The organism is uncultured Gemmiger sp. (assembly GCF_934561205.1).
GTDB lineage: Bacteria > Bacillota > Clostridia > Oscillospirales > Ruminococcaceae > Gemmiger.
On record NZ_CAKTFU010000004.1, the window covers coordinates 112,187 to 169,857 of the forward strand.

Below are 57,671 nucleotides of genomic sequence, written 5' to 3' on the forward strand. Positions count from 1 at the left end.
AAAACGTCAAATGATCCGGGGCAAAGCGCCCCACGGGGAATCTGCGATGAAACACAAGGATGGTTTGGATATCGCGGCAGTGTTGCTGCTGCTTGTCACGGCGCTGGCCGTCATGGTCGTTCCTGTGGCCATGACAGCCCCGCAGCTGCTGGTCGTACCGGCAGTGCTGCTGGCAGCGGCACTGCTGCTGGTTTGGATGCAGCGCCGGCGTCTGCGCGCCTTTGTGGGCAAGCAGCTTTGCAGCACCGACTTTGAAAACAGCCGCATCCAGTACAGCCTGACCTCGCTGCCCATCCCGGTCGTGCTGATTGCGGACGGACGCATTTTGTGGTATAATACTTTCTTCCGGGATTCCATCCTGCAGGGGCGGGACGCAGTGACGCGTCCTGTCAGCAAGGCGTTCCCGGAGCTGGATCTGGCCGTCTGTGCAAAACCCCACGGTCAGGATATGACCATAGGGGAGAGCCGCTTTACCGCCTACACCACCGCCGCCAAGGGCAACAGCAGCGCCAACATCGTGTATTTTGTCGATGATACGTTTTATAAAAACACCCTCGATGAGTATAACGACAGCCGCCCTGCCTGCCTGGTTATCGTGATCGACAGCTACGATGAGCTGTTTGACGATATGAAGGACAGTGAGCAGGCCAAGGAGCTGGAGGCCATCAATGCGCGGCTGGAGGAATATATCGCCCGCAGCACCGGCTTTTTGCGCCGCGTATCCAACAGCCGCTACATCGCGGTGGTGGAGGAGCGCGACGTGCAGTGGATGCTGGCAGAACGGTTTTCCATTCTGGACGAGATTCGCGCACTGCACCCCGGCCACTTTGTGACGCTGTCCATCGGCGTCGGCCATGGCGGAAAGACGCTGGCCGAATGTCACCGCATGGCGCGCGAAAGCATTGAGATCGCCTTGGGGCGCGGCGGCGATCAGGCTGCCGTAAAAACTGCCGACGGCTTTGAGTTTTACGGCGGCGTGTCCCACGGTGTGGAAAAGCGCAGCCATGTGCGCAGCCGCATTATTGCGGGGGCGCTGTGCGATTTGATCCGCCAAAGCGATTCGGTCATCATTATGGGTCACCGCATGAGCGATCTGGACGCCGTGGGTTCTGCCATCGGCGCACTGCGCATCTGCAAAATGTGCGATGTCCCGGCGGTGATCGCCATCAACGACCAGGCCACGCTTGCCGGTGCCTTGCTGGATACCTTCCGCAAGGCAGGGCAGGAGCATAACTTTATCCGCCCCGAGCAGACGCTGGAGGTCATTACCCCCAAGACGCTGCTGATCGTGGTGGACACCTACCAAAAGCGCCTACTGGAAAGCGCACAGATCTACGAAAAGTGCAAGCGCGTCGTCGTCATCGACCACCACCGCATGGCGGTGGGGCATATCGACAACCCGCTGCTGCTGTACCATGAACCCTACGCCTCCAGCGCCAGCGAGCTGGTCTGCGAGCTTTTGCAGTTCATGCCCAAGGAGCAGGAAAACATTACCCCCTTGGAGGCAGAGGCTCTGCTGGCCGGCATCATGCTGGATACCCGCAGCTTTGCGCTGCACGTCGGCGTGCGCACCTTTGAGGCTGCCGCCTGGCTGCGCAGCCGCGGGGCATCTACGTCCGACACCAAGCTGCTGTTCAATACCTCAAAAGAGGAATATGAGGCCCGTGCCCGCATTGTGGAGGCGGCCTACATATATAAGGGCTGCGCCATTGCTCTTTCGGGAGAGTTGGATCCCGGCATGAACGTGGTTCTGCCCATGGCTGCCAACGACCTGCTGACCATCAACGGCGTAGACGCCAGCTTTGTGGCCGTGGTCAAAAACGGCGGGGTCAATATCTCCGCCCGCAGTATGGGCGCACTGAACGTGCAGGTCATACTGGAACCCCTGGGCGGCGGCGGCCATTTGATGATGGCAGGTGCGCAGCTGCAAAACTGCACGCTGCAGGACGCCGAAAGACGCATTCGTGAGCAGATCGACCTGTACCGCGAACAGGAAAACCAAAAGGACGCGGACAGGAACTGATACAAATCCATTTAAGAATTTCGGGAGGGGACTCTTATGAAAGTTATTTTGAAGCAGGACGTCAAGACCATCGGCAAAAAGGACGAGATCCACGAGGTTTCCGACGGGTACGCCCGCAACTTCCTGTTCCCGCGCGGTCTGGCTGCTGCCGCCGACGCGGGGGCACTGAACCAGGCCCGCACCAAGAGCGAGGCAAAGGCCCACCATGAGGCCGAAGCCCGCGCCGCCGCCCAGGCTGTGGCTGACAAGATCAAGGGCAAGACCGTGACCGCCAAGGTCAAGGGCGGTGCCTCCGGCAAGCTGTACGGCAAGGTCACCGGCAAGGAAGTCGCCGAGCTGCTCAGCCAGCTGACCGGCACCGAGATCGACAAGAAAAAGGTCGAGCTGCCCGCCGCCATCAAGGAGTTCGGCAGCTATGACGCTGCCGTGCGCCTGTATGCGGGCATTGTGGCGGACTTCAAACTCAAGGTGGAAGAACTGTAAAGCAAGGCGGCTTTACATGCAAAAAGAGAAGGGAAAGGGGTGCCTTTTGTGCCGAAAAACGATGAATTAAGCCTGTCCAGCCTTGGCATCCAGATGCCCTACAACATGCAGGCCGAGCAGAGCGTGCTGGGCGCGGCGTTGATGGAGGATACCATCCTCAACCGCCTGATCACCGAGATGGAGCCGGAAATGTTCTACTCGGAGCAGAACCGCGCCGTCTTTGAGACGATGCGCGCGCTGTTTACCGACAGTGAGGCTGTTGACGTTATCACGCTGGTCAATGCGCTGGGTACAAACGGCACCTTTGCGGGCGCTGACGATGCCAAGGTGTACATCACCCGCATTGCCGAGACGGTCCCTGCCATTTCCAACGTAGATTCGTACATTAAAATCGTAAAGGAAAAGTATCAGGCGCGGCGGCTTATTGACGCGGCGCGCGGTATTTTGAACGAGACCGCCTCCGGCGAGGATGCGGATCTGTTGCTGGAAAGCGCCGAACAGAAAATTTACGATATCCGTAGCGGGCGCGACAAATCGGGCGTCAAGACCATTCGGGAATCCATTCTTGAAGTTATCGACACCATGCAAAAGCTCAGCGGTGCCGACCGCGACAAGTTCGCGGGTATCCCCACGGGCTTTACCTATCTGGATACCGTGCTGACCGGTCTGGGTCGCTCCGACCTGATCATTCTGGCCGCCCGCCCCGGTATGGGCAAGACCTCCTTTGCGCTGAACATCGCCACCAACGTGGCGCGCCAGCAAAAGGTGCCCACCATCATCTTCAGCCTGGAAATGACCTGCGAGCAGCTGACTGACCGTATTCTTTCGAGCACGGCCAACATTGACAGTCAGGCGTTCCGCACGGGGCGGCTGAACAACTCCGATTGGAACGACTTTGCACAGGCGACCTCGCTTTTGTACAATGCCCCTATTTATATGGATGACAGCTCCGGTATTTCGGTGCCGGAGATGAAAGCCAAGATCCGCCAGATCAACCAAGACCCCAAAAAAGAAAAAATCGGCTTGGTCATCATCGACTACCTGCAGCTGATGCAAAGTGCCAAGCGCACCGAAAGCCGTGTGCAGGAAATCAGTGACATCACCCGAAATCTGAAAATTATGGCCAAGGAACTGAATGTGCCGGTCATTGCCTTGTCGCAGCTGTCCCGTGCGGCCGAAAAAACGGCAGGGCGCTCGGACCATCGTCCGCAGCTGTCCGACCTGCGTGACTCCGGCTCTATCGAACAGGACGCCGATATCGTGCTGTTTTTGTATCGTGCGGCCTACTACAACTCCCAAAACGGGGAGGAAAGCCAGGCCAACGAGAACGAGGCCGAGTGCATCGTGGCCAAAAACCGTCACGGCGAAACCAGCGTGGTGCGCCTTGGCTGGGACGGTGCCCACACAAGATTCAGCAATTTGGACGTGACGCATGATTTCTGACACGGAAAAAACCGTACAACGTATCGAACAAACCTTGCTGGGCTATATAGCCCGGCAGGGCTTGTTCCTTTCAGGCAGCAGAGTCATTGCGGCCTGCTCCGGCGGGGCAGACTCCATGGCTTTGCTGTTGTTTTTGCTGCGAAACGCCGACCGCCTGCAAATCACCGTGCAGGCGGCGCACGTCAACCACGGGCTGCGCGGCGCTGCCGCCGATGCGGATGCTGCCTTTGTGGCGGATTTTTGCCGTCAGCACGGCGTAAAGCTGCACCTGCTTGACGCAGCCCAGGAGGGGATTTCCATCCCGCCCCACGCCAGCGAAAACTGGGCGCGGGGGCTGCGGTACGATTGGTTCGACCGCTTAGCGCAGCAGAATGACGCCGTCATCGCCACGGCGCACACGATGTCCGACCAGGCCGAAACGATGCTGTTCCGCATGGCGCGGGGCACGGGGCTGCACGGGCTTACGGGCATGGCACCGCAGCGCGGGTGCTACCGCCGCCCGTTCTTGTGCGTGAGCCGCGCCGATACCGAAAGCTACTGCGCCGCGCTGGGGCAGCGGTATGTGCAGGACGAAACCAACGCCGAGGACGTATACGCGCGCAATCGGATCCGCCACGATGCCGTGCCCGCGCTGGAGTATGCCAACCCCGCTGCCTTGCAGGCAATGTCCCGTCTGGGCGAGCAGCTGCGCACCCTGGATAACTGGCTGGACGAGATGGCGGCCGAACTGTTGCGGCAGGCTGCCGTGCCCGGCGGGTATGATGCCGCAAAGCTGGCCGCCGCGCCTGAGCCGGTGGCCAAAACGGCACTGCATAAACTCGTCAGTGCTACCCGCGATGCCGAGGAAAAGTATCTGGAACTCTTGTACGGGGCACTTTTGCGGGGCAGCGGCGGGGTACAGCTGACCGAGGATACCCTGTGGAGGGTGGAAAACGGAACGCTGTTTTTACAGCCGAATGTCCCCGAAACGCCGGAACCTATGCCCCCGCAGCCCCTTCATTTGGGCAAATTCCGCCTGGCAGGGGGCTATACCGTCGTTTTTGAGGCGGTAAAGTATGAAAATTTTCTAAATAATCCAACATTTTCAAAAAAAGACTTAAACTGTTGCGCAGATTGTGATAGAATACTATCGTATACAGTTTTGCGCACCCGGCAGCCGGGGGATTTCTTTCAACCGGCGGGTCGGTGCCGCAAGACACTGAAAAAGTATTTTAACGAAACCAAGGTCCCGCAGCCCCAACGCGCCCTGCTGCCGCTTTTGGCAAAGGGGAGCGAGGTCGTTTGGCTGTGGGGCAGCGGCTTTGCCGAAGGCTATACCCCCACCGTGCACACCCAAACCGTGCTGACGGTACGAGCCGAAAAAGAATAGGAGGCAAAATCTATGTGTACCATGGATCAGGATATTGATCACATTTTGGTATCGGAAGAAGCGCTGAAGGCCAAGGTCACCGAGCTGGGTGCGCAAATCAGCCGCGACTATGCGGGCAAACAGCTGCTGTTGGTTTCCATCTTAAAGGGCGGCGTTGTGTTCATGGCTGACCTGATGCGCGCCGTGACCATTCCCTGCGCCATCGACTTTATGGTGGTTTCCAGCTATGGCGGCTCCAACACGATGTCCACAGGCCTTGTCAAGATCATCAAGGATCTGGACGCTGACCTGTCGGGCAAGGATGTTTTGATCGTCGAGGATATTCTGGACACGGGCATTACCCTTTCCAACCTGATGCCGATGCTCAAGATGCGCAACCCCAACAGTGTGCGCCTTTGCACCATTCTGTCCAAGCCCAGCCGCCGCAAGGCTGAGATTGAGCCGGATTATCTGGGCTTTGAGGTGCCGGACGAGTTTGTGGTGGGCTACGGCCTTGACTATGACGAAAAATACCGCAACCTGCCCTATGTCGGCGTGTTGAAATCCCAGGTCTATGCAGACTGAACCTGCCGGAGTTTCCGGCAAAAATAACCCGGTGCATACCGGTTAGGAGTTGATCTCTTGCAGCACAAGCCTAAGTTTAACGGCATTATTCTGGCAGCAGTGCTTATGGTGCTGACACTGCTGTTTGTCTCGCTGTCGCCGCTTATGTCGGCGTCGGCCTCGCAGCACATTTACTATTCCACCGTGCGGGATTATTTCCGCAACAACCAGGTCACGTCCTTCCGGCTGGATCTCAACACCGCCAGCCTGGAAATGTGGCTGAAGGAGGGCGAGGTCGAGCTTCCCAAGCAGGAAAGCACCTCGACTGCCTCCTCCGGCGGGCTGCTGACAGGGCTGACCGGCAGCGAAAGCGACGCCCTGCCCCAAAACGGCGGCACCGTGCACATGACCTATAAGCTGCCTTACTACGGCATTTTCAACAACGGCGAGGTCATTGATGCGTATATCGATGCCTACAACGCCGCCAATCCCGACCAGCCCATGGTCTACGATTATATCGCCCAGCGCTCCAGCTTCCCCTGGGCAGAGGTCATCATCTACGCCGCCATGCTGGGCATGGTCGTGCTGATGTTCATGTCGATGTACCGCGGCGGTGCCGGCGGCAGCATTATGAACGTCGGCCGCGCCAAGGTCAAGGATCAGCAGGAAAACCAGCGCAAGGCAACCTTTGCCGATGTGGCCGGTGCGGACGAGGAAAAGGCCGAGCTGCAGGAGGTCGTTGAGTTCCTGAAAGCGCCGAACAAGTTCAACTCTCTCGGCGCGCGCATCCCCCACGGCGTTCTGCTGGTCGGCCCTCCGGGTACCGGCAAGACCCTGCTGGCCCGTGCCTGCGCCGGGGAGGCAGGCGTGCCGTTCTACGCGATCTCCGGCTCCGACTTTGTTGAAATGTACGTCGGCGTCGGTGCCTCCCGCGTGCGCGACCTGTTTGAAAAAGCCAAAAAGACGATGCCTTCCATTGTCTTTATCGACGAGATCGACGCCGTAGGCCGCCAGCGCGGCGCGGGTCTCGGCGGCGGACACGACGAGCGCGAGCAGACGCTGAACCAGCTGCTGGTCGAGATGGACGGCTTTGACGCCAACGACGGCGTGATTGTCATGGCAGCCACCAACCGTGCGGACATTCTGGACAAGGCGCTGCTGCGTCCGGGTCGTTTCGACCGTCAGGTGTATGTGGGTCTGCCCGATGTCAAGGGCCGCGAGCAGATTCTGCGTGTGCATACCCGCAATAAGCCCCTGGCCCCCGATGTGGAGCTGAAAACCATTGCCCGTTCCACGGCCGGTTTCTCGGGCGCCGATCTGGAAAACCTTGTCAACGAGGCCGCCCTGCTGGCAGCCCGACAGGGCAAAAAGGCCATCAGCGAGAAGGAAATCGAGGAGGCTTCGGTCAAGGTCATGATGGGCCCCGAGAAAAAGAGCCATGTCGTCACCGATGCCGAACGCCGTTTGACTGCCTACCACGAGACCGGCCACGCCATTACCGGCTATTTCAGCAAGCACCATGACCCGGTGCATGAGATCAGCATTATTTCCCGCGGCGCGGCGGGCGGCTACACGATGTACCTGCCCGAAAAAGACCCCAGCTATGTCACCAAGACCGCGATGTTTGAAAACATCGTCACCCTGCTGGGCGGCCGCGTGGCAGAGCAGCTGGTGCTGGAGGATATCTCCACCGGTGCGTCCAGCGATTTGCAGCGCGCCACCGACACCGCCCGTTCGATGGTGACGCGGTACGGTTTCTCGGAGCGTTTAGGCCCCGTTGTCTACGGCGGCGACCCCGGCGAGACCTTCCTGGGCCGCGATTTGGGGCAGGGCAAGGGCTATTCCGAGGCCATTGCCTCCGAAATTGACAATGAGATCCGCGATATTGTGGACGAGGCGTATGAAACCGCCCGCCGTATCCTGACCGAGCACATGGCCGAATTGCACAAGGTGGCAGGCGTTTTGATCGAGCGCGAAAAGATCAGCGGCGCGGACTTTAATACCCTGATGCAGGGCGGTACGCTGCCTCCTTTTGATCTGGGCAGTAAGACCACTGAACCGGCCGCCTCGGCGCAGGAGCCTGCCCCGCAGGAATCCGCTGCGCCCGCCGAAAACACCGACGAGCCACAGCATGACGAAGAAAACTAAGAGTAGGTGTGAAGAATGGAACAGAATTATTCCCTTATGGCGCAGTCCCGCGCCAATTACTACACGGCGGGCAGCCCTGTGCAGTTTGTGCGGGTCGAGCTGCTGAAAGGTGATGTCAACGGAGAGGTCGCTGTTTGCCTGACCTTTAAGAACGTGGGCACCGAGCCGCTGACCGGGTTGGTGGTGCACTTTAAGTGCAAGGATGCCGCCGGGCAGATTTTGTGCGAGGACGATTTTTACTATGAGCAGCTGGACGCCCAGCCGGGCGATGTGTTCGGCAGCGATGAGGCTGTCTATGTCAGCGACACGCCGGTTTCCAGCGTGGAGGTCGAGCAGGATCGCGCCTTCCTGAACGGCCGCGGGGTCGACCTGCGCGGCTACAAGCGTGTGCGCCTGAACGCACCCCGCGTGCTGCCAGCATCCATTGCCCGCACCCTGCAGCAGCGCACCGGCAACCCGCTGCTGACTTGTGTGCCCCAGGATGTGGAGCAGGGGTGGTTCTGCGCCTGCGGTGCGTTCCACCCCAACGAAGAAAACACCAAGGTCTGCTCGGAGTGCGGCGGCAACCGTGCCATCATCAAGTCCGAACTGACCGCTATTCTGGAGGAGGCCCGCCAGGCAGCCGAACGCCAGCAGCAGGAACTGAAGGCTGTGGCCAATGATGTGGCACCTGCCAAGGACCCTGCTGCCATGGCTGCTGCCGCACAGGCGGCTATCAGCCAGCAGATCGACCCTGTGCAGGAGGACGAGGGCGGCGCCACCGCTGCCTTTGATCCGAAGGCCTTTGCTGCCGCCCGCCAGGCACAGTCTGCCCCTGCCGCCCCCGCAGAGGAGGAAAAGGACGAGGAGGCCGAGCGCGTACAGCGTTATGCCCCCAAGGGCCGTCTGTTTGAGGACGAGGACGACGAGAGCAGCACCCAAATGTACGACACCGACGAGGTGGACGCCTACGATGACGAGGACGACTACAATGACGCCCCCGCAAAGCGCGGCCGCTACGCCGATGATGACGAAATCAGCGAGGACGATGAAATGGCCGAGCGCATCATTCGCTGGGCACCGCCCATCACGACGGTTGTCTGTGCGCTGATTCTTGCGGTATCCCTGATTTACCGCTTTGTTTTGGCATAATAAGCAAACAAAATCCTGTGTGCAACACAAGCACACAGGATTTTGTTGGTTTTATTCACTGTCGGCGTTTCGGCTCAGGGCGTCAAACTGCCTGACGATGGCGGGGTCGTCCAGCTTAATGACCTTGCCGGAAAGGTAGTGCAGGGTGTTTTCCTGCGGGATGCGGCCAAAGGTCAGCCGCTGGGCGCACAGGGCCTGTGTCTTTAGGCCGGTGCGTTCATTCATCTTGCGGTTGCCGTACTTGATGTCCCCCAGGACAGGACGGCCCAGGTAGGCGAGGTGGGCGCGGATCTGGTGGGTGCGTCCGGTGATCAGCCCGATACGGCACAGCGTAAAGGGGCCGTTCTGGCGAAGGGGTGTCACCTCGGTGATGATTTGCTTGTAGCCCTCGGCCTCGCGGGCATGGATGCGCACCTTGTTGTTTTTCTCACTGTGCTGCAGCCAGGCAATATGCCGCCCGGCGGGCGGGGTGCCCACCGTGATGGTCAGGTACTCTTTTTTCATCATGTCATCGCGAATGATGGCGTTCATGTCCCGCAAGGCGGCGTAGGATTTGGCGGCAATGACAAGCCCCTCGGTGCCGCGGTCCAGGCGGTTGCAGATGGCGGGTGCAAAGCGCTGCTCGGCATGGGGGTCGTACTCGCCCTTGGCCTGCAGGTAAGCGGCAAAGGCGTCCACAAGGTTGGCGTCGCCCGTGCGGTCACTGTGGCACAAAAGGTGGGCGGGCTTGTACAGAACGGCAATGTTCTCGTCCTCGTAGATCACCGTCACCGGCGGCTGGCGGCGGGGCGGCTTTTTGGCGGGGGCGGCGGCACCCGCAGGGAAAAACTCGTCGTTGATGTACAGTTCGATCAAATCGTTTTGATGCAGGCGGGTGTCCGGCTCAGCGCGCTTGCCGTTTACCTTGATGCGCTTGTTGCGGAACGCCTTGTACATCATGCTGCGGGGCATATCTTTGGTGACGCTTTCAACAAAGCGGCTCAGGCGCACGCCCTCTTCGTTGGTGCCGGCGGTAAAACTTTTCATGGATGCTCTCCCTCTTGCAAAAGAATAAATAAAGTATATAATAAAATTAAAGCTGCGTAAAGAGGGGAATGGTGCAAAACTATGTCGGAACAGCTGCATGAGGAACATCGCGCCCGCATGTACGAGAGAGTGCAGCGCGACGGGCTGGACAGCCTGGCAGAGCACGAGGCGCTGGAGTATCTGCTGTTTTTGTCCATACCCCGGCAGGACACCAACGAGCTGGCACATCGGCTGATCAAGCATTTCGGCAGCTTCTGCGCCGTGATGGAAGCCGGCGAGGAAGAGCTGCAAAAGGTCAAGGGTGTCGGACCCAAAAGCGCACGGCTGATCGTTTCGGTCGCGGCGTTCGGGCGGTACTATGCCCAGCGCAAGCGCAGACCGCAAATCAGCCTGGAAAGCACCGAAAACGCTATCGAGTATGTGAAACCGCTGTTTTTCGGCTTGCAGAATGAGCGTTTTTATATCATCGTGCTGGACGACCAGTGCAAGCCGCTGAAAGATCTGTTTATGGCCGAGGGGGTGCCCAACCGTGTGACCATCGATATGCGCAAGCTGCTGCGGGATGTGGCGCGCACCAACGGTACCTGTGCGATTCTGGCGCACAACCACCCCACAGGTCTGCCGCTGCCCAGCCAAAAGGACATCATGACGACACTGGCCGTCATGCGCACACTGAGCCAGCTGGGGGTACCCGTGCTGGATCATATCATTGTGGCGGGGGAGGATGCCTGCTCCATGGCGCAGCGCGGCTGTATGCCGGAGGACGAGGGCGGCGGCATCCTGTTAAGCGCCGCCAGCCGCGGATAAACAGATGACCCTGCACCCGGCAACCTGTGCCGGGTGTATTTTTTTCGGGCGGATGCACAAAATGTCGGCAGGGGACTTTACTATTAAAAACGGTTGTGGTATAATCGAATAACAACCAAATGTTGTAAAACACGGCGAAGGAAAGGAACGTTTATGGACGAAGTGTTCCACTTAAAGGCACCGTTTCAGCCCACCGGTGACCAGCCTCAGGCTATCGAAGCGCTGGTGCAGGGTATCAACGCAGGGGACGAGGCGCAGACGCTGCTGGGCGTGACAGGCTCCGGCAAGACGTTTACGATGGCAAATATCATTGCCCGCTGCAACCGCCCGACCTTGATTCTGGAGCCGAACAAGACGCTGGCCAGCCAGATCTGCACCGAGATGCGCAGCTTTTTCCCCGATGATGCGGTGGAATATTTTGTAAGCTACTACGATTACTACCAGCCTGAGGCCTACATTCCGTCCACCGATACCTATATAGAAAAGGACAGCGCCATCAACGATGAGATCGACCGTCTGCGCCATTCGGCCACAGCGGCACTTTCGGAACGGCGCAACGTCATTATTGTGGCAAGTGTGTCCTGCATCTACTCGCTGGGCGACCCCATCGACTACCGCAGTATGGTCATCAGCCTGCGCCCCGGTATGCAGATGGAACGCGACGAATTGTGCGCAAAGCTGGTCAAATTGCAGTACGAGCGCAATGATATGAACTTTATCCGCAACAAGTTCCGTGTAAAAGGGGACACGGTGGATATCCACCTTGCCTACAACGACGAATTCGCCATTCGGGTGGAGTTTTTCGGGGACGAAATTGACCGCATCATCGAATTTGACCCCCTGACCGGGGAACACAAAAATGTGGTGCGCCATGTGGCGGTTTTCCCCGCCAGCCACTATATTGTGGGGCCCGAAAAGATGAAAGAAGGCCTTGCCAAGATCGATGCCGAGATGCAGCAGCAGGTCGAACTGTTTACCCGTGAGGGCAAGCTGCTGGAAGCACAGCGCATCCAACAGCGCACCAACTACGACATGGAAATGCTGCAGGAAGTCGGCATGTGCAAGGGCATCGAAAACTACTCGGCCGTGCTGTCGGGGCGTGCGCCCGGCTCGACCCCTACCACGCTGCTGGATTATTTCCCCGACGATTTCCTGCTGATGGTGGACGAAAGCCACGTTATGCTGCCGCAGATACGCGGGATGTTCGGCGGCGATTACAGCCGCAAAAAGACGCTGGTGGAGTACGGCTTCCGCCTGCCCTCCGCGTTTGACAACCGCCCGCTGCGGTTTGAGGAATTTGAAGCAAAGGTTCACCAGAAAATCTTCGTTTCCGCCACCCCCGGCCCCTACGAGCGTGAACACTCCACCCGCGTGGCCGAGCAGGTCATCCGCCCCACGGGACTGCTGGACCCGCTGATCTCGGTGCGCCCGGTCGAGGGGCAGATCGAGGATCTTCTGGGCGAAATCCGTCAGCGCATCGAGCGCGGCGAGCGCGCCCTTGTCACCACATTGACCGTCAAAATGGCGGAGGATCTGACCGATTACTTGGAAGAACACGGCGTAAAAACCAAGTATATGCACCATGAGGTCGATACCTTTGAGCGTATGGAGATCATCAAGGACTTGCGCGTGGGTGCCATCGATGTTATTGTGGGCATCAACCTGCTGCGCGAGGGTCTGGACCTGCCGGAGGTATCGCTGATCGCCATTCTGGACGCCGACAAAGAAGGCTTCCTGCGCAGCGAAACCAGCCTCATTCAGACCATCGGGCGTGCCGCGCGCAATGCCAACGGCGTGGTATTGATGTACGCCGACGAGGTGACCCCCAGCATGGAGCGCGCCATTATGGAAACCGAGCGTCGCCGCGAGATCCAGAACGCCTACAACGAGGCGCACGGCATCACCCCCAAAACCATCGTGAAGGCCATCGGCGGCGGGCTGGAAATCAGTATGAGCGACGAAAACAAGCGCCTGCGCCAGCACCGTATGAGCCGTGCCGAGCGCCAGCAGACCATCGAACGGCTGACCAAGGAAATGAAGGAAGCCGCAAGGCTTTTGCAGTTTGAACTGGCAGCCCAGCTGCGCGACGAAATTGCCCGCTTGGAACGGGGCGAGGACCCCACCGAAGCCGACAACAGCGAGCGCCGCGCCGCCGCCAAGACCCGCAAGGGCAGGAGGAAATACAAAAATTGAGCGAAGCAAAACAAACCAAAGCCCCCCGCAGCTCCAAAATCAAAATTGATGCAAACAACCGCATTGTCATCAAGGGCGCACGGGAGCATAACCTGAAAAACGTCGATCTGACCCTGCCGCGCGACAAGCTGATCGTCATGACCGGCCTGTCCGGCTCGGGCAAGTCGAGCCTTGCGTTTGACACCATCTATGCCGACGGGCAGCGCCGCTATATGGAAAGCCTTTCCAGCTATGCCCGCCAGTTTCTGGGGCAGATGGAAAAGCCCGATGTCGATGAAATTACCGGGCTTTCCCCGGCTATCTCCATCGACCAGAAAACCACCAGCCATAACCCGCGTTCCACCGTGGGTACCGTCACCGAAATTTACGACTACCTGCGCTTGATGTACGCTCGCATCGGCGTGCCGCACTGCCCGGTCTGCGGGCGGGAGATCAACCAGCAGTCCGTCGATGAAATGGTGGATGAGGTCCTCAAGCTGCCGGAACGCACCCGCTTTCAGGTGCTGGCACCCGTTGTGCGCGCGCGCAAGGGCACCCAGGCCAAGGAGCTGGACGCCGCCCGGCGGGCGGGCTTTGCCCGTGTGCGGGTGGACGGCAATATGTACGACCTGAGCGAGACCATCGAGCTGGATAAAAATATCAAGCACACGGTCGAGATCGTTGTGGATCGTCTGGTCATCAGCGATACCGTGCGCGGACGTCTGGCAGATTCCATCGAGACAGCGCTGGCGCAGACCAACGGTCTGGTGGTCATTGATGTCATCGGCGGCGAGTCGATGATGTTCAGCCAAAGCTACGCCTGCCCCGAACACGGCATCTCGGTCGAGGAACTGACCCCCCGGATGTTCAGCTTTAACAACCCCTTCGGTGCGTGCGAAAAATGCACGGGTCTGGGTACTTTTATGAAGGTCGACCCGGCGCGCGTCATCCCCGACAAGCGCAAATCCATCCGCGAAAGCGCCATCAAGGCCAGCGGCTGGTACTATGCCGAAGGCTCCATCTCGGAAATGACCTACAAGGCGCTGGGCAAGCGCTACGGCTTTACGCTGGACACCCCTATCAAGGAGTTCAGCAAGGAGGCGCTGCACGCTTTGCTGTACGGCACGGGCGAAGAACGCATCGAGATGCAGCGCGAGAGCATGTTCGGCTCCGGCACCTACTACAACCAGTTTGAGGGCATTATCCCCAATTTGGAACGCCGCTTCCGCGAAACAAGCAGCGAGTGGGTCAAGGAGGAAATCGCGCTGGTCATGTCCAGCGAGGAATGCCCCGCCTGCCACGGACGCCGCTTAAAGCCCACCAGCCTGGCGGTGACGGTGGGCGGCATCAACATTGCCGATTTCTGCGACAAGAGCGTCAATGACGAGCTTGCGTTTATCCAGACCGCCAAGGTCAGCGCCAAGGATGAGCGCATCGGTGCGCCCATTTTTAAGGAAGTCAAGGAGCGCCTGGGCTTTTTGCAGAGCGTGGGTCTTGGCTACCTGACGCTTTCCCGCGGGGCAGCATCACTGTCCGGCGGCGAAAGCCAGCGCATCCGGCTGGCGACACAGATCGGCAGTGCGCTGACGGGCGTTTTGTATGTGCTGGACGAGCCGAGCATCGGTCTGCACCAGCGCGACAACGACAAGCTGATCGCCACCATGAAGCGCCTGCGCGACCTCGGCAACACGCTGATCGTTGTCGAGCATGACGAGGACACCATGCGTCAGGCGGACTATATTGTCGATGTCGGTCCCGGCGCGGGCGTACACGGCGGCGAGATCGTGGCAGCGGGCAGCGTTGCCGACATCTGCAAGGCAAAGCGCAGCATCACGGGCGCGTACCTGTCGGGACGCAAATTTGTCGAGGTGCCCACCGTCCGACGGGAGGGCAACGGCAAGGCACTGCGCGTTGTCAAGGCGCGGGAAAACAACCTGCAAAACATCACGGTGGACTTCCCGTTGGGCAGGATGATCTGCGTTACCGGTGTGTCCGGCTCGGGAAAATCCACGCTGGTCAATGAAATTTTGTACAAAACGCTGGCAGCCGCCCTGAACGGCGCCCGCAGCCGCCCCGGTCAGTGCGAGGAGGTCGAGGGCATGGAATGGGTGGACAAGGTCATCGGCATTGACCAGTCGCCCATCGGGCGCACACCGCGCTCCAACCCCGCCACCTACACGGGCGTGTTCGGGGATATCCGCACCCTGTTTGCCAACACGCAGGACGCCAAAATGCGCGGCTACGGTCCCGGACGGTTCAGCTTTAACGTCAAGGGCGGGCGCTGCGAGGCGTGCGAAGGCGGCGGTATTTTGCAGATAGAAATGCACTTTCTGCCCGATATCTATGTACCCTGCGATGTCTGCAAGGGCAAGCGCTACAACCGCGAAACGCTGGAGGTCAAATACAAGGACAAGACCATCTCGGACGTGCTGGATATGACCGTGGAGGAGGCCTGCGTCTTTTTTGCCAACATCCCCAAGATCGCCCGCAAGCTGCAAACCCTGCAGGAGGTGGGCCTGGGCTATATCCAGCTGGGGCAGGCTGCCACGACGCTTTCGGGCGGCGAAGCCCAGCGTGTCAAGCTGGCAAACGAGCTGGCGCGCCGCGACACCGGGCAGACCGTCTATATTCTCGACGAGCCGACCACCGGTCTGCACGTTGCCGACGTACACCGTCTGGTCAAGGTGCTGGACAAGCTGGTCGAGGCCGGCAACACGGTCATTGTCATTGAGCATAATCTGGACGTCATCAAGCGCGCAGATTATATCATTGACTTGGGCCCCGAAGGCGGCAGCGGCGGCGGCACCATCGTTGCCACCGGCACGCCGGAGGAAGTGGCGGAAAACCCGCACTCTTTTACCGGGCAATACCTCAAGCCCGTTTTGGAGCGCGCCCAAGAATTGCAGCAGGAATCATGATCCCCAACAGGCACACCCGACCGGGCGTGCCTGTTTTTTTGCGGGCAAACGCTTGTACTTTCGGCAAAAATTTGCTATACTACTATGGTATATTTGGATAGGTGTGCCCATATCTGCCTACCCGCTAAGGAGAATTCACTTGGAAAAGCTAACTTATACCCACAACGAGGACGCCGCCAAGACGCTGGCTGCCTACTACGAAACGCCGCCGCTGGCGTATGTGCGCAGCTACGGCTGCCAGCAGAACGTCAACGACGGTGAAAAGATCCGCGGTGTTTTGCAGGATATCGGCTACGGTCTGTGTGATAACGTCGAGCACGCCGACCTGATTTTGTTCAACACCTGCGCCGTGCGCGAACACGCCGAGCAGCGCGTTTTCGGCAACGTGGGCGCACTGAAAAAGCTCAAGGAGCAAAACCCCCGCCTGATGATCGGCATCTGCGGCTGTATGGCGCAGCAGCCCCATATTGTCGAAAAGCTGCGTCAAAGCTACCCATATGTTGATCTGGTGTTCGGCGTGGACGGCATCGACCGTCTGCCCGCCATGCTGGCGGAGCGTGTGCGCCGCGGCAAGCGCTATCTGGAAACCCCGGCCGAGCGCAACGCCGTGGTCGAGGAAATGCCCATCCGCCGCGATTCTGGCTTCCGCGCGTGGCTGCCCATTATGTACGGCTGCGATAACTTCTGCACCTACTGCATCGTGCCCTATGTGCGCGGGCGGGAGCGCAGCCGCGAACCCGCCGCCATTCTGGCGGAGTTTAAGCAGCTGGTGGCGCAGGGCTATAAGGAGATCACCCTGCTGGGTCAAAATGTCAACAGCTACGGCAAGGGGTTGGACGAAAAGGTCGATTTTTCCGACCTGCTGAACATGCTCTGCGCGGTGCCCGGCGATTATCAGATTCGCTTTATGACTAGCCACCCCAAGGATGCCGGCCATAAGCTGATCGACACCATCGCCGCACAGCCGCACCTGTGCAAGCATATCCACCTGCCGGTGCAGTCCGGCAGCGACCGAATGCTGCAGCAGATGAACCGCCATTACAATGTCGGGCAGTATAAAGAACTGATCAGCTACGCGCGGGAAAAGATCCCCGGCGTGACCTTCTCCAGCGATATCATCGTGGGCTTCCCCGGCGAAACCGAGCAGGATTTTGAGGCAACGCTGGAGCTGGTCCGGGAAGTCGGCTATATGCAGCTGTTCACCTTTATCTACTCCAAGCGCACCGGCACCCCCGCCGCCAAAATGCCCGACCCCACCACCCACGCCGAAAAGGCTGCCCGTATGGAGCGTTTGCTGCGCACGCAGGACGAGTTTGCCTTTGCCGCCACCGCCGCCATGAAGGGGCAGACTGTGCGCGTACTCGTTGAGGCTGCAGGGCGCAACCCCGGCACCGTCAACGGACGTTTGGACAATAACCTTGTGGTGGAATTCACCGCCCCCGAAACATTGATCGGCCAGTGGGCACAGGTACACCTGACCGGCTCCCGCGCCGCCCTTCTGACCGGCGAACTTGTTTAACTTTATGACGATATAAGGAGAATTATCTATGGATTGCATTGATCTTTTTAAAAAGGCCGCCGCTGCTTTGCAGACCGACCCCCGTTATCTTGAGCTGGACGCCGCCCGCCGCGAAAACGACAACGACGCCGAGCTGCAGAACCTGATCGGCGAGTTTAATCTGGCCCGTCTGGACCTGAACAACGAGAGCGCCAAGACCGAAACCGATGCCGCCCGCGTGGCAGAGCTGAACCAGCGCGTCAACGCGCTGTACAGCCAGATCATGGCCAGCGAGGGTATGGTGCGCTACAACACCGCCAAGAAAGAGTGCGAGGCAATGGTCAGCCACATCGACGCCATCATCAACACCGCAATGAACGGCGGCGACCCGATGACCGTCAAGGCACCGGACGGCGTCTGCACGGGCAGCTGCTCCACCTGCGGCGGCTGCCACTAAAAAACTACGATAAAGCAACAATAAACAATTACAGGGTACAGGAGTGTGAAACATGGCCGAGCAAACCGTATCGCCCATGATGCAGCAGTATTTTGATATCAAAAAACAGCATCCCAACGAAATTCTTTTCTACCGTGTGGGGGATTTCTATGAGATGTTCTATGACGATGCCCTGACAGCCTCCCGCGAGTTGGAACTGACCCTTACGGGCAAAAGCTGCGGCAAGGAGGAGCGCGCCCCCATGTGCGGCGTACCCTTTCACTCCTACGAAACCTATGTGGCGCGGCTGATCGCCAAGGGCTACAAGGTCGCCATCTGCGAGCAGATGGAGGACCCGTCGCAGGCAAAGGGGCTGGTCAAGCGGGATATCATCCGCGTGGTGACCCCCGGCACCGTCATTGAAAGCAGTATGCTGTCCGAGGACAAGAACAACTACCTGTGCAGCGTGTACTGCAAGCGCACCCGCGGGCGCTGGCGCGCGGGTATCTGCTTTGCCGATATCTCCACGGGCGAGGCCTACGCCACCGAGCTGAATGCCGAAAAAATCGGCGCTGCCATCATCACCGAGCTGTGCCGCTATATGCCCAGCGAGATTTTGATCTGCACCCCGATGCTGGACTTCAAGGACGTGACCGCCTATGTCAAGCAGCATACAAACGCCCTTGTGGAGCTGCGCGAAGATGCCTGCTATAAAGAAAGCGTCATGCAGGCCACGATGGCGGATCAGTTCGGCGAAAACTGGCGCGAAACGCTGCACTACGAAGCCGACGCCTTGGTGCCGTATGCCGTGGCGGCGATGATCAACTATCTGCACGAAACGCAGAAGCACGGCGTGGAGCGTATCCGCACGGTGCAAAACTACGCCGATGCGCAGTATATGCGGCTGTCGCCGGTGACCCGCGCCAACTTGGAATTGACCGAAACCATGCGCGGGCGCGAGAAAAAGGGAACGCTGCTGTGGGTGCTGGACAAGACCGAAACCTCCATGGGCAAGCGTCTGCTGCGCTCCTGGATCGAGCAGCCGCTGGTGGATGCGGAAGCCATCAACCGCCGCCTTGGCGCGGTGCAGGCACTGTACACCTCCACCATGGCGCGCGCTGAGCTGAAGGAAGCGCTGAACCATGTCTTTGACATCGAGCGTCTGACCACCCGCATCCTGTACGGCTCCGCCACCCCGCGCGAGGTCAAGGCACTGGGCGACACCTGCGCGATGCTGCCGCAGGTCAAGGCACAGGCGGCAGGCTGCGGCGCACCGCTGCTGAGCGCCTTGGCAGAGCAGATCGACCCGCTGGAGGATATCCTGCAAAGCATCACGACCGCCATTGTCGACGACCCGCCCGCCAGCCTCAAGGACGGCGGCGCGATCCGCGCGGGCTACAATGCCGAGGTGGATGAGCTGCGGGACATCATGCACGGCGGCAAGGGGTATCTTTCCAACCTGGAAGCGCGCTACCGCGAGGAAACCGGCATCCCGAAGCTGAAAATCGGCTTTAATAAGGTGTTCGGCTATTATATTGAGGTCAGCCGTTCCTATGCGGATTCCGTTCCCGACAGCTTTACCCGCAAGCAGACGCTGACCACCGGCGAGCGCTACATTACCCCCGAACTGAAGGAACTGGAAAATAAAATTCTCGGCGCCAACGAACGGCTGCTGGCGCTGGAGCATCAGCTGTTTGCTGATCTGCTCAACCAGATTTCCGCACAGATCGTGCGCATCCAGCGCACGGCATCGGCGGTTGCCCAGCTGGACGTGCTGGCAGGCTTTGCCGAGGCGGCCTTGCAGAACAACTATGTTTTGCCGACGGTCGACACGGGCGACGTCTTTGAAATCAAGGAGGGCCGCCACCCGGTCATTGAAAAGATGCTCAAAAACGGGCTTTTCGTACCCAACGACACCCTGCTGGACGAGGACGAAAACCGTATGCTGCTCATCACCGGACCCAATATGGCGGGCAAATCGACCTATATGCGGCAAAACGCCCTGATTGCCCTGATGGCGCAGATCGGCAGCTTTGTGCCGGCCGCCAGCGCCCACATCGGCGTGGTGGATGCCATCTTTACCCGCGTGGGTGCCTCGGACGATTTAGCGGCGGGGCAGTCCACCTTTATGGTCGAGATGACCGAGGTGGCAGAGATTCTGCGCAGCGCGGGCAAGAGCAGCCTTGTCATTTTGGACGAGATCGGGCGCGGTACTTCGACCTTTGACGGCATGAGTATCGCCCGCGCCGTGGTAGAGTATATCTGCGAGAACATCGGCTGCAAGACCCTGTTTGCCACCCATTACCATGAGCTGACAAGCATGGATCAAGACCTGCACGGCGTCAAGAACTACAACATCGCCGTCAAAAAGCGCGGCGAGGACATTACTTTTTTGCGCCGTATCGTGGCAGGCCCCGCCGACGACAGCTACGGCATTGAGGTCGCCAAGCTGGCCGGTTTGCCCGGCAGTGTGACCCGCCGTGCCCACGCCGTGCTGCGCCAGCTGGAGGCTTCTGCCCCCGGGCGTGACAACGTCATGCAGCTGGATTTTGAAACGGTGGAGGCCTATAACAACCCCAGCGTGCCCAGTGAGGTCGTGGACAAGCTCCACAGCGTGGACATTGAAACGCTGACCCCGCTGGAAGCGCTGAACTTCCTGTATGAATTAAAAACCGTATTGGACAAAGACTAAAGGCAGGTGAACATCATGGCGGAAATTCGTGTGCTGGATAAGCATACCGCAGAGCTGATCGCTGCGGGCGAGGTCGTAGAGCGCCCGGCTTCGGTGGCAAAGGAATTGCTGGAAAACTCCATCGATGCAGGGGCAACGCAGATCAGCCTTGCGATAGAACGCGGCGGCATACGCCAGCTGCAGATCGTGGATAACGGTAGCGGCATCGAGCCGCAGTACATCGACAAGGCGTTTATCCGCCATGCCACCAGCAAAATTGCTACGGCAGACGATCTGGGGCATATCCACACGCTGGGCTTTCGCGGCGAGGCATTGGCCTCCATTGCAAGCGTGGCGCGTGTGGAGGTCGTGACCCGCACCGAAAACGACGAGTTTGCCTGTGTTTACCGCATTGCGGGCGGGGAAGAACAGGGGATAGAGCCGGGCGCGCGCGCCGTGGGTACGACCATCACGGTCAATGACCTGTTTTACAACACCCCTGCCCGCATGAAGTTCCTAAAAAAGGACGCCAGCGAGGGTACCTTTGTATCCGAGACCGTGCTGCACGCGGCGCTTTCCCACCCGGAAATCAGCTTCCGCTTTACCAAGGACGGCAAGCAGCAGTTTATCACCCCCGGTGACGGCAGCCTGCGCAGTGCCGTGTACGCGGTGCTGGGGCGGGAATTTGCCCGCGATCTGCTGGATGTGGACGGCGGGGACGAGCTGTACCATGTGACGGGGCTTGTCACGCCGCCGCGTGCCTGCCGTGCCAGCCGCGGCGCACAGCACTTTTTCGTGAACGGACGCTATGTCAAAAACCGCACGATGATGGCGGCGCTCGAAAACGCCTACAAGGGTACCGTTATGCAGGGCAAATTCCCCGGCGGTGTGCTGATGCTTACGATGCCCGCCGATTTGGTGGACGTCAACGTGCATCCTGCCAAGACGGAAATTCGCTTTGCGAGGGAGAGCGACGTGTTCGACGCGGTATATCGTGCCGTGCGCAGCGCCTTGGCAACGCCGGGCAGCGGCGAGTGCCGCTTTGAGATGGGGCACACCGCACCTGAGGAACCTAAGGCGGCGGCACCGTCCCCGATATCTGCAGCACCTGCCCGGACGGCGCGGCCCGTGCCCCCGCCGAAAACGGACGGGTTCAAGACGGTATCTGCCGCTGAGTACCGCGCCATGGCCGGGCTGGTCAGGGATATCCCGGCGCGTAAGCTGCCGGACACGGCCGCAGCGCTGACGGTCGAAAGCGAAAAGCCGACCTATCAGGTGGAAGCCCGCCCTGTCACGCCCCTGGCACCGCTGGCATCGATGACAGGGGAGGAGTCGGTGCTGGATATCCTGCCCGATATCCCCGAAACGGAGAAAACGTCCGCCCCGCAGCAGCCTGCCCCGGCGGAAATTGTGCCGCAGCCGGAACCCGAGCAGACCGCGCTGAGCGCCCTGCCGCAGGCAGAGCAGACAACGCTGACCCCGCCCCCGGCAAGCGAGGAACTGCGCCTTGTAGGCGAGGTGTTTAAGACCTACATCATTACCGAACGCGGCAGCGAGCTGTGCCTGATCGACAAGCATGCCGCGCACGAGCGCATCCTGTTTGAAAAGCTCGCCAAGGACTACGGCAATGTGGCGGCGCAGATGCTGCTGGTGCCCGTGCAGGTCAACCTGACGGCGGCCGAAAAGCTGGCGGTTTTGCAGAACACCGAGCTTTTGGCAGATGCAGGTGTTGAGGTCGAGGATTTCGGCGGTGCCACCGTGGTGGTGCGCGCCGTGCCCGCGGACGTGGCGGTCGACGATGTTGAGGATATGCTTACCGAACTGGCGGCCCATTTGGCCGAGGGCGGGCGCGATGCCCTGCGCGAAAAGACCGAGTGGGTGCTTCATTCCATCGCCTGCCGCGCCGCCATCAAGGCGGGCGACCGCACCGGCAGCGCCGAAATGCTGGCGCTGGCACAGAAAATTATGGACGGAACGGTGCCGCCGTTCTGCCCCCACGGCCGCCCCTGCGTGTTGAAATTGACCCGGAAGGAGCTGGAAAAGCAGTTTGGCAGACTTGTGTAATTTGCCCCGTATGGTAGCCATCGGCGGACCGACCGCCACAGGCAAGACGGCCTTGTCGGTTGCCTTGGCAAAGGAATTCGGCGGCGAGGTCGTCAACGCCGACTCCATGCAGATCTACCAAGGGCTGGACGTCGGCACCGCCAAGCCCACCGCCGAGGAACGGCAGGGCATACCCCACCATCTCATGGACTTTCTGCCGCCCGAAGCACCGTACAGCGTAGCAGATTTTACCGCCGCCGCGGCGCCGCTGATCGAACAACTGAACCGTGCGGGCAAGCTGCCCATTGTAACGGGCGGTACGGGATTGTACGTTACCAGCCTTATCAAGGGTACGTCCTTTGCGCCCGAAAAAACCGACCCTGCCATCCGCGCGCGGCTGCAAGCCGAGGCCGAGGAGCAGGGAAGTGACGCCCTGTATGCGCGTCTGCAGCAGATTGACCCTGCCTACGCCGAAAAGCTGCACCCCAACAACCTGCCCCGTGTTATCCGTGCGCTGGAATTGTATGAGGCCACCGGCCGCCGCATGAGCGAGCAGCAGCGTGCGGCATTGGCCGCAGAACCGCCGTACCGTGCGCTGTGCATCTGCCTGACCTGCCGCGACCGCGCGGAGCTATACCGCCGCATCGACCGCCGTGTGGACAGTATGCTGCAAAACGGCGTGCTGGAGGAGGCAAAGCTCGTCTACGATAACCGCGAAACCTACCGCACGGCGGCACAGGCCATCGGCTACAAGGAATTTTTCCCGTATTTTGCGGGGGAAATGTCCCTGAACGATTGTGCAAACCGCCTGAAACAGGCAACCCGCAACTATGCAAAACGCCAATTGACCTGGTTCAAACACCAGGCTGACGGTGTGTGGCTGTATGTGGACGAGGAACCGCCCCTGCCGCGCGCCGCAGAGCTGGTGCGGGAATTTCTGCAAAGATAAATAAGGGCGCTGCCGCCCGTGAAAGGAGTGTCTATGCCCCAAAACAAAAGTATTCCCAGAAAGACGCTGCAAATTGTGGGCATGGTGCTTCTGGCTGTTGTTACGCTGTATATTGCCGTGCAGTTCTATGTGATCTTCAATCAGTCCTACAAAACCGAGATGGCAATTCGCTATACCATGTCGGACAGCGTTTCCCTGCAGGGCGTTGTCTATTTTGATGCCGTAAAGGTGCAGGGCAGCGGGGATTTGGGCTACCTTGTGTCGGACGGGGAGCGCGTGACAAACGGCACCGTTGTGGCCGAGTGTTACACCGAAAGTTCTCAGGGGCTTCTGCGCGAGAGGCTGGATCGTCTGCACCGCACCATCAACCTGTTGACCAAGTCCCAGAATTCCACAGGCAGTGATTTGTCGGTGCTGACCAACCAGACGCATCAGGCCCTTTACAACCTGCTGGATAAGCTGGACACGGCGCAGTACAGCGGCATCACCGATGCCGAGGATGAGTTCCTGCAGGCGCAGAACCGTCTGCAGGTCAGTACGGGCCAGGTCAGCGGCTTTGACAATACCATCGAGGCATTGCAGGAGGAATACAACGAGATCAAGGCAAAGCTCGATACTCTGCAAACGGTAAAGGCCACCACCAACGGTTACTTTACAGGCACGGACGCTATGCCCACGGTGGCCGTGGACGGAAAAACGCTGGAACAGGCCGATGCCGCTGCCCTGCAGGAAATTCTGGCAAACGGGCTGCCTGCCGCCGACACTGCCGACTGCGCAGGGCAGATCGCCACGGGTTTCGGCTGGCTGTTCTATACCGTATGCGATGCCGAGACTGCGGCCCGGTTTGAAAACGTCGGCACGGTGGGCATCAGTATTCCGGGCAAGCAGAACACCCCGCTGAGCGCCACCGTCAGGGAATTGACCCTGGATAAAGAGACCGGCCTGGCCAAGCTCGTTCTGGAATGTCAGACCGTGAACGTCGACATTCTGGCGCTGGGCATAGAAACAGCCCGCATTGACCTGAAAACCTATGAGGGCATCCGTCTGGACAAAGCCGCCATGCATATCGTGGAGGGTAACCGCGGCGTCTATGTAAAATACGGCAACCTGCAGAAGTTCTTGAAAATCACCATCTTGTATGAGGATGAAAATTATATCCTGATCCCGGCGGACGGAAAGCTGGGCACCGACAACGAGGTGCGCCTGTATGATGAGATCATCGTGCAGGGCAAAAACCTGCAGGACGGAAAGCTGATTTGATTTATACAGCAAAAAGCACGTCTTTCGCTGGTTTTTTGCCGTGTCTCTCTTGACATTCTTGCAAAAAAAGCAGATAATATTTAATGTATATTGCTGTAATTCTGCGCGGCTGCCGAAAGGCTGTGCCGCGTAGCCCCAAAGGAGAAACCCACTATGTCTATGTTCGACAATTTGAGAAGTAAGCTTGGCATTGACTCGGAAGCCGATTCTTATGTAGATGATACCGAGGACGAGATCTTCCCCGGCGGACAGGGCGCTGCCGCAGCGGAATATGACCAGCGGGAGGCAAAGCAGCACAGCAACAAGGTGGTCAACATCAACGCTACCACCCAGCTGCAGGTCGTACTGGTCAAGCCGGAGCGCTTTGAGGATGCTTCTACCATTGCCGATCAGCTCAACGCAAAACACACGGTCGTGCTGAACCTGGAATCCACCAGCAAGGAAGTGTCCCGCCGTCTGATCGACTTTCTGTCCGGTGTGGCGTATGCCAACAACGGTCAAATCAAGCGTGTGGCTACCAGCACCTTCATCATTACCCCTTATAACGTGGATCTGATGGGGGATCTGATCGACGAGCTGGAGAACAATGGTGTATTCTTCTGATCCGCAGACAGCGGTGCGCGGGTTTATCCCGCCGCAAAATGACGACGAACGCCGCCTGATGCGCCGCATTGAGGAGCTTTGCCGCATTGCGCAGGAACGGGAGATCCCCCGCTATACGGGGTTTCTTTCCGACCGTGAGCAGGTTCTGGCAAGCGCCGCCTGCCGCCGCGCGGGATGTACCTGCACCCGCTTTTGGGGCGGCTTTGCGGATGCCGAGCGCAGGGTTCTGTGCATAGAACCGCCTGATTCCTGGCAGGAGGAACCGCTGGCAGTGTTGAAATTCACCGCCTGCGGCGATGCCGCCCCGACGCATCGGGATTACCTCGGTGCGGTTTTGGGCTTGGGGCTGGATCGCGCCTGCCTGGGGGATCTTTTGCAGGACCCCGAAAAGCCGACGGTGTTTTACGCCATCGTCCTGCAGGACAAGGCGAAATTCATCGCCGCCGAGCTGACCGGTGCCGGGCGCGCCACGGTGAGAACCGAACTGTGCGATGCCCTGCCGCCCGATTTAAGCGCGGGCGTTGTGCGTGAACTGCACGAGGCTACCGTGCCGTCCCTGCGGGCAGATGCCGTATTGGCCGCCATGATGCACACCTCGCGCACCAAGGCAGCCGAGTACATTGCCGCAGGGCGGGTCGAAATCAACCACCTGCCGCTGCGCGCCGCCCATGAGACTGCCTACACAGGGGATATCTTCACCGTGCGCGGCGCGGGCCGCTTTCGGCTGCAGGCTATCGGCGGAAAAAGCCGCAAGGACCGTCAATTTATTACCTATTTCCAATACTGATGCACCCGCGCCAAGGCGGGTAAATTTAGGGCTGCGCCCGTAAACAGGAGGAAATTATGATCACTTCTGAGGATGTCCGCCGCGTCATGTTTGACAAGTGTATGCGCGGCTACCGCTGCGAGGATGTGGACGACTATCTGAAGCAGGTAGCGGAGAGTATGGATGCGTTGTCGGCGCAAAACGAGGAGCTGCAAAAAAAGCTGCTGGTGCTGGCTCAGCGTATTGACCAGTACCGCGCCGAGGAGGATACCCTGCGCACTACGATGATCAACGCACAGCGTTTGGGTGAAAACGTGATACGGGAGGCCAAGCAGAAGGCGGCGGAGATCCTGCGCGAGGCGAACATCAAGGCCGAGGATCGCGAGCAGCGCGCCAAGGACGATGTCGAGCTGGCGCGTCAGGAGGTCGTCACCTTAAAAAGCGAGGCGGACAGTTTCAAGCGCGGCTTGATGGATATGTACCGCAAGCATATCAACCTCATCAGCAAGCTGCCGGATTACAGCCCCGCTGCGCAGGAAACCCCGGCGCCCGCCCCCGTTGAGGCACAGCCGGAGCCGGCCGTTGCGCCGGTGCCTGCTGCCGAACCCGCCCCGGAGCCTGTCTACACGGCTCCGGCAGAGCCGGAACCGCAGACTCAACCGCAGCCCGTGCCCCAGCCGGAGGTCGCACCCGAACCTGAGCCGCAGCCGGCCCCGGTATATTATGAGCCGGTCGAATCGGCGGAGCCTGCCCCCGCCGACGGCGAGAAGGCAGACACGGTGGAGTTTGCCATTGACAGCCACCTGAAGGATCCGACGGAGGATATGCAAGATAACCGCTTCCAGGCGGTATCGGGCTTGTACGACGAGGAAGACCCTCAGCCCGCCGCCCCTGCGCGCAAACCCCGCAAATCCGCGCCGCGCCGCGCGCCGCGTAAGACCCGCAGCGCGCCCGCTACCCAGCCGCAGGGGGAATTGAACTCCCCGGCATTTGACAATTTTGAAGGCGTTGATTTTGACAGCTGACCCAGGGTCGGCTGGCAAGATAAACATATATAAAGAACCCCGCCCGTCTCGGCCCAGGCCCCGCGGTGCGAACCCAAACTTACAATAGAGGAGAGTTGGAAACTTTGCCGCAGAACTACAACGACACCATCCATAAGATGCAGACCCCGTTTGAAATGCGCGCCGGTCTGCCCAAGAAAGAACCCAAAATGCTGGAGGACTGGCAGAAGAACCACGTCTACGAGCAGATGATCAAGAACAACGAGGGCAAGCCCCAGTACATTCTGCACGACGGCCCTCCGTATGCCAACGGCAACATTCACATGGGCACGGCGCTGAATAAGATCATCAAGGACATCATCATCCGCTATAAGAACATGTCCGGCTTCCAGGCCCCGTATGTGCCCGGCTACGACACCCACGGTCTGCCCATTGAGCTGAAAGCTCTCAGCTCTCTGGGTGACAAGAAATCCGGCGTTTCCAAGCTGGAGCTGCGCCAGATCTGCAAGGAGTTCGCCACCGAGCATATCGACGTTATGAACGAGCAGTTCCAGCGTCTGGGTGTGCAGGGCGACTTCGCCAACCCCTACCTGACCCTGCGTCCCGAATTTGAGGCCCGCCAGGTCGAGATTTTCGGCGAGATGGCCAAGAAGGGCTACATCTACAAGGGCATGAAGGCCGTTTACTGGTGCCCTGAGGACCGTACCGCCCTGGCTGAGGCGGAGATCGAGTACGCCGAGGACGAGTGCGATTCCATCTATGTCCGCTTTAAGCTGACCGGCGATGCCAAGGGTGTGCTGGCCAAGCACAATATCCCGCTGGAAAAGGCATGGATCGTCATCTGGACCACCACCACCTGGACCCTGCCCGCCAACGTTGCCACCTGCCTGAACCCCAACCTGGAATACGCCTTTGTCAAGATCGGCGACGAGTACCATATCATGGCTGCCGGTCTGGTGGAAGCCACCATGAAGGGCTGCCATATTGACGAGTACGAGATCCTGCCCGAAACCGTTCTGGGCAGTGAGCTGGAACTGATGGAGTACAAGCACCCCTTCCTGGATCGCACGGGTCTGGTGATTTTGGGTGACCACGTCACGCTGGAAGGCGGCACCGGTTGCGTCCATACCGCCCCCGGCCACGGCGTTGAGGACTTTGAGGTCTGCGTCAACCACTATCCCCAGCTGCCCGTTGTCGTGCCCGTCGATGAGGCAGGCCGCCTGACCGAGGAGGCCGGTGCCGAGTTTGCCGGCTTGAAGGTGTGGACTGCCAACAAGGTCATTCTGGAGCATATCAAGGAAAGCGGCCACCTGATGGGCGTGCAGCACATCACCCACCAGTACCCGCATTGCTGGCGCTGCCATCATCCCATCATTTTCCGCGCGACCGAGCAGTGGTTCTGCTCCATTGACGCCTTCAAGGAGGATGTCTACAAAGCCATCGACAGTGTAAAGTGGCAGCCCGCTTGGGGTCACGACCGTATGGCGGGCATGGTGCGCGACCGCAGCGACTGGTGCATCAGCCGCCAGCGCGTCTGGGGCGTGCCCATCCCGGTATTCTACTGCAAGAAGTGCGGCAAGTACCACATCACCGATGCCTCCATCAAGGCTGTGTCCGACCTGTTCCGCAGCGAGGGCAGCGATGCCTGGTACAAGTACGATGCCAACGAGATCATGCCCAAGGGCGAGGTCTGCGAGTGCGGTGCCTCCGACTGGGAGAAGGATCCCGACATCATGGACGTCTGGTTTGACTCCGGCTCTACCTGGAGTGCTGTCTGCCGTGAGCGTCCCGAGCTGCGCTGGCCCGTCGATATGTATATGGAAGGCGCCGACCAGTTCCGCGGCTGGTTCCAGTCCAGCCTGCTGACCAGCGTTGCCACGCAGGGCGTTGCCCCGTACCGTGAGGTGCTGTGCCACGGCTGGGTCGTCGATGCCCAGGGCAAGCAGATGCACAAATCTGCCGGCAACGGCATGGAGCCTGCCGAGATCATCCGTGATTACGGCGCCGATATCATCCGCCTGTGGGTCGCCTCCAGCGACTATACCGTCGATGTCCGCGCCGGCAAGGAAATCTTCCGCCAGTTGAGCGAGGCTTACCGCAAAATGCGCAACACAGCGCGCTTTATGCTGGGCAACATCAACGATTTTGACCCCGCCAAGGATATGGTGGCGGACGACCAGCTGTTTGAGATTGACCGCTGGGCGCTGGAAGCCTGCAACAAGCTGACCGCCAACCTGCGCGACGCTTACGAGCATTACGATTTCAGCCGCGCCTACCACGCGCTGTACAACTTCTGCGTCATTGATATGTCCAACTTCTATATGGACGTCATCAAGGATCGCCTGTACTGCGCCGACGACCATGCCCGCCGCTGCGCACAGAGCGCACTGTACCGGATTTTGGTGGACTTCACCAAGCTGCTCAGCCCCATCCTGTGCTTCACCAGCCAGGAAATCTGGAGCTATGTGCCCAAGCTGCCCGGCATGAAGGACTATGTCGTGTTTGAGCAGATGCCGGAGGTCAAGCCCTGCGCCGATGAGGCCTTTACCGCCAAGTGGGACAAGATCATGGCTATTCGTGACGATGTCAAGAAGGTTCTGGAACAGGCTCGTGCCGATAAGGTCATCGGTTCGGCTCTGGAAGCCCGCCTGACGCTGTACTGCTCCAAGGAGCTGTATGACTTCCTGAATGTCATCCCCATGGATGAACTGGCGGACCTGTTCATCGTGTCCAAGGTCGACCTCGTCGAGGGCGAGGGCGGCGTCAAGGGTCTGGTCGAGGGTCTTGGTGCTGCTGCCGAACACGCGGCAGGCGACAAGTGCCAGCGCTGCTGGAAGTATGAGCCTTCCGTTGGCGAAAACGGTCTGTGCCCGCGCTGCGCCAGCGTCCTGGGTCTGTAATTTATTCTTCAGCGGTGCTTATAATAGGTAAGCACCGCTGATTTTTTAGTATAGGTGTTCTATGATTTTTGGTATTGTTTCGGTTCTGGCGGCGGTTGCTTTGGTGGCCGTTGACCAGGCTATTAAGCTGTGGGCCTCGGCCAATTTGCAGCCGGTCGGGGCTATGCCGGTTTTGCCCGGCATTGTGGAGCTGCGGTTTTGCCTGAATGACGGCATGGCGTTTTCCATGCTGGCGGGCAAGCAGGCGCTGTTGATCGGGGTGACTTCCCTTATGCTGCTGGCGGTGCTCATCATGCTGTTTGTGCGCAAAATGCCCCCGGCAGAGCGCATAGCCTGGACGCTTGTGCTGGGCGGCGGCGTGGGGAATCTCGTCGACCGTGTGCTCAACGGCGTGGTGGTGGATTACATCAACGTGCTGTTTATGAACTTTGCCATCTTCAATTTTGCGGATATCTGCGTCTGTGTGGGTGTGGCGCTGCTGATACTTGCGGCGCTGTGGGAAACCCGCCAAGACGAAAAAGCCGCAAAAGCCGGCCAACAAAAGGAAACCGATGCCCATGAAGCCGATTGAACTGGTAGCTGATTCCCAAAGTTCGGGACGTCTGGATGCCTGGCTGGCGGCACAGTGCGGCGAGCTTTCCCGCACGGCGGTGCAGAATCTGATCGAGCAGGGGGCAGTGACCGCTGACAGTGCGCCGGTCAACAAAAAGGATAAGGTGCGCCCCGGCGCGGTCTATCGTGTCGAGGTGCCTGACCCCGCGCCCATTGAGGCGCAGCCCCAGGATATTCCGCTGGAAATCGTCTACGAGGACGATGACCTGCTGGTGGTCAACAAGCCCAAGGGCATGGTGGTGCACCCCGCACCCGGCAACCCCGATAAAACCATGGTCAACGCGCTTTTGTACCACTGCGCGGGGCGGCTTTCCGGTGTGGGGGGCGCGATACGCCCCGGCATTGTCCACCGTATCGACAAGGATACCAGCGGCCTTTTGGTGGTGGCCAAAAACGATGCCACACACCAAGCGCTGACCGAGCAGATGAGCGTACACAGCATCCACCGCGTTTACCATGCGGTGGTGTACGGCAATCTCAAGGAGGACGAGGGCTTTGTGGAAGGGTTTCTCGGCCGTGACCCCAGGGATCGCAAAAAGATGGCGGTGCTGCCGCAGGGAGCGCCCGGCACCAAGTATGCCTACACAAGCTGGCGCGTGCTGGAGCGTTTCGGTAAATTCACTTACATTGCCTGCAAGCTCAAAACCGGCCGCACCCATCAGATTCGTGTGCACATGGCATCCTTGGGTCACCCGCTGGCAGGGGACGCCGTATACGGCCCGCGCAACGTCATAAAAAGCCTGAACGGCCAGTGTCTGCATGCTAAGGAGTTGGGCTTTGTGCACCCCGCAACGGGGGAGTGGGTGCAGTTCGATTCCCCCTTGCCGCCCTATTTTACCGACTATCTGAACCGGCTAAGAAAGGAAAATCCTGTATGAGTTTTCTGCTCAGCGATACCCTTGTGGTATGTGATATGGATAATACGCTGCTTACGGCCAAGGAGGGGCTGCCCCCCTGCAACCGCACGGTGATCCAACTGTTTACCGAGATGGGCGGGCTGTTCACCGTGGCTACCGGACGCCCGCCGGAGTCCATCCGTGCGGCGCTGCCGGGCATCACGCTGTCCTCGCCTGCAATCTCCTGCAACGGTGCGCTGCTGTACGATTTTGCCGACAACACGGTGCTGCAGCGCTCGACCCTAAACCGTGAGCAGGCTACCACGGCCATTCTTGATGTGATGGAGCATTTCCCCCGCATGGGTGTGGAGGTTATGGCGGGCGACGGCGAAATGTATGTCGTGCGCGCCAACGAGACCACACACGCCCATCAGGTGGACGAGCAGCTGGGCAGCGTTGCCTGCCCGCTGGAAAATGTGCCCGACGGCTGGGTCAAGGTGGTGTTTGCCGCCGACCCCGAGAGCATCCGCAAGCTGTCGCAGTACACCAAAAACCACTATTACGGCGGGGAAAACTACTTTTCCCACACCAACAGCATCTATCTGGAAATCATGCCGGGCGGCGTCAGCAAGGCCAGCGGACTGCAAAACCTCTGTACGCTGCTGGGCAAAAACATCAAAAAAACCATCGTCATCGGTGATTATTACAACGATTTGGAGCTGATGCGTGCGGGCGGCTACGCCGTGGCTGTGGCGAACGCCCCGGCTGAAGTCAAGGCCGCTGCGGACTTTGTGACCACCTGCACCTGCTCCGAGGGTGCGGTGGGCGAGTTCCTGTACGACCTGATGGAAAAAGCAAACCGCATCTGAGAATTGCGAGGTGCCGCCATGAGAGTTACGGATTTTATGGATGCTAAGGGAATCCTGCTGCATGCCAATATCAACACCCTGCAAGACACGGTGGGGATCCTGGTGGAATTGCAGGAAGGACTGGGAGTCATTACCAACGGGACGGCCTGCTACAATGCCGCCTGCAAGCGCGAGACGATGGGCGGGACTACCGCCATCGGGCAGGGGATCGCCCTGCCGCACACGGCCAACGCCGGTGTCTGTGCGCCGGGGGTGTCGGCGGTGGTGCTGCGCCGCGGTGTGGACTGGGGCGCGCCAGACGAGCAACCTGTGGATTTGATTTTTATGGTGGCTATGCCGCCCCATAACGAGAGTCTGCACCTGCAGGTGCTGGCACGCCTTGTCAATCTGCTGCAAAAAAAGACACTGACCGATGCCTTGCGCACTGCATCCACCCCTGAACGTTTTCTGGAATTGCTCAAGAGGGCCGAGGCCGACTGCTTTGCGGAATGATGGATAAAATGTTGTGGATTTACTTGGCTGCAATGAACGCTGCAGCGTTTGTTATGATGGGTGCTGACAAGCACCGCGCTCGCAGGGGACGCTGGCGTATCTCCGAAAAGGCCCTGTTTGCCGCCGCCTTGGCGGGCGGCAGCGCGGGAGCAATTTTGGGAATGCAAATTTTTCGCCATAAGACCCGCCACCGGTATTTTGTGTGGGGCATGCCCGCGATCCTTGCCCTGCAGCTGGTGCTTTTCTGCCGCTATGCGGTGTGAAACCGGGAAATGACCCTTTATCGCATATTTTTTGCAAAACAAAGTGCGGGGCAGGCTTTGTGTAAGTTGATAAATTCGTAACAATCAGGGCTTGATATTTTATTAACTTTGCGAAATATTTTGTCGTCTGCCACAAAGTTGCACATTTGTTGCTGAAATTTTTTGAAATGTTCTATAATCTTTGCATTGGGCAAAATCGGTGCTATAATAGAAGTGCAAGCGAAGCGCAGGGTCTCTGCGCAGAATATATGGAGGTAAAAAGTATGTCCATTTTTGAGAATTTCGAAAAGAAACTGCAGGCAGAGCCCAAGTCCATCGTGTTTACCGAGGGCACCGATGCCCGCATCCTGTCCGCTGCCAGCCGCCTTGTGGCAGGCAAGACCCTGAAGGTCATTCTGCTGGGCAATGTGGAGGAAGTCAAGAAGGCAGCTGCCGAGGGCGGCTTTGCCATTGACGGTGCAGAGATCCTGGACCCTGCCAACTATGAAGGTTTTGACGAGATGGTCGCCAAGATGGTAGAACTGCGCAAGGGCAAGATGACCGATGAGCAGTGCCGTGCTGCCCTGTCCAAGGGCAACTACTTCGGCACCATGCTGGTCAAGATGGGCAAGGCTGACTGCCTGCTGGGCGGTGCAACCTACTCCACCGCCGACACTGTGCGCCCCGCGCTGCAGCTGATTAAGTGCAAGCCCGGCATCAAGTCCGTCAGCTCCTGCTTTATCCTGATGCGCGGCAATGAGAGCATCGCCATGGGCGACTGCGCCATCAACATTGACCCCACCGAGGACGAGATCGTCGAGTCCACCGTGGAGACCGCCCACACCGCCGAGGTGTTTGGCATTGATCCCCGCGTGGCGCTGCTGTCCTACTCCACCAAGGGCTCCGGCAAGGGCGAAACCGTGGACAAGATGCGCAATGCCACCCTGCGTGTGCAGGAGGCTCACCCCGAACTGAAGGTCGACGGCGAGCTGCAGTTTGACGCTGCCGTTGCCCCCGAGGTCGGCCAGCTGAAGGCACCCGGCTCCAAGGTGGCCGGCTATGCCAACACCTTTATCTTCCCCAACATCAATGCCGGCAACATCGGCTACAAGATCGCTCAGCGTCTGGGCGGTTATGAGGCTTACGGCCCCATTCTGCAGGGTCTGAATGCCCCCATCAATGACCTGTCCCGCGGCTGCAACGCCGAGGAGGTCTACAAGATGGCCCTGATTACCGCTGCCCTGATCTGATAAGATTTGTATAAGCACAGCCCCTGCGCCAAAAGCGCAGGGGCTGTTTTGCACATAGGAACAAAAAAGTACCCCGCATATCATGCGGGGTACAGGCTATATGAGCATTAGTAATGCAGATGCTCGGCGTCCAGTGCATTCAGCACGGGAACCATGGCGGCGGCCTCCGCGCGGGCGGCGATGGGGTCCAGCATCAGGTAGTTGCCGCACTCGACAGCCGAGGCGCCGGGAATATCACCGGTATACTCTGCCATCCAGGCGAAGGCATTGCGGGTCAGTTCCAGCGCTTCGGCGGGGGTCAGCCCGGTGGTCACCAGATAAAACCCGGTCAGGCAGCCCATGGGGCCGACATATACAACGCCCTTGCTGAATCGGCTGTTGCGGGCGTAGGTGGCAAACAGGTGCTCCAGTGTATGGGCGCAGGCAGGGGAGAGATAGCTGCCGTGGTTAGGGCGCTTCATGCGCACGTCCCAGGTCAGGATCTCCCCGTTGGCACCGTCCCGACGCGAAAGATACATGCCGGGCAGCAGGGTAGTGTGATCCACGCAGAAACTGGCGATACGTTCCATAAAAAGGCTCCTTATTTGGCCATGGCCTGCACAACGCCGCGGCTGCAGTCCATGGAAATCAACATGCCGTCCTGCAGGGTGCGGGTGGCGTTGGTGGCACCGATGATGACCGCCTTGTCCAGGGTCAGCCCCACAATGGCAGAGTGGCTGTTGGCACCGGCTTCCTCGGTGATGATGCCGGCAGCCTGTTTCATAAAGGGCAGGGCATCGTTGGTGGTAAAGGGCACGACCAGAATCTGGCCGGGCTTGAATTTTTTGTTGGCCTCGGCGGCGTTGCGGCAGACGCAGACCTCGCCCTTGACATTGTGGTGACCGATGCCTACACCGGCCAGCAGGGAGTTGCCTACCATGTGAACCTTAATCATGTTGGTGGTGCCGGAAACGCCAACGGGCACACCGGCGGTGACTACTACCATATCGCCGGAGGAAACAAGGCCTGCTTTCTCGGCGGCCTCCACGGACATTTCGATCAGTTCATCGGTGGAATGGGCATAGCCGATCATCAGGGGGACTACGCCGCGGTAGACGTTCATCTGGCGGCGGGTGCTTTCGTCCAGAACACAGGCAATGATGGGCACGTCGGGGCGGAAGCGGCTCAGCAAACGGGCGGTCTCGCCGCTCTTGGAGGCAGTGATGATGGCAGAGGCACCGACGTCGGCGGCAGTGGTGCAGGCTGCATGACCCACAGCGGCGCTGATGGTCATACGGGTGGATTCCGAACGGGCATGATGCACGAGGTTGTCAAAGTTGGAGTCAGCCTCGGTGGTCTCGGCAATGGCGGCCATGGCCTTCAGGGCCTCAACGGGGTACTTGCCTGCGGCGGTCTCGCCGGAAAGCATAACCGCGCCGGTGCCGTCATAGATGGCGTTGGCAACGTCGGTGATTTCCGCACGGGTGGGGCGGGGGTTGACGATCATGGAGTCCAGCATCTGGGTGGCGGTGATGCAGATCTTGCCGGCGCTCATGGCGCGGTCGATCAGATGTTTCTGGATAGAGGGGATCTCGGCGTAGTCGATTTCAACGCCCATGTCGCCGCGGGCAACCATGATGCCGTCGGCAACGGTCAGGATCTCGTCAATGTTGTCGATGCCCTCCTGGTTCTCGATCTTGGCGATGATGCGCATGCTGCAATTATGGTCGTCCAGAACGTGGCGAATTTCCATAATATCCTGGGCATTGCGGGTAAAGCTCGCAGAGATCAAATCAAAGCCCTGCTCAATGCCGAACAGGATATCGTTGCGGTCACGCTGGCTCATGTAGGGCATGGACAGGTGAACACCGGGCACATTTACACCCTTTTTGGTTTTGATAACGCCGTCGTTTTTGACGGTGCAGACAATATCGGTACCCTCAACGGCGTCGATGGCCAGTTCGATCAGGCCGTCGTCCAGCATGATGCGGCCACCGGGCTGCACGTCGCGGGGCAGGTCCTTATAGGTGATGGAGCAGATTTCATTGCTGCCCTCTACATCGCGGGAGGTCAGGGTGAACTTCTGCCCGGCCACCAGCTTTTCGGTGCCGTTGGCAAAGGTGCCCAGACGAATCTCGGGGCCTTTGGTGTCCAGCATGGCGGCCACAGGCAGATCCAGTTCCTGAGCCAGAGAACGCAGCATACGGTAACGGCCCGCGTGCTCCTCGTAGTCACCGTGGGAGAAGTTAAAACGGGCGACGTTCATACCGTTTTCCAGCAGCTGACGCAAAATGCCGGGCTTATCGGTGGAAGGGCCCATAGTACAAACAATTTTCGTTTTACGCATGAGAAATAACCTCCTGAGTATTCAAAAAAATACCAACTTTCCTCACTTTATAGTATACTACAAATCATACGGGCAGGCAAGAGGGGAATCGGGGAAAAGGCTGTCTTACAGCAAGTTTTTTGCGTTTTTGCGCAGTGTGAGAAAAACACGGCAAATTTTCTTCAACTTTTGCAAGAAAATGCGGGAAATACTTGCACAACGGCAAAAGATTCGATATAATAGAAGAAACCGTTTAATTATAAGGAGAATATCTGTCATGATTCAATTTTTGTCTGCTACCGGTACTGCCAGCACTGCCGAAATGATCGTCAGCTTTCTGCCCATTGTCATCCTGTTGGTCTTTATGATCGTTCTGGTCTACCTGCCCCAGAAACGTCAGGATAAAAAGGATGCAGCTATGCGCAACTCCATCGAAATCGGCGATAAGGTCACTACCATCGGCGGCATCGTCGGTATTGTCTGCGCCATTTCCGACAAGGATGATACGCTGGTGATTGAGACCGGCAGCGACCGAACCAAGATTCGCTTCCGCCGTTCTGCTATTTCCGGCGTAGAAAAGCTGGATGCCGGTAAGGACAGCAAGTCCGCCCCTGTAAAGAAGTAAGCAAACCCCACATAATACAAAGCCTCCTTGCATAGTGTTGACTAGGCAAGGAGGCTTTTTTATGGCAAAAACAAAACGTATGCAAGCGCTGCACACTTCCCAAAACGGCAAGGCGGCAGTGCTGGGTCTGGTGGGCTGCCTTTTAGGCGGGTCTGCGGGCTGCCTGGCACTGTTGGCGTTGTTTGCCCTGCTGCTGGCCAAAACACCTATCCCGTTGGCAGCGGCACGACCTATGGGGTGTCTGGCGGCAGCAGCAGGGGCCGGAATATCAGGCTATCTGCTGGCCAAAAAAATGAAGCGTCGGGCGCTTTTGTGCGGCATGGGGGCGGGAATCTTTTACGCGCTGTGCCTGGCGGCGGCAGCCTGGCTGCAGGACGGTGCTGTGCACTGGCAGGGGGCAAACGCCATGCTGCCGCTGGCATTGCTGTTGGGCGGCTGCTTTGGCGGGGCAGCCACAGCCCTGAAGGGCGGGCGCTGATGCGCACCGCAAGCAGGAATAGCCGTCGGCTTACCCCTGCCTTACCTAGGCCTCGCCCTGCAGCGGGACATGCGGCCCCACGCCGTAAGCAGGGCGTTGCCCGGCCGCTGTGTGCGGCAGCGTTTCTGGCAGGTTACCCGCTGGGGATTTGGTGGGGCAGCAAAGGGGGAGAGTACGCTGCGCAGCTGGTAAGGTATATCCTTTCGGCAGAAAGCTATACCGGCCGGCAAGGCGTTTTTGCGGCACTGCTGTCCGGCACATTTTTGCTGTTGCTATGTGTTTTTGCGGCGGGTTTTTGCGCGGTGGGCATGGGACTGCTCTGCCTGTTGTTTGCAGGGCAGGGGGTCTGGCTTGGCTTTTGTGCCGCTGCGGTCTACCTGCAGGAGGGAACGAAAGCGCTGCTGATGTACCGCGCCCTGTTGAGCTTTCAGGAGTTGGCCTCCCTGGCGGTCTGCCTGTGGCTGGCAGAGTTTGCGGGCAGCTTGTGCACAGGACTGTACCTGAGCGTGTTCGATGCCGGTGTGGCAAGGGGACGTCTGCAGGCAGATGCCCGGCGTCTGGCGCTGCGGTTTGTGTCGGCGGTGGGGTTAGGCGTCGGAATCAGTGCTGTCGGCAGCGGCATCGCTGTTTTTGTTGCCGGAGTCCTGCTGTGACGGTTCAAATTCCCGCTGTGCCAACGGCGAGGCGTTGACGGCCGCGCGCAGCTGTTGGCGGTTGATGTGGGTGTAGATCTGGGTGGTCGAAACACTCTCGTGACCCAGAATTTCCTTGAGAGCCAGCATATCCACGCCGCCTTGGTACATCAGTGTGGCGGCAGTATGGCGCAGCTTGTGGGGCGAAAACCCGCGTCCGCTCAGGCCCGCGCTTTGCAGGCAGCGGGCAACGATCTGCTCAACACGGCGCGCCGTCAGCCGCTTGCCGGTCCGCTTGGAGACAAACAGCGCCTGCTTGTCCGTCAGGTTGGGCAGGGCAGCGCGGGCAGCCGTGTAATGCTCCAGCGCATCCAGGCAGGCAGGCGTCAGGTAGACAAGCCGTTCCTTGCTGCCCTTGCCGATGATGCGGATGGTATCGTCCCGAAAGTCGCCCATATTGATGGTCACCAGCTCGGTCAGACGCATCCCGCAGTTCAAAAACAACGTAATTATGCAGAAATCGCGCTCGTAAAAATCACTTTGTATATTTTTTAACAAGTTGATACTTTCGTCCGCTGTCAGATACTTGGGCAGTGCCTTTTTGGGCGCGCCCAGACTGATGCTCTCGGTGGGGTTGGTGCTGAGCTTGCCGACCTGCGTACACATATAGTTGAAAAACCCTTTGAGCGCACTCAGCTTGCGTGCGCGCGCCTTGGAGCCGTTGTCGGCGTCACGCACATGGTCCAGGTACGCAAAGATGTCCCGCTTGGCAATTTCGGCAATATCCTTGGTGGAAATGCCCGTCAAGTCGATTTCGGCAGGGTCAATGGTGTCGGGCACACGCTGCCAGGTAATCATCATAAAGCGGAAGAATCCGCGCAGGTCAAGATAGTAGCCGTTGATCGTACGCGGCGAGCGCAGCTTGACAAAATCGAGATAATGCAGATATTCCACAACGTCGTTGGGAATATCCAGATACGGTGCGTGACGCTCCGGGTGAACGGCGTCAATGTAAGTGCTCATAGGTAAACCTCGTGTAAATGCTAACCTGTCCCTGATGGTTTATCGCTTGTCTGTAGTGAAATACTTTACTGTGTCTGTTGGATTCTTCAATTCAGTCTTGAAAAATTCCGGATATATTTTCTTGCCCTCATCAAGCGAAATCCACACCAAGTGTTCTTTGCTGTTTTCATCCATAAAGAATTCACTGATCGGCGCAAAAGCATCAGGCACTTTCATATAGAAGAAAAGCGAAATCTCATAAATCAGCTTGTCCCGATTGGTAGGCGCATCGCCATAGAAATAGTTTTCATGCACAAAGCCAAGGCGGTCGATTTCCATCTGAACACCTGTTTCTTCCAGCACTTCACGAATAACAGCCTCTTCGGCGGTTTCACCGAATTTCACTCTGCCGCCGACGGAGTAGAGATACTCTCTGTCATTGCCAACCATCAAAAGCTTACCATCTTTCATGATGATTGCACCGACACGAATATTCAAAATTCCATCGTCACAGGCTACGCACATATCTTTGTTCATCGTTTTTTCACCGTATCACCGTTTTGCTATTTCAAGACATACTTCCATGCACTGCTTTCTTGATAGTAGAAGAACTCGCTCAGATTTTCTTCTTTGAAAACCCGTAGCATATCACGCATATCCAAAGACAACTTGAGATTAGGCAGATTGGCAATATCTTCCCACCAAACCCGACCTTCGGAGCTGGAATGTAATTCGCCATCAAAACAAGTTGTCTTATAAAGCAGCACAACAAACCTGCACTGATTTTCACACCAGTCTTTGATACCGCAGAGCTGGGGAGAACAGATATGCAGTCCAGTTTCCTCCAGCACCTCACGAATCACGGCATCCGTAAAGGATTCTCCCGGCTCTATATGACCTCCGGGGAATGTGATGCCCGGCCAGTCCCGTTTTTTCCGGTCGATCACAACAACTCGGCTGCCATCACAGATCATGCACATATTTGTAAATTCAACCGTTTCGGTTCTTGCCATTATGTTAAAACTCCTTCACGAATATTCAAAATTCCATCGTCACAGGCTGCGCACATATCTTTGTTCATCGTTTTTTCACCGTATCACAGTTTTACTATTTCAAGGTGACAGCCTTGTCGGAAGAAATCACCCAAGACACATCCCTACATTTCGCTAAACTTTCATTTAGCGAAATAGCATATAGAGAATTTTCAGGGCTTCCCCACGCAATTTGCGCCCAATACCGCGTACAGTCTGCCGCAGGAAAACTTACACCCGTTTGACGGGATGCCGCAATACGGTCTTGCGTTTTTCCGGCGATGTTTTTCGTGGGTCGCTCAGATAAATTTCGTGGTGCATACGCTCGGCAGAAAAATCATTGACGCAGTTGTTTTGCGCAAGAAACTCGTCCATATGCGCTATACTGGCCGGTTCGTCATCGTAAGCGCCTACATGCAGCATCTGTACGCAAAGCCCCTCGTCCACGGTCAAAAATTCAACGGCAGAAAAATCCAGCTTTTTCTTGCGGGTGGCTTCCGCTACGGCCCAGTCAAAGTCGGCGCGGGTCACAAAATCCGGCACGCGGATGACGGAGATCCAACAAAATGCGTCCTTGTGTGCAAAATCTACGTTGTCTGCCCCCTCTTGATACCAGAAACCCTCCAACGGCGGCACGACATAGTCGAAATAACCGTCGATTTCATGTCCTGCCTTGCGGCACATCTTTAAGGTGTAGGCAACACCGTACAAAAGGCCGATTGCCCGCTGGTACGCTCCGCCCTCCTCATTGGGGTCGCCCTTGCCGCGCACAGCCAGGTACCGCATAGGCGGCAGCGTTACAAGCTGCGGTACAGCCTTGGGCAGATAAAATTCCTTGTATTCCTTTTTATAGTCAAACGGCATAGGAACCCTCTTTTCAGCGGTTGACAGACTGCGCCATCTTGTGGTAGGTGTGGCGCTCGCCGCGAATGGCGATGGAGTACGCCAAAATGTTCTGCGGCAGGGCCATGCCGGGCACACCGGTGTCGCCGATGTGGTGGATATCTGCGCCTGCCATCTTGCACATCAGTGCGATTTGTCGGATCGTTGCTGTGTCTGCGCCTTCCTGCGAGGTGCCGATGGCGGTCAGCGCCAGCTTGCCCGCAGCGTGGATTTGGGTAATCAGCCGCCGTGCATATTCCTGTGTGATGCCGGGCACGGTGCCGGGGGCGGGCAGCAAAACGATGTCAGCCCCTGCGTCGATAAACGCCTTGACGTCATCGGGGGTCAGAATATTTTCGCCGCCCTCCCCTATCACGCCGGAGGCGTGCATTTTGCCGGCGGCCAGAATCAGCTTGTCACCCACGGCGGCTCGGATGCTGCGCAGGGATTCTGTGATAGCGTCATTGCTGACGCCGTTGCCGGGATTCCCTGTCAAAACAACCATATCTACGCCCATTTCTGCGGCGCGGACGGCGTTTTCTGCGGTGGCAAGGCGGCCGTGGCTCATCTGCCAGAGGGTGCCGTCGTTGGACTGGGCAGCCTGCGGGTTTACCGGCTCCAGATTGATGCCGACAACACGCCCGGTCAGGCGCTTGATTTCGCGCACAGTCTCCCCCTCGTCCACGGCGGGCAGTGCGTTGATGACCGGGTGCTGCACGTCAAACATGTTCAGCAGCAGGATATCGGCGCTCAAGGCGGCGGCGTATTCGGCGTTGGTCACATCGACCAGCAGCGGCGGCGTGATGCCAATGGTCTCGCAAGCCAGCACGCGGCCCTCACACGCGGCAATGGAGGTCAGCAGTTCGGGCTTGGTGCAGTGCTGTAAATCGGACGGTGTGCAGTCCAAAAGGCGCTTCATTCGTCATCATCCTCCTCAATAACGCGGCCGATGCCCTTGCGGTAGAACGGTTCGCTGTCGCGCATACCCTGCTGCCCCAGTGCGGAGACCGAGGTGGTGATCTGCAGGTCCATCTTTTTCTCGCGCCCAATCAGGTACGGGTGTGCGGCCTTGGCCACGGCGGTAAACAGGTCGTTGTCCTTGGGGCCGTCCAGAACCAGCAGGTAGCTGCGGGCGGACTCGTTGACGATCATAATTTGCAGATAGGCAGAGCCGACGCCGGGCGCCGCTGCCAGGACTTCGCAGATGGGGTCGACCAGAGCGTCCGGGTAGACAGTCGGCTCAACCAGCGTGATTTTATCGCCCGGCTTTACGGCCATACCCTGCCGGGCCGCGTTGGCCTGTGCCTTCATGGCGTCGCGCTGCTGCTTGACAGAGACCAGCAGCGGGCTTTCCAGGCGCAGGCTGTATTCGCCCGGATTGATGACAAGACCTGCGGCGTCCTTGTTCTTTTCGGCCATGTTGGTGAAGTCATCAAAGGACAGGGCGATGATTTGCTGGCCGGGCTTGGCTTTCCAGGCGCGGACGGCCTCCCAGTCACTGAAGGCAAGGTAGTAATGCTTGCCCTCGGGGCTGTTGATCATGACCAGGCTGACCTTGGTGTTCTTGGGCAGCTGCACGCGGCCATCGGGACCGGGCTTGGGGGCGGGCTGACCCTGCAAATCAAATACGGCGGGGGCCAGCAAGGGCGAGCGAACCAATTCGTTGATAACAACATTCAGGTTCTGGGGGGTGTTCTCAGCCTTCAGGGCGGCAATGGCTTCCTTTACCTTGGGATTGAAGGTGGGGTTCTTTTGTTCGTTCAGTTCGGGCATGGTGTAAATTCCTCGATTCACTTTAATTTTATGGCGTTCACAGCTTCGCGCAGGTAGGATACCCCCACCAGCTTTAAGCCGGGAAATTGCGCAGGGTCGATCATTTTCAGGTTGTGCTTGGGCACGATGGCGGTGTCAAAGCCTACGCGCTGTGCCTCGCGCAGGCGGGTCTCCAAGTGCGTAACGCTGCGCACCTCGCCGCCAAGGCCGACCTCTCCGATAGCCAGCGTCTTTTCGCCGATGGGCAGGTCCAGCAGGCTGGAGGCCATGGCAAGGCAGACCGGCAGATCGCAGGCCGTCTCGTCCAATTTCAGGCCGCCGATGATGTTGACATAGACGTCCTGGGTGTAAAAGGCATACCCGGCGCGCTTTTCCAACACAGCCAGCAGCAGGAACATGCGGTTGTAGTCAAACCCGCTGGCCGTGCGCTTGGGGCTGGGAAAGCTCGTCTTGGTGGCCAGCGCCTGCACTTCGCTTAACACGGGGCGGGTGCCCTCCATCACGCAGGCAACGCAGGTGCCGCTGATGCCCAGGGGGCGTCCCTCCAGCATGACCTGGCTGGGGTTTTCAATTTGGGCAAGTCCGCGTCCGGTCATGTCAAACATGCCGATTTCATTGGTGGAGCCGTAACGGTTTTTAACGGCGCGCAACACGCGGTACGGCAGGGTTTTGTCACCCTCAAAATACAGCACGGTGTCCACAATATGCTCCATGACCTTGGGGCCGGCAATGGCACCGTCCTTGTTGACATGCCCTACAATGAAGGTGGGGATCTCCAATGTTTTGGCGACGTTTAAAAAGCGGGCCGTGCTCTCCTTAACTTGGCTGACCGTACCGGAGGAAGAAGAAATATCGGTGCAGCGCATGGTTTGAATGGAGTCGATGACCACAAGGTCGGGCTTCATGCTTTCGATCAGGCCGCAGATCTCGTCCACGTCGCTTTCGGCCACAAGAGAAATGTTGTCCTGCGGTACATCCAGCCGCACGGCCCGCAGCTTGATTTGGCGGGCAGATTCTTCGCCGGTGACGTACAAGACCTTTTTGGTGCGGCTTACCTCGCCGCAAAGCTGCAAAAGAATCGTAGACTTGCCGATACCCGGCTCGCCGCCGATCAAAATCACACTGCCGATGACGATGCCGCCGCCCAGTACACGATCCAGCTCTCCGATGCCGGTGACGATGCGGCTTTTTTCCTCGGTGGTGCTGATGCTGCGCAGCGTTTGAGGCACAAGGCTTGTCTGACCGGGCACACGCACTGCGGCGGCCGACTTGCCGCCGGCGGTTTTGGCAGGCTCGGCTACGACATCCTCGGTCATGGTGTTCCATGCCCCGCACGACGGACAGCGCCCCAGCCAGCGGGGGCTGGTCTCGCCGCACTGGTTGCAGACATAAACGGTTTTTAGCTTGTCCTTGGGCATACATGCCTCCTATAAAAGATTACTTACATCTATTATATCTCAAAACACAGCATCGGGCAAGCAAAACTCAGGGATTTCTTGCGGGAAGTTGCGGTTTCCGTGTCCGCAGACTGCACACAGCCTAGAAACAAATGTTCACCGTATAAAAACTTTTCCTTGCATTTGTTTGAACAAAGTGTTAAACTGGCACTAAGGCTTTGAAAATGCAAAGCGTTGATTCCAAAAGAAAAAGGTGGGGTATGTATGGCGTTTGATGTAAATGCGCCGATTTTGTTTGTGCTGGTTGCCATCATAATTTTGTTTGTGCTGGCGCAGTCGGTGTTTTTCCTGTGGCGGGCCGTGGCGCGCGCCAAGGAGCTGGGGATGCCCAAGCAGACGATTCGCAAGACCATTTCGGCGGCAGCGGTGTTTACCGTAGCACCGGCTGTGGCGATTCTGGTGGGGGTTATCTCGCTGAGCAAGAGCCTTGGCATTGCGCTGCCGTGGCTGCGGCTCTCGGTGGTTGGTTCGCTGACGTATGAGACGGTGGCTGCCGGAACCTCCCTGACCGAGCTGGGGCTGGACACCAATACCCCCATTCCCACGGCGACGGCGTATGTCACGGTGGCGGCGGTCATGACGGTTGGTATTATGATTGGCTTGCTGCTGGTGCCGCTGACGACCAAGCGCATCCAGGGAGGCCTGACGAAAATCGGGGCCAAGGATCGCAAATGGGCCGATATTTTCAACAATGCAATGTTCCTGGGCATGATCAGCGCGTTTCTGGGGTATGTGTTCAGCGATGTGCTGGGCGCAGTGCACGGCGATTACACGGGGCTTATCCCTGTATTTGTCATGCTGACCTCGGCGGTGGTCATGGTTATCTGCGGTGTGGCGGCTATGCGCACCAAAAAACGCTGGATTCAGGACTACGCCCTGCCCATCAGTATGCTGTGCGGTATGGCGGCATCCATCCCGCTGACGAGCTGGCTGAGCTGAAAGGGGTGCGCAAAATGGAAAAGACAGAACTGCAAAAGAAAGAAACCTATATCGAGAGTGTTCACCGCTGGGGGCGCATCTGGGGGCTTACGCTGCTGGCGCTGATTGTGGCGTACCCTGTTGTCGTATCGGTGATTTTCCACACCACGCCGGACTGGGCGGCGTTTGCCAAGGGCTTTTTGGCCATCGGCCCGATGTATTGGGCGGTGGGCATTGTGGAAATTTTTACCTATGTGCCTATGCTGGGCGCGGGCGGCACCTATCTTTCGTTTGTTACGGGCAACATCTCCAACCTGAAACTGCCCTGCGCCCTGGACGCCATGGAGCGCGCCGGGGTCAAGGCCAACAGCGAGGAGGGCGAGATCATCTCCACCATTGCCATTGCGGTGTCCAGCATTGTGACGACACTGATCATCCTGGCGGGCGTTGTGCTGATCATTCCCCTGACACCGCTGCTGTCCAGCCCTGTGCTGGAGCCTGCCTTCACCCAGATTTTACCCGCGTTGTTCGGCGGTTTGGCGGTGGTGTTTGTGTCCAAGAACTTTAAGCTGGCGCTGGCTCCCCTGCTGCTGATGCTGGTGTTGTTCATCTTTGTCCCGGCGTTGAACGCCTCCACTGTGGGTGTCATGGTGCCGGTAGGCGTCTTGTTCAGCCTGGGCGTGGCGCGTGTACTGTATAAAAAAGGCTTGCTGTAAGCCAAGGAGGTACTATACAATGTCATATCTGTGGTTGCTTTTGTTGATTCCGGTCGTGCTGGTGGCTGAGGTGCTGGTGCGTACGGCGCGTTTCAAGCCCGGCCCGGCCCCGCAAATTCCCGAGGGCGAGGAGGTCTTTGACCGCGACAAGGCGGTGGAAAACCTGCGCACCCTGATTCGCTTCAAGACGGTGTCCAACACCGACCCGCAGCTGGAAGATGACGCGGAGTTCCAAAAGCTCATCGACAAGCTGCCAGAGCTATACCCGCACGTCTTTGAAACCTGCAAGTTCGAGCGTCTGCCCGACCGCGGGCTGCTGTTTACCTGGGAGGGCAAACAGCACAGCGAGCCGAGCGTGCTGATGGCGCACTACGATGTGGTGCCCGTGGACGAGGCCGGTTGGAGCAAGCCCCCCTTTGAGGCAATTCTGGAGGACGGCGTGGTCTGGGGACGCGGCGCGCTGGATACCAAAGTCACCTTTAACGGTGTGCTGACGGCAGCCGATCACCTGCTGGCGCAGGGCTACCAACCCGAACAGGACATTTATTTCGCGTTCAGCGGCGGCGAGGAGGTCAACGGCCTAGGTGCGGTGCATATTGTGGATTGGTTTGAAGCCCACGGCATCACCCCCGCGCTGGTCGTGGACGAGGGCGGCGCCGTTGTGCAGGATGTGTTCCCCGGCGTCAAGCAGCCCTGCGGCCTGATCGGCATTGCCGAAAAGGGCATGATGAACGTCGAGTACACGGTCAAATCCGGCGGCGGTCATGCCAGCGCCCCCAAGCCGCACAGCCCGCTGGTGGCGTTGAGTGAGGCCTGCACCAAGATCGAGTCGAATCCTTTTGCGGCACATCTGACCAAGCCCGTGGCGGAAATGTTTGACACGCTGGGCCGCTACTCCAACTTTACCTACCGCATGATCTTTGCCAACCTTTGGCTGTTTGGCGGTGTGCTGGATTCCATCTGCCGCAAAAGCGGCGGCGAGCTGAACGCCCTGATGCGCACCACGGTGGCCTTTACCCAGGCTAAGGGCAGCGCCGGACGCAATGTTATCCCCTCCGAGGCAAAGATGATCAGCAACCTTCGCCTGAACCCGCAGGATACGATGGAAACTGCCCTGGACTACTTAAAGCAGACGGTCAACGACGCGTCCGTTGAGATGGTCAATCTGGAAGGCATGAACCCCAGCCCCATCAGCGAAACCAACTGCCCCGCATGGGACAAGGTGGCGGGCGCGGTGGCCGCAACCTGGAAAGGCTGCCTGGTGTCGCCCTATCTGATGGTGCAGTGCTCTGACAGCCGCCATTACGGACGTATCAGCAACCATGTCTACCGCTTCTCGGCGATGGATCTTTCCGCGGAGGAACGCGCTACCATCCACGGCAACAACGAGCGCATCCGCGTAGAAACGATCGGCCGCGCCGTAGAGTTTTATATCCGCCTGATGCGCCAGTGCTGACGGCATAATAAACCAGCCCCTGACCGTTTTCGGTCAGGGGCTGCTTCATTTTACGCGGTTTTTCAGAAGGTCTCCACGCCGTCAGCGGTCACGCGGGCGTAGACCAGCGGCGGCACGGCAGGCTTTTCGTCGCGGATGATAAGCCCGCTGCGGTACATTTCCTCGGCTGGGGCAAACAGGGATTCGTCATCGGCGTAAAAGGTGCAGATGCTCTCCCCTGCTTTTACGAAATCGCCCAGCTTTTTGCGCATCGTGATGCCGGCGGCAAAGTCGATGGTATCCTCTTTTTTGATGCGCCCGGCACCCAGCAGCACGCTGGCATTGCCGATTTTCTCGACATCGTTTTTGTAGATATAGCCGTCCTTGGGGGCGGTCAGTGCAAAGCTGTATTTGGCCTTTTGAAATTTGTCAGCGTCGCGCAGTACGCTGACATCGCCGCCCTGCGCGGCAAACATTTGGCAGCATTTTTCAAAGGCGGAACCGTCCGCAATAACGCTTTCCGCCGTGGCACGGCAGGCGGCCATGTCACCCTTGCCGGCCAAAACCAGCATGTTGCTTGCAAGCTGCAGGCAGACCTCGGTCAGGTCAGCGGGGCCATGGCCCTGCAGGACAGCCATACTTTCGGCGACCTCCAGAGAGTTGCCGATGTTTTGGCCCAGGGGCTTGTCCATGTCGGTGATAAGCGCAGCTACCTTGCGCCCATGGGCGGTGCCGATGGAGACCATCAGCCGTGCCAGCTCCAGGGCGCTGTCCAGATCCTTCATAAAAGCGCCGTCGCCCATTGTGACGTCCAGCAAAATGGCGTCCGAACCGGCAGCCAGCTTTTTGGACATGATGGAGGAGGCAATCAGCGGAATGCAGCCGACGGTGGCGGTAACATCACGCAGGGCGTAGATTTTTTTGTCGGCCACAGCGATTTGCCCACTCTGGCCGATGACGGAAATACCGATGTCATTGACCTGCCTGAAAAATTCCTCCTGGCTCAGGCTGGTGCGGGTGCCGGGAACCGCCTCCATCTTGTCAATGGTGCCGCCGGTATGGCCCAGCCCGCGTCCGCTCATCTTGGCGATTTTTACGCCGCAAGCGGCCACGATGGGGGTGATGACCAGGGTGGTCTTGTCGCCCACACCGCCGGTGGAATGTTTGTCCGCCTTGATGCCCGCAATGGCGGAAAGATCTACCATATCGCCGGAATGTGCCATGACATCGGTCAACTCGGCAGTCTCGGCGTCGGTCATGCCGCGCAGATAGATGGCCATCAGCAGTGCGGACATCTGGTAATCGGGCACGTCGCCCGCCACATAACCGTTTACGGCAAACGCCAGTTCCTCACGGTTCAGCGTACCGCCGTCCCGCTTTTTGGCGATGATATCATACATACGCATAAGCAATTCTCCTAATACAAAAGCCGCCCGGCATTTGCGCGGCCGGGCGGCAAGGTGGGTAAAAATCAGCGGCTGCCCTTATCGTAAGGAATACCCTCGGCCTTGGGGGCCTGCGAGTTTTTGGAGGTGAAAATCAGAATGATCATCGTGACGATGTACGGCAGCATCTGGTAGAAGTTGGAAATATCCTTGACGCCGTCGAACTTGGGAAGGAACGGCAGCGAGGCGCTGTATGCCGCAATGACCTTGAACAGTGCAAAGAACAGCGACGAAGCCAGAATCGGCAGCGGTTTCCAGTTGCCGAAGATCATAACCGCCAAGGCAAGGAAGCCGTAGCCGCCGACGCTGGAGTTGAAGCCGGAACCGGCTGCCAGCGTGTACGCCAGGCCGCCGATGCCGCCCAAAAAGCCGGAAATCAGCACACCTGCATAACGCATCTTGTACACGTTGATGCCCACCGAGTCCGCCGCCTGGGGATGCTCGCCGCAGGCGCGCAGACGCAGACCGAAACGGGTCTTGTACAGCAGCACATAGGATACGATGAACAATACAACGGCCACAGGGGTGGTCAGGTAGAAATACTTGAAGAACAGGTTGTCCCAAAAACCGGGATTTTCGGGCACGGGCAGACCCAGGGTTTCCTGCGTGATGCGCGCCCAGTTGGGAATAAAAATGGTGGTCAGGCCCTGACCCTGCAAGGCCCAGGTCATGACAACGGCAAACGCCGGGGCAAACTGGTTCAGCGCAGTACCGCCGATGGTCTGGTCGGCTTTGAGGTTGATGGCGGCAAAGCCCAGAAAAACTGAGAAGATCATGCCGGTAAGGCCCGCCACCAGAATGGCCGCGAACATGGAAAGCTGCGGGTGCAGGGCGCCGAAGCCGTTTTGGTCAAAGGCCTGCAAGGTCAGGCAGGCAAACAGCGCGCCGATGATCATCATGCCCTCAAGGGCAATGTTGATAACACCGGAGTGCTCGCTGAACATGCCGCCCAGCGCTACCAGCAGCAGCGGCACGGCAAACAAAATGGTCAGGCTGATCAGGTTGGCAACGATATTCATTTGTCGGTGCCCCCTTTCTGTTTGCGGCCGACGGCTGCCTTGGCAACGACACTGCGCATCAGCAGGGCGAAAGCCGCCAGATAGATGATAACGGCGATGACAATGTCGATCGTCTCCGAGGAATAGGCGGGCTGCATGGCGGCGCCGCCAACTTGGATGTAGCTGATGAACAGCGCCGAGAAGATGGTGCCGATGGGGTTGGAACTTGCCAGCAGCGCAACGGGGATGCCGTTGAAGCCCATACCCAGAATGGCCTTTTGCAGCACGAACTGACCCGTGCCGGCCAGGTAGTAGATGCCGCCGCCGATGCCGGACAGCGCACCGGAAATGACCATGGAAAGCACAATGTTGCGCTTGGCGTTGATGCCCGCATACTGTGCGGCGTCACGGCTGAGACCGCAGGCCTTCAATTCGTAGCCGAAGGTGGTCTTTTGCAGCACGACCCACATCAAAACGGAGAAAGCAATGGTCAGCAGGACCGAGATGTTGATCCAGCTGGAACCACCGAACAGGGCAGTCAAAAAGCCTTTGGGAATGATGGCATCGGGGTTGGCGGAGGCCAGTGCGGCGGTGCGGTCCGAGTTGGAGGCACCCCACGCCGAGGCCAGCATGATGGAATCATTGGCCAAAATCAGGTTGACCAGATACATGCCGATCCAGTTGAACATGATGGCGGTAATGACTTCGTTTACGTTGAAATATGCCTTGAACAGACCCGGAAATACGCCCCAGATGGCACCGCCCACAGCGCCCGCCAGCAGGCAGACAAACCACGGCAGCTGAAACTGAATGGCACACAGCAGGGCAAAAAAGGCACCCATGGTGTACTGGCCGGAGGCACCGATGTTAAACAGGCCCGTCTTGAAGGCAAAGCCCACCGAAAGACCGCACATCATCAGGGGCGCGGCTTGGTACAGCACCTTGGCAAACTTGTCCAGGCTGCTGAAACCGGTGGTCAGCATGGCGGCCATACCGCCCAAAGAGGCACCGGGATTCAGGATGACGAGCAGCACAAAGCCCAGCACCAGACCGATGACGATGGACAGCAGGCTGGCCAGCACGCTTACGGCGGCGGGACGCTGCAGCAGCAGGGTTTTGTTTTGGTTTTTCATTGCTGCATCTCCTTTTGCTTTTTGGCACCGGCCATGTACAGGCCCAGTTCCTCAACGGTAGTCTTTTTGGGGTCAAACTCGCCGACCAGCTCACCCTCGTACATAACGAGAATACGGTCGGACAGGTTCATGACCTCGTCCAGCTCCAGGCTGACCAGCAAAACGGCCTTGCCCTTGTCGCGCTCAGCCACGATCTGCTTGTGGATATACTCGATAGCGCCTACGTCCAGGCCGCGGGTGGGCTGGACGGCGATCAGCAACTCGGGGTCTTTATCGACCTCGCGCGCAATGATGGCTTTCTGTTGGTTGCCGCCGGACATGCTGCGGGCAATCGTTGCGGGGCCTTGGCCGCTGCGCACGTCATACTGCTCAATCAGTCGGGTGGCATAGGCCTGCACGGCGGCGCTTTTGATAAAACCGTTCTGCTGAAATTCCGGCTGCCAATAACGCTGCAAAACAAGGTTGTCTGCCAGCGTAAAGTCCAGCACCAGGCCGTGCTTGTGGCGATCCTCAGGAATGTGGCTCATGCCCAGCTTGGAGCGCTCACGAATGGGGGCGCTTGTGATATCCTGCCCTTTCAGGGTGATGGTACCGGCGGTGGCTTTTTCAAGACCGGACAAACCATAAATCAGCTCGGTCTGGCCGTTCCCCTCGATGCCGGCAACGCAGACGATCTCCCCGGCGCGCACCTGAAAATCCACGCCCTTGACGGCGTTGTTCTTGTGTGCCTTGCTGGGCACCACAAGACCCTTGACGTCCAGAATGACCTCGCCCGGCTCGCAGGGCTTTTTCTCAACGGCAAAATCGACATCGCGCCCGACCATCATACGGGACAGCTCCTCCTTGGAGGAATCGGCAATATCTACGGTGCCGATATAGCGGCCCTTTTGCAGAACGGTGCAGCGGTCGGCAACGGCCATGATTTCGTTCAGCTTGTGGGTGATGAACAAGATGCTCTTGCCCTCGGCCTTGAAACCGCGCATGATCTCCATCAATTCGTCGATTTCCTGCGGCGTAAGGACGGCGGTCGGCTCATCAAAAATCAAAATCTCATTGTCGCGGTACAGCATTTTAAGGATTTCGACACGCTGCTGCATACCGACGGAAATGTCGCTGACCAGTGCGTCGGGATCTACGCGCAGACCGTACTTTTCGCTCAGGGCCATGACCTTTTTGCGCGCAGCATCTTTTTTGAGGAAACCGAGCTTGGTATCCTCGACACCCAGAATGATGTTGTCCAGAACGGTAAAACATTCCACCAGCTTGAAGTGCTGATGCACCATGCCGATGCCCAGCGCGGTGGCCTCGTTAGGGTCGGTGATTTTTACCTCTTTGCCGTTCTTTTTGATGATGCCCTGTTCGGGCTGGTACATGCCGAACAATACGCTCATCAGGGTGGATTTACCGGCACCGTTTTCGCCCAGCAATGCATGGATCTCACCCTTTCGCAGCTGCAGGGTGACATCGTCGTTAGCCTTGATGCCCGGAAATTCCTTGGTGATGTGCAGCATCTCGATGACATAATTCTCTGCCAATCGTTATACGCCCCTTTCCTGTAAAACACAGATTACTACCATATAGTATACAGAAAAAACAACTTTTACACAAGAGAATTTGCGCAAAAACAGCAAAAAAACAGGGCTTTTTTGGACGTTCAATCTAAAATGCCCCGCAAAAAACAAAATGCCCCGCGCATTTCTGCGCGGGGCAAACGAGTTACAGTTTATCAGCCCTGGTAATCCACGGTGATGGCGGAAACTTCGGGGTGAACATCGGCGTCAAAGCTGGCGTCGATAACCAGAGAGCCGTCAACGATGCTCTTGTACAGAGTGTCGTACTGCTCCTTGGTGAACTTGCTGAACTTGCTGGTCTCCATGGGCAGACCGACGCAATCCTCAGCAGCGCCCAGGGTGGTCTCCTTGCCGGCGTAGGTTTCGGTGAACTTCCAGCCGTTGTTCATGGAGTCGGTCAGAGCCAGATTGACAGAGTTGGCGAGAGCCTTCATGGCAGAGGTAACAACGGTGTCGAACTGACCGGACTGGTCAACGTCAACGCCGATCATTTTGCCGCCGTTGGCCTTAGCAGCAGCGTCGCAGCTCGTGCAGACGGGACCGCCGCAGGCAAAGACGACCTCGGTGCCGGCAGAATACCAGCTGTCCATCTTGGTCTTGACCTCGTCGGTGGCTTTAAAGTCGCCGGAGTACCAGTAGTTGATGCTGACGTCAGTGGCGCCGATCTCCTTGGCAGCAGCCTCGGCACCCTGCACAAAGCCGTAGCCGTAGCGGATAACGGCAGGAACGGCCATGCCGCCCAGGAAGCCCAGCTTCTTGTAGCCATCATAAACAGCGGCGTAGCCTGCCAGGTAACCGGCCTGCTCCTCACGGTAGGTGATCAAAGCAGTGTTGGCGGCGGCAGTGGAATCGCCCAGATCAAAAGCGGAAACGTCCAGCGCCAGGAACTCAACATCGGGGTACTTGGCCTGAGCCTCAGCGATGGAGGAACCGAACAGATAACCGGCGACAACGATAGCCTTGGCACCGTCGTTTACGGCGTTGTCCATCTGCTCCAGACGGGCAGAGTCGGAGTCCTCGGTGGGACGGTAGTAGTTGGCGTTCAGGTTGTTGGCGGCGCAGAAATCTTTGACGCCCTGCCAGGTGTACTGGTTGAAGGACTGGTCATCGATGTTGCCGACGTCGGTAACGAAGGCAACGTCAGTCTTGCTGCCGGAAGCGGAACCCTGAGAAGCAGCGGAGGAAGCAGCGCCACCGCAGGCAACCAGAGAAAATGCCATAGCAGCGGCCATAACCATTGCAAGGAACTTTTTCATAGCTTTGTTCTCCTATTTCGGGGGCCGTACTTGTATGTAAGACCCGTACATTGTTGTGGAGGGCGAATCCCTCCACGCTGTCTTTAGTATACCTTGTTTTACGATGTTTTGCAACATTTTGGCGGGAATAAAACATTACAAAACGATAACGAAACGAAGATTTGCCGCCGCATCGCCCCAAAATGCAGCATTCAGACCCCTTGCAGGTCAAAGGGTGGGGTGTATTCCTCCTGTGCGCTGCTCTTTTCCTGCATGTAACCGTCCGTCAGCCCAAGGCGCACAGCTTCGTCGATGACCTTGCGGTATTCGTAGCTGGTGATGCGCCGCCCCAGACCGTGTTCGGCAGCCTTGTAAAAGGGGGTGAACTGGCTCATCAGGCTGGGCACAAAGGGGGTGGCTGTTTCGTCACGCAGCCGTGCCAGGGTTTGCAGCACGGCAAGGCTGTCCTGCGTGTGTCCGGGCAGGGCTAAATGCCGCACAATAACGCCGCGCTGCAGATAGCCGTCGGCATCATATACGGGCGCACCGGTCTGCAAAAGCATCTGGCGTAAAGCTGCCTCGGCCACGGCAGGGTAATCCGCAGCCGCCGAAAGCTCGGCGCTGACCTCGCGGGACGCGTATTTGAAGTCCGCCAGCCAGATATCCACATATCCCTGCAGTGCTTTTACCGTTTCCACGGTTTCATAGCCGCCGGTGTTGTAAACGATGGGCAGATGCAGCCCCTGTGCGCGGGCTGTGTCCAGCGCCTCGATGACCCACGGCAGAAACTGGGTGGCGGTGACAAGGTTGATGTTTTTGGCGCCGCCCTGCTGCAATTCCAGAAAAATTTCCGAAAGCCGCGCGGCGGAAATCTCCTTGCCTACCCCCTGCTGGCTGATGGGGAAATTCTGGCAGTAGCAGCAGCGCAGCGTGCAGCCCGAAAAAAACACCGTGCCGCTGCCGGTAGCAGCCTCAGGGTCGCCGCTCAGGCACGGCTCCTCCCAGTGGTGTAGGGCGGCGCGCGCCACGCGCAGGGTGTTCCCTGCCCCGCACACGCCAACGGCACCGGCGGCGCGGTTTGCCCCGCAGGCGCGGGGGCATAAAGTACAGTGCTGCGGCAGCTGCATACAAAATCCACCTTTACACAAAAAATTCAGATTTAATTATACCATAAATCCATAAAATATGTTATACTATGTAGAACAAACTTTTTTAAAAGGAGAGAGCTGCGAAATGTCTACCCCTCACAACCGCGCCGAAATGGGCGATTTTGCCAAAACCGTATTGATGCCGGGCGATCCCCTGCGCGCCAAATTTATTGCCGAAACCTTTTTGGAGAATCCGCGCCTTGTCACCGATGTGCGCGGTATGTTGGGCTATACCGGCACCTATCGGGGCCGCCCCATCAGCGTTATGGGCAGCGGCATGGGTATGCCGTCCATCGGCATCTACTCCTACGAGCTTTACAGCCAGTACGGGGTCGAGAATATCATTCGCATCGGCTCCGCCGGTTCCTACACCGATAAGGCCAAGCTGTTTGATGTGGTGCTGGCCACCGGCGCCTACTCCGAGAGCAACTATGCCGTGACCCAAAGCGGCGACACCGACGACATCCAGAAGCCCAGCGCCGAGCTGAACGCCGCCCTGAAGGCCAGCGCCGAGGCCCAGGGCATCACGATGATCGAGGGTGTCATCCATTCCTCCGATGTTTTCTACCGCGAGGCGACCGACGCCAAGCCCACCTACTGGGAAAAGCTGCGCGACGAAAAGGGCTGCCTGGCGGTCGAGATGGAAAGCTTTGCCCTGTTCCACAACGCGCGGGTGCTGGGTAAGCGCGCGGCCTGCCTGCTGACCATTTCCGACAGCTTTGTTGCGCCGGAGATCACCACGGCCGAGCAACGCCAGACCAGCTTTACCGAGATGATGAAGATCGCACTGGCTGTTGAGGAGCATCTGGAGAAATAAGCATGGAAAAAGCGGAGATTCAGGCTTTGATCCGCAAAGCCTTTGAAGGGCAGCAGTTTGCCTATACCCCCTACTCTCACTTTCGTGTGGGGGCTGCGCTGCGCGCCAAGGACGGCAGGGTCTACACCGGCTGCAACATCGAAAACGCCGGCTACACCCCCACCAACTGTGCCGAGCGCACAGCCTTGTTCAAGGCTGTCAGCGAGGGCGTGCGCGAATTTGACGCCATTGCCATCGTGGGCAGCCGACAGGGCGAGGTCAACACGCTGGTCACCGGACCGTGCGGCGTCTGCCGACAGGCACTGTATGAATTCGGCGGCGATTCGCTGACGGTCATCATGGCAAAGACCGAGGACGATTATATCGTGACGACCCTCGGTGAATTGCTGCCCTACGGTTTCGGCCCCGCAAACTTAGAAAAATAAGGAGTCTTACCACAGTTTATGAAAAAGTTCTTGGCATGGTTGGGCACAGCGGCCCTGCTGGCGAGTCTGTGCGGCTGCAAGCCGACCCAAAAACAGGGGGAGGATGAGCAAAAGACGGCCATTCCCACAAACGACACCGAATATACCTTTCAGGCGGCCGAGGATGCCGAGCCGCTGCCCGGCGGTGCGGCCATTACCCTGATTACCGGCCCGGAGGGTGTTGAGGAGGGCGCGGATGCTGCCCTGTGGCAGGGAATTTCCGCCTTTGCGTATAACTTTGGCTATGTGCCCAAAAACGAGGCAGCCGCATCGACGTCGGCAGAAGATTTGCAAAGCACCCTGAAGCAAGCGGCGGAATCCGGCTCCAAGGTCGTGATCTGCCGCGGCGATGCCATGGCACAGGCCGTGTATGGATTGCAGGGCGAATACCCCGACACCTATTTTATGGTGGTCGATGCCGAGGCACACAATGCCGATTACAGCGACTACACCGTTAAGGACACTGTGCGCTGTGTGCTGTTCAGTGAGACGCAGGCCGGCTATCTGGCCGGATACGCCGCCGTGAGCGAGGGCTATGAGGAACTGGGCTTTGCCGGTGCCGAGGAAATGCCCGCAACGGTACGCTACTGCACAGGCTTTATGCAGGGAGCCGAGAAGGCGGCCGAGCAGCAAGGCGATGAAATCACGCTGCAAGTCTGGTACAGCGGCTCCAAGGAGTACAGCGACGCCGTGGCCGAGCGCCTGGCAAGCTGGTACAACAACGGCACCCAGGTGATTTTTGCAGCGGACGAGGCGACGCTGCAGGCAGCCCTGGCGGGCAAGGAACAAACCGAAACCGACGGCAAGATCATTGCGCTCAAGTGGGATCACGACGCACAGGATGAGGCTGTTTTGTTCAGCGCCCTGCACTGCTACAACACCATGGTGCAGCAGGAATTGTATAACTTCTTTGCGGCGGGCGGGCAATGGCCCCAGAACGCGGAATCCCTCGGCCACACCGATACCGTGGGCGTGACCGAAAATGCGGTAGCCCTGAGCGCAGATACCTGGCGGCTGACCAAGTTTACAAAGTCCGGCTACGAGACTTTGTACGATGAACTGCGCAGCGGTGCCCTGAAAACCGAGGACTACGCCGGTATGGATAACCTGCC

General features: G+C 58.4%; 51 protein-coding genes (1 of these 51 cut by a window edge). 35 read left to right on the forward strand and 16 right to left on the reverse strand.

Annotated elements, in window-relative coordinates; translation table 11 throughout:
- Window positions 1-46 precede the first annotated feature (46 nt).
- The 7 genes from Q0I19_RS03870 to Q0I19_RS03900 all read left to right on the forward strand — a co-directional run bounded on the left by Q0I19_RS03870 (window position 47) and on the right by Q0I19_RS03900 (window position 9,140).
- A complete protein-coding gene (locus Q0I19_RS03870) occupies window positions 47-2,023 on the forward strand; it encodes a DHH family phosphoesterase (RefSeq protein ID WP_294758830.1) in 1,977 nt (658 codons plus the stop codon).
- Between the two features lie 36 nt (window positions 2,024-2,059).
- Window positions 2,060-2,506 (forward strand): 50S ribosomal protein L9, encoded by a 447-nt coding sequence (rplI, locus tag Q0I19_RS03875; RefSeq protein WP_294758828.1) that lies wholly within the window; start codon window positions 2,060-2,062, stop codon window positions 2,504-2,506.
- 93 nt (window positions 2,507-2,599) lie between these two features.
- Window positions 2,600-3,949, forward strand: a complete 1,350-nt coding sequence (gene dnaB / locus Q0I19_RS03880) for a replicative DNA helicase (RefSeq protein ID WP_294759075.1) — start codon at window positions 2,600-2,602, stop codon at window positions 3,947-3,949.
- A complete protein-coding gene (gene tilS / locus Q0I19_RS03885; protein WP_294758826.1) occupies window positions 3,939-5,318 on the forward strand; it encodes a tRNA lysidine(34) synthetase TilS in 1,380 nt (459 codons plus the stop codon). Before dnaB ends, tilS begins: the two co-directional genes overlap by 11 nt.
- A 21-nt stretch (window positions 5,319-5,339) precedes the next feature.
- Entirely contained in the window at window positions 5,340-5,882 is a 543-nt protein-coding gene (hpt, locus tag Q0I19_RS03890; RefSeq protein ID WP_294759074.1) for a hypoxanthine phosphoribosyltransferase, read from the forward strand.
- A 105-nt stretch (window positions 5,883-5,987) separates the two neighbouring features.
- Window positions 5,988-8,009, forward strand: coding sequence for an ATP-dependent zinc metalloprotease FtsH (gene ftsH, locus Q0I19_RS03895; RefSeq protein ID WP_294759072.1), 2,022 nt, complete (start codon window positions 5,988-5,990; stop codon window positions 8,007-8,009).
- A 15-nt stretch (window positions 8,010-8,024) separates the two neighbouring features.
- Window positions 8,025-9,140, forward strand: coding sequence for a hypothetical protein (locus Q0I19_RS03900; protein ID WP_294758824.1), 1,116 nt, complete (start codon window positions 8,025-8,027; stop codon window positions 9,138-9,140).
- 51 nt (window positions 9,141-9,191) lie between these two features.
- Here Q0I19_RS03900 and Q0I19_RS03905 read toward each other — a convergent pair whose 3' ends face one another.
- Window positions 9,192-10,166 (reverse strand): RluA family pseudouridine synthase, encoded by a 975-nt coding sequence (locus tag Q0I19_RS03905; protein WP_294758822.1) that lies wholly within the window; start codon window positions 10,164-10,166, stop codon window positions 9,192-9,194.
- A gap of 81 nt (window positions 10,167-10,247) precedes the next feature.
- Between Q0I19_RS03905 and Q0I19_RS03910 the strand changes: the two genes are divergently transcribed.
- The 19 genes from Q0I19_RS03910 (at window position 10,248) to pta (ending at window position 34,494) form a co-directional block, all read left to right on the forward strand.
- The gene (locus Q0I19_RS03910; RefSeq protein ID WP_294758820.1) at window positions 10,248-10,973 is read left to right on the forward strand and encodes a JAB domain-containing protein; all 726 of its coding nucleotides are present in this window, start codon (window positions 10,248-10,250) and stop codon (window positions 10,971-10,973) included.
- Window positions 10,974-11,126: 153 nt separating this feature from the next.
- Window positions 11,127-13,166, forward strand: coding sequence for an excinuclease ABC subunit UvrB (gene uvrB / locus Q0I19_RS03915; RefSeq protein ID WP_294758818.1), 2,040 nt, complete (start codon window positions 11,127-11,129; stop codon window positions 13,164-13,166).
- Between the two features lie 44 nt (window positions 13,167-13,210).
- Entirely contained in the window at window positions 13,211-16,063 is a 2,853-nt protein-coding gene (uvrA, locus tag Q0I19_RS03920; RefSeq protein WP_294759070.1) for an excinuclease ABC subunit UvrA, read from the forward strand.
- Window positions 16,064-16,202: 139 nt separating this feature from the next.
- A complete protein-coding gene (miaB, locus tag Q0I19_RS03925; protein ID WP_294758816.1) occupies window positions 16,203-17,582 on the forward strand; it encodes a tRNA (N6-isopentenyl adenosine(37)-C2)-methylthiotransferase MiaB in 1,380 nt (459 codons plus the stop codon).
- A gap of 28 nt (window positions 17,583-17,610) precedes the next feature.
- Window positions 17,611-18,018: a YlbF family regulator gene (locus tag Q0I19_RS03930; protein ID WP_294758814.1), complete on the forward strand. Its 408-nt coding sequence runs from the start codon at window positions 17,611-17,613 to the stop codon at window positions 18,016-18,018.
- Window positions 18,019-18,070: 52 nt separating this feature from the next.
- Window positions 18,071-20,689, forward strand: a complete 2,619-nt coding sequence (mutS, locus tag Q0I19_RS03935) for a DNA mismatch repair protein MutS (RefSeq protein ID WP_294758813.1) — start codon at window positions 18,071-18,073, stop codon at window positions 20,687-20,689.
- A gap of 15 nt (window positions 20,690-20,704) precedes the next feature.
- Complete coding sequence (gene mutL / locus Q0I19_RS03940) at window positions 20,705-22,732, forward strand: DNA mismatch repair endonuclease MutL (protein ID WP_294758811.1); 2,028 nt, start codon at window positions 20,705-20,707, stop codon at window positions 22,730-22,732.
- Entirely contained in the window at window positions 22,716-23,660 is a 945-nt protein-coding gene (miaA, locus tag Q0I19_RS03945; RefSeq protein ID WP_294758810.1) for a tRNA (adenosine(37)-N6)-dimethylallyltransferase MiaA, read from the forward strand. The genes mutL and miaA overlap by 17 nt, the downstream gene beginning before the upstream one ends.
- A gap of 33 nt (window positions 23,661-23,693) precedes the next feature.
- Complete coding sequence (locus Q0I19_RS03950) at window positions 23,694-24,920, forward strand: HlyD family efflux transporter periplasmic adaptor subunit (protein WP_294758808.1); 1,227 nt, start codon at window positions 23,694-23,696, stop codon at window positions 24,918-24,920.
- A gap of 153 nt (window positions 24,921-25,073) precedes the next feature.
- Window positions 25,074-25,523, forward strand: coding sequence for a cell division protein SepF (locus tag Q0I19_RS03955; RefSeq protein ID WP_294758806.1), 450 nt, complete (start codon window positions 25,074-25,076; stop codon window positions 25,521-25,523).
- On the forward strand, window positions 25,507-26,310 hold the full coding sequence (locus Q0I19_RS03960; RefSeq protein ID WP_294758804.1) for a YlmH/Sll1252 family protein: 804 nt from the start codon (window positions 25,507-25,509) through the stop codon (window positions 26,308-26,310). Before Q0I19_RS03955 ends, Q0I19_RS03960 begins: the two co-directional genes overlap by 17 nt.
- 56 nt (window positions 26,311-26,366) lie before the next feature.
- Window positions 26,367-27,314: a DivIVA domain-containing protein gene (locus Q0I19_RS03965; RefSeq protein ID WP_294758802.1), complete on the forward strand. Its 948-nt coding sequence runs from the start codon at window positions 26,367-26,369 to the stop codon at window positions 27,312-27,314.
- A 104-nt stretch (window positions 27,315-27,418) separates the two neighbouring features.
- On the forward strand, window positions 27,419-30,193 hold the full coding sequence (ileS, locus tag Q0I19_RS03970; RefSeq protein ID WP_294758800.1) for an isoleucine--tRNA ligase: 2,775 nt from the start codon (window positions 27,419-27,421) through the stop codon (window positions 30,191-30,193).
- Window positions 30,194-30,254: 61 nt separating this feature from the next.
- A complete protein-coding gene (gene lspA, locus Q0I19_RS03975; RefSeq protein WP_294758798.1) occupies window positions 30,255-30,764 on the forward strand; it encodes a signal peptidase II in 510 nt (169 codons plus the stop codon).
- Window positions 30,751-31,683 carry an RluA family pseudouridine synthase gene (locus Q0I19_RS03980; protein WP_294758797.1) on the forward strand — a complete coding sequence of 311 codons (933 nt, stop codon included), beginning with the start codon at window positions 30,751-30,753 and terminating at the stop codon, window positions 31,681-31,683. The genes lspA and Q0I19_RS03980 overlap by 14 nt, the downstream gene beginning before the upstream one ends.
- Window positions 31,680-32,510 carry an HAD family hydrolase gene (locus Q0I19_RS03985; protein WP_294758795.1) on the forward strand — a complete coding sequence of 277 codons (831 nt, stop codon included), beginning with the start codon at window positions 31,680-31,682 and terminating at the stop codon, window positions 32,508-32,510. Before Q0I19_RS03980 ends, Q0I19_RS03985 begins: the two co-directional genes overlap by 4 nt.
- An 18-nt stretch (window positions 32,511-32,528) precedes the next feature.
- Complete coding sequence (locus Q0I19_RS03990; protein ID WP_294758793.1) at window positions 32,529-33,002, forward strand: PTS sugar transporter subunit IIA; 474 nt, start codon at window positions 32,529-32,531, stop codon at window positions 33,000-33,002.
- 8 nt (window positions 33,003-33,010) lie between these two features.
- Entirely contained in the window at window positions 33,011-33,265 is a 255-nt protein-coding gene (locus Q0I19_RS03995; RefSeq protein WP_366012364.1) for a DUF1294 domain-containing protein, read from the forward strand.
- A 263-nt stretch (window positions 33,266-33,528) separates the two neighbouring features.
- A complete protein-coding gene (gene pta / locus Q0I19_RS04000; RefSeq protein WP_294758791.1) occupies window positions 33,529-34,494 on the forward strand; it encodes a phosphate acetyltransferase in 966 nt (321 codons plus the stop codon).
- Window positions 34,495-34,601: 107 nt separating this feature from the next.
- On the opposite strand, the gene Q0I19_RS04005 is transcribed toward pta, so the two are convergent.
- Both Q0I19_RS04005 and pyk read right to left on the reverse strand, forming a co-directional pair.
- Window positions 34,602-35,063, reverse strand: a complete 462-nt coding sequence (locus Q0I19_RS04005) for an S-ribosylhomocysteine lyase (protein ID WP_294758789.1) — start codon at window positions 35,061-35,063, stop codon at window positions 34,602-34,604.
- 11 nt (window positions 35,064-35,074) lie between these two features.
- The gene (gene pyk, locus Q0I19_RS04010; protein WP_294758787.1) at window positions 35,075-36,820 is read right to left on the reverse strand and encodes a pyruvate kinase; all 1,746 of its coding nucleotides are present in this window, start codon (window positions 36,818-36,820) and stop codon (window positions 35,075-35,077) included.
- A 256-nt stretch (window positions 36,821-37,076) separates the two neighbouring features.
- On the opposite strand from pyk, the gene yajC reads away from it, so the two are divergent.
- The 3 genes from yajC to Q0I19_RS04025 all read left to right on the forward strand — a co-directional run bounded on the left by yajC (window position 37,077) and on the right by Q0I19_RS04025 (window position 38,555).
- A complete protein-coding gene (gene yajC / locus Q0I19_RS04015; protein ID WP_294758785.1) occupies window positions 37,077-37,424 on the forward strand; it encodes a preprotein translocase subunit YajC in 348 nt (115 codons plus the stop codon).
- A 61-nt stretch (window positions 37,425-37,485) separates the two neighbouring features.
- Window positions 37,486-37,902, forward strand: a complete 417-nt coding sequence (locus Q0I19_RS04020; RefSeq protein WP_294758783.1) for a TIGR04086 family membrane protein — start codon at window positions 37,486-37,488, stop codon at window positions 37,900-37,902.
- 308 nt (window positions 37,903-38,210) lie between these two features.
- Complete coding sequence (locus Q0I19_RS04025) at window positions 38,211-38,555, forward strand: hypothetical protein (RefSeq protein WP_296023294.1); 345 nt, start codon at window positions 38,211-38,213, stop codon at window positions 38,553-38,555.
- On the opposite strand, the gene Q0I19_RS04030 is transcribed toward Q0I19_RS04025, so the two are convergent.
- From Q0I19_RS04030 to radA, 7 genes are all read right to left on the reverse strand, one after another.
- Complete coding sequence (locus Q0I19_RS04030) at window positions 38,490-39,557, reverse strand: tyrosine recombinase XerC (protein WP_294758779.1); 1,068 nt, start codon at window positions 39,555-39,557, stop codon at window positions 38,490-38,492. The two genes, Q0I19_RS04025 and Q0I19_RS04030, sit on opposite strands and share 66 nt — an antisense overlap.
- A gap of 39 nt (window positions 39,558-39,596) precedes the next feature.
- A complete protein-coding gene (locus Q0I19_RS04035) occupies window positions 39,597-40,073 on the reverse strand; it encodes an NUDIX domain-containing protein (protein ID WP_294758777.1) in 477 nt (158 codons plus the stop codon).
- 26 nt (window positions 40,074-40,099) lie between these two features.
- Entirely contained in the window at window positions 40,100-40,549 is a 450-nt protein-coding gene (locus Q0I19_RS04040) for an 8-oxo-dGTP diphosphatase (protein ID WP_294758776.1), read from the reverse strand.
- 249 nt (window positions 40,550-40,798) lie between these two features.
- Complete coding sequence (locus tag Q0I19_RS04045; protein WP_294758775.1) at window positions 40,799-41,431, reverse strand: GyrI-like domain-containing protein; 633 nt, start codon at window positions 41,429-41,431, stop codon at window positions 40,799-40,801.
- A gap of 13 nt (window positions 41,432-41,444) precedes the next feature.
- Window positions 41,445-42,368 carry a haloacid dehalogenase-like hydrolase gene (locus Q0I19_RS04050; RefSeq protein WP_294758774.1) on the reverse strand — a complete coding sequence of 308 codons (924 nt, stop codon included), beginning with the start codon at window positions 42,366-42,368 and terminating at the stop codon, window positions 41,445-41,447.
- Window positions 42,365-43,222 (reverse strand): enhanced serine sensitivity protein SseB C-terminal domain-containing protein, encoded by an 858-nt coding sequence (locus Q0I19_RS04055; protein ID WP_294758772.1) that lies wholly within the window; start codon window positions 43,220-43,222, stop codon window positions 42,365-42,367. Before Q0I19_RS04055 ends, Q0I19_RS04050 begins: the two co-directional genes overlap by 4 nt.
- Window positions 43,223-43,239: 17 nt before the next feature.
- Window positions 43,240-44,640: a DNA repair protein RadA gene (gene radA / locus Q0I19_RS04060; protein WP_294758770.1), complete on the reverse strand. Its 1,401-nt coding sequence runs from the start codon at window positions 44,638-44,640 to the stop codon at window positions 43,240-43,242.
- 243 nt (window positions 44,641-44,883) lie between these two features.
- Here radA and Q0I19_RS04065 point away from each other — a divergent pair, with 243 nt between their 5' ends.
- From Q0I19_RS04065 to Q0I19_RS04075, 3 genes are read left to right on the forward strand one after another with little or no spacing between them, the layout of a single operon-like run.
- A complete protein-coding gene (locus Q0I19_RS04065; RefSeq protein ID WP_294758769.1) occupies window positions 44,884-45,618 on the forward strand; it encodes a DUF5058 family protein in 735 nt (244 codons plus the stop codon).
- 14 nt (window positions 45,619-45,632) lie between these two features.
- Complete coding sequence (locus tag Q0I19_RS04070; RefSeq protein WP_294758767.1) at window positions 45,633-46,313, forward strand: hypothetical protein; 681 nt, start codon at window positions 45,633-45,635, stop codon at window positions 46,311-46,313.
- A gap of 19 nt (window positions 46,314-46,332) precedes the next feature.
- On the forward strand, window positions 46,333-47,769 hold the full coding sequence (locus Q0I19_RS04075; protein WP_294758765.1) for a M20/M25/M40 family metallo-hydrolase: 1,437 nt from the start codon (window positions 46,333-46,335) through the stop codon (window positions 47,767-47,769).
- Between the two features lie 62 nt (window positions 47,770-47,831).
- Here the strand turns inward: Q0I19_RS04075 and Q0I19_RS04080 are convergent, their stop codons facing one another.
- From Q0I19_RS04080 to Q0I19_RS04105, 6 genes are all read right to left on the reverse strand, one after another.
- Window positions 47,832-49,154, reverse strand: a complete 1,323-nt coding sequence (locus tag Q0I19_RS04080; RefSeq protein WP_294758763.1) for a pyrimidine-nucleoside phosphorylase — start codon at window positions 49,152-49,154, stop codon at window positions 47,832-47,834.
- A 65-nt stretch (window positions 49,155-49,219) separates the two neighbouring features.
- The gene (locus tag Q0I19_RS04085) at window positions 49,220-50,212 is read right to left on the reverse strand and encodes an ABC transporter permease (protein ID WP_294758760.1); all 993 of its coding nucleotides are present in this window, start codon (window positions 50,210-50,212) and stop codon (window positions 49,220-49,222) included.
- Window positions 50,209-51,324 (reverse strand): ABC transporter permease, encoded by a 1,116-nt coding sequence (locus Q0I19_RS04090; RefSeq protein WP_294758758.1) that lies wholly within the window; start codon window positions 51,322-51,324, stop codon window positions 50,209-50,211. The genes Q0I19_RS04085 and Q0I19_RS04090 overlap by 4 nt, the downstream gene beginning before the upstream one ends.
- Entirely contained in the window at window positions 51,321-52,835 is a 1,515-nt protein-coding gene (locus Q0I19_RS04095; protein ID WP_294759065.1) for an ABC transporter ATP-binding protein, read from the reverse strand. Before Q0I19_RS04095 ends, Q0I19_RS04090 begins: the two co-directional genes overlap by 4 nt.
- Before the next feature lie 215 nt (window positions 52,836-53,050).
- A complete protein-coding gene (locus Q0I19_RS04100) occupies window positions 53,051-54,151 on the reverse strand; it encodes a BMP family ABC transporter substrate-binding protein (RefSeq protein ID WP_294758756.1) in 1,101 nt (366 codons plus the stop codon).
- 191 nt (window positions 54,152-54,342) lie between these two features.
- Complete coding sequence (locus Q0I19_RS04105; RefSeq protein ID WP_294758754.1) at window positions 54,343-55,257, reverse strand: radical SAM protein; 915 nt, start codon at window positions 55,255-55,257, stop codon at window positions 54,343-54,345.
- 106 nt (window positions 55,258-55,363) lie between these two features.
- On the opposite strand from Q0I19_RS04105, the gene deoD reads away from it, so the two are divergent.
- The 3 genes in view from deoD to Q0I19_RS04120 are tightly spaced (at most 18 nt apart) and all read left to right on the forward strand, a layout consistent with a single transcriptional unit that may run on beyond the window.
- Window positions 55,364-56,095 carry a purine-nucleoside phosphorylase gene (gene deoD, locus Q0I19_RS04110; RefSeq protein ID WP_294758752.1) on the forward strand — a complete coding sequence of 244 codons (732 nt, stop codon included), beginning with the start codon at window positions 55,364-55,366 and terminating at the stop codon, window positions 56,093-56,095.
- A gap of 2 nt (window positions 56,096-56,097) precedes the next feature.
- On the forward strand, window positions 56,098-56,520 hold the full coding sequence (locus tag Q0I19_RS04115; protein WP_294758750.1) for a cytidine deaminase: 423 nt from the start codon (window positions 56,098-56,100) through the stop codon (window positions 56,518-56,520).
- A gap of 18 nt (window positions 56,521-56,538) precedes the next feature.
- Window positions 56,539-57,671, forward strand: the 5' portion of a protein-coding gene (locus Q0I19_RS04120; RefSeq protein ID WP_294758749.1) for a BMP family ABC transporter substrate-binding protein. It continues 31 nt past the right edge of the window; only the first 1,133 of its 1,164 coding nucleotides appear in the window; the start codon lies at window positions 56,539-56,541; its stop codon lies off the right edge, out of view.

Bases quoted from the DNA above. Each gene is read 5' to 3' on its own strand.
- Q0I19_RS03930 (WP_294758814.1), top strand. From the start codon at position 17,611: ATGGATTGCATTGATCTTTTTAAAAAGGCCGCCGCTGCTTTGCAGACC.
- Q0I19_RS03905 (WP_294758822.1), bottom strand. From the start codon at position 10,166: ATGAAAAGTTTTACCGCCGGCACCAACGAAGAGGGCGTGCGCCTGAGC.
- Q0I19_RS04105 (WP_294758754.1), bottom strand. From the start codon at position 55,257: ATGCAGCTGCCGCAGCACTGTACTTTATGCCCCCGCGCCTGCGGGGCA.
- Q0I19_RS03910 (WP_294758820.1), top strand. From the start codon at position 10,248: ATGTCGGAACAGCTGCATGAGGAACATCGCGCCCGCATGTACGAGAGA.
- Q0I19_RS04100 (WP_294758756.1), bottom strand. From the start codon at position 54,151: ATGAAAAAGTTCCTTGCAATGGTTATGGCCGCTGCTATGGCATTTTCT.
- Q0I19_RS04065 (WP_294758769.1), top strand. From the start codon at position 44,884: ATGGCGTTTGATGTAAATGCGCCGATTTTGTTTGTGCTGGTTGCCATC.
- deoD (WP_294758752.1), top strand. From the start codon at position 55,364: ATGTCTACCCCTCACAACCGCGCCGAAATGGGCGATTTTGCCAAAACC.
- Q0I19_RS04040 (WP_294758776.1), bottom strand. From the start codon at position 40,549: ATGGCAAGAACCGAAACGGTTGAATTTACAAATATGTGCATGATCTGT.
- Q0I19_RS04005 (WP_294758789.1), bottom strand. From the start codon at position 35,063: ATGGAACGTATCGCCAGTTTCTGCGTGGATCACACTACCCTGCTGCCC.
- lspA (WP_294758798.1), top strand. From the start codon at position 30,255: ATGATTTTTGGTATTGTTTCGGTTCTGGCGGCGGTTGCTTTGGTGGCC.
- Q0I19_RS03955 (WP_294758806.1), top strand. From the start codon at position 25,074: ATGTCTATGTTCGACAATTTGAGAAGTAAGCTTGGCATTGACTCGGAA.
- Q0I19_RS03980 (WP_294758797.1), top strand. From the start codon at position 30,751: ATGAAGCCGATTGAACTGGTAGCTGATTCCCAAAGTTCGGGACGTCTG.
- Q0I19_RS03960 (WP_294758804.1), top strand. From the start codon at position 25,507: ATGGTGTATTCTTCTGATCCGCAGACAGCGGTGCGCGGGTTTATCCCG.
- tilS (WP_294758826.1), top strand. From the start codon at position 3,939: ATGATTTCTGACACGGAAAAAACCGTACAACGTATCGAACAAACCTTG.
- hpt (WP_294759074.1), top strand. From the start codon at position 5,340: ATGGATCAGGATATTGATCACATTTTGGTATCGGAAGAAGCGCTGAAG.
- pta (WP_294758791.1), top strand. From the start codon at position 33,529: ATGTCCATTTTTGAGAATTTCGAAAAGAAACTGCAGGCAGAGCCCAAG.
- Q0I19_RS03870 (WP_294758830.1), top strand. From the start codon at position 47: ATGAAACACAAGGATGGTTTGGATATCGCGGCAGTGTTGCTGCTGCTT.
- Q0I19_RS03950 (WP_294758808.1), top strand. From the start codon at position 23,694: ATGCCCCAAAACAAAAGTATTCCCAGAAAGACGCTGCAAATTGTGGGC.
- Q0I19_RS04055 (WP_294758772.1), bottom strand. From the start codon at position 43,222: ATGCCCGAACTGAACGAACAAAAGAACCCCACCTTCAATCCCAAGGTA.
- uvrB (WP_294758818.1), top strand. From the start codon at position 11,127: ATGGACGAAGTGTTCCACTTAAAGGCACCGTTTCAGCCCACCGGTGAC.
- Q0I19_RS04030 (WP_294758779.1), bottom strand. From the start codon at position 39,557: ATGAGCACTTACATTGACGCCGTTCACCCGGAGCGTCACGCACCGTAT.
- radA (WP_294758770.1), bottom strand. From the start codon at position 44,640: ATGCCCAAGGACAAGCTAAAAACCGTTTATGTCTGCAACCAGTGCGGC.
- pyk (WP_294758787.1), bottom strand. From the start codon at position 36,820: ATGCGTAAAACGAAAATTGTTTGTACTATGGGCCCTTCCACCGATAAG.
- Q0I19_RS04115 (WP_294758750.1), top strand. From the start codon at position 56,098: ATGGAAAAAGCGGAGATTCAGGCTTTGATCCGCAAAGCCTTTGAAGGG.
- Q0I19_RS04090 (WP_294758758.1), bottom strand. From the start codon at position 51,324: ATGAAAAACCAAAACAAAACCCTGCTGCTGCAGCGTCCCGCCGCCGTA.
- Q0I19_RS04045 (WP_294758775.1), bottom strand. From the start codon at position 41,431: ATGCCGTTTGACTATAAAAAGGAATACAAGGAATTTTATCTGCCCAAG.
- Q0I19_RS04095 (WP_294759065.1), bottom strand. From the start codon at position 52,835: ATGCTGCACATCACCAAGGAATTTCCGGGCATCAAGGCTAACGACGAT.
- Q0I19_RS04085 (WP_294758760.1), bottom strand. From the start codon at position 50,212: ATGAATATCGTTGCCAACCTGATCAGCCTGACCATTTTGTTTGCCGTG.
- Q0I19_RS03985 (WP_294758795.1), top strand. From the start codon at position 31,680: ATGAGTTTTCTGCTCAGCGATACCCTTGTGGTATGTGATATGGATAAT.
- mutL (WP_294758811.1), top strand. From the start codon at position 20,705: ATGGCGGAAATTCGTGTGCTGGATAAGCATACCGCAGAGCTGATCGCT.
- yajC (WP_294758785.1), top strand. From the start codon at position 37,077: ATGATTCAATTTTTGTCTGCTACCGGTACTGCCAGCACTGCCGAAATG.
- rplI (WP_294758828.1), top strand. From the start codon at position 2,060: ATGAAAGTTATTTTGAAGCAGGACGTCAAGACCATCGGCAAAAAGGAC.
- Q0I19_RS04025 (WP_296023294.1), top strand. From the start codon at position 38,211: ATGGGACTGCTCTGCCTGTTGTTTGCAGGGCAGGGGGTCTGGCTTGGC.
- ftsH (WP_294759072.1), top strand. From the start codon at position 5,988: ATGGTGCTGACACTGCTGTTTGTCTCGCTGTCGCCGCTTATGTCGGCG.
- mutS (WP_294758813.1), top strand. From the start codon at position 18,071: ATGGCCGAGCAAACCGTATCGCCCATGATGCAGCAGTATTTTGATATC.
- Q0I19_RS04075 (WP_294758765.1), top strand. From the start codon at position 46,333: ATGTCATATCTGTGGTTGCTTTTGTTGATTCCGGTCGTGCTGGTGGCT.
- Q0I19_RS03990 (WP_294758793.1), top strand. From the start codon at position 32,529: ATGAGAGTTACGGATTTTATGGATGCTAAGGGAATCCTGCTGCATGCC.
- Q0I19_RS03965 (WP_294758802.1), top strand. From the start codon at position 26,367: ATGATCACTTCTGAGGATGTCCGCCGCGTCATGTTTGACAAGTGTATG.
- dnaB (WP_294759075.1), top strand. From the start codon at position 2,600: ATGCCCTACAACATGCAGGCCGAGCAGAGCGTGCTGGGCGCGGCGTTG.
- Q0I19_RS04035 (WP_294758777.1), bottom strand. From the start codon at position 40,073: ATGAACAAAGATATGTGCGTAGCCTGTGACGATGGAATTTTGAATATT.
- Q0I19_RS04070 (WP_294758767.1), top strand. From the start codon at position 45,633: ATGGAAAAGACAGAACTGCAAAAGAAAGAAACCTATATCGAGAGTGTT.
- Q0I19_RS03900 (WP_294758824.1), top strand. From the start codon at position 8,025: ATGGAACAGAATTATTCCCTTATGGCGCAGTCCCGCGCCAATTACTAC.
- Q0I19_RS04080 (WP_294758763.1), bottom strand. From the start codon at position 49,154: ATGCGTATGTATGATATCATCGCCAAAAAGCGGGACGGCGGTACGCTG.
- Q0I19_RS04050 (WP_294758774.1), bottom strand. From the start codon at position 42,368: ATGAAGCGCCTTTTGGACTGCACACCGTCCGATTTACAGCACTGCACC.
- Q0I19_RS03995 (WP_366012364.1), top strand. From the start codon at position 33,011: ATGTTGTGGATTTACTTGGCTGCAATGAACGCTGCAGCGTTTGTTATG.
- Q0I19_RS04020 (WP_294758783.1), top strand. From the start codon at position 37,486: ATGGCAAAAACAAAACGTATGCAAGCGCTGCACACTTCCCAAAACGGC.